The 56,827-nt window shown below is 73.0% G+C and carries 48 protein-coding genes and 5 pseudogenes (2 of these 53 cut by a window edge); 27 read left to right on the top strand and 26 right to left on the bottom strand.

Features of this window, described 5'->3' with window-relative positions:
- From IE294_RS18135 to IE294_RS18125, 3 genes and pseudogenes are all read right to left on the bottom strand, one after another.
- Nucleotides 1–772, bottom strand: partial view of an ROK family transcriptional regulator gene (locus tag IE294_RS18135; RefSeq protein ID WP_189887297.1) — the 5' portion only. 518 nt of this gene lie to the left of the window's left edge; 772 of the gene's 1,290 nt are visible here — the first part of the coding sequence; the start codon lies at nt 770–772; its stop codon lies beyond the left edge, outside the window.
- An 86-nt stretch (nt 773–858) separates the two neighbouring features.
- Nucleotides 859–1,796: pseudogene (locus IE294_RS18130) on the bottom strand (phosphotransferase family protein).
- Between the two features lie 55 nt (nt 1,797–1,851).
- Nucleotides 1,852–5,049 (bottom strand): bifunctional cytochrome P450/NADPH--P450 reductase, encoded by a 3,198-nt coding sequence (locus IE294_RS18125; RefSeq protein ID WP_189887295.1) that lies wholly within the window; start codon nt 5,047–5,049, stop codon nt 1,852–1,854.
- 204 nt (nt 5,050–5,253) lie between these two features.
- Here IE294_RS18125 and IE294_RS18120 point away from each other — a divergent pair, with 204 nt between their 5' ends.
- The gene (locus IE294_RS18120) at nt 5,254–5,910 is read left to right on the top strand and encodes a PAS domain-containing protein (protein ID WP_189887293.1); all 657 of its coding nucleotides are present in this window, start codon (nt 5,254–5,256) and stop codon (nt 5,908–5,910) included.
- Nucleotides 5,911–6,557: 647 nt separating this feature from the next.
- Here the strand turns inward: IE294_RS18120 and IE294_RS18115 are convergent.
- Nucleotides 6,558–7,544 (bottom strand): DUF3626 domain-containing protein, encoded by a 987-nt coding sequence (locus tag IE294_RS18115; protein ID WP_189887291.1) that lies wholly within the window; start codon nt 7,542–7,544, stop codon nt 6,558–6,560.
- A 90-nt stretch (nt 7,545–7,634) separates the two neighbouring features.
- On the opposite strand from IE294_RS18115, the gene IE294_RS18110 reads away from it, so the two are divergent.
- The 4 genes and pseudogenes from IE294_RS18110 to IE294_RS18095 all read left to right on the top strand — a co-directional run bounded on the left by IE294_RS18110 (nt 7,635) and on the right by IE294_RS18095 (nt 12,020).
- Nucleotides 7,635–8,129 (top strand): FBP domain-containing protein, encoded by a 495-nt coding sequence (locus IE294_RS18110; RefSeq protein WP_189887289.1) that lies wholly within the window; start codon nt 7,635–7,637, stop codon nt 8,127–8,129.
- A gap of 79 nt (nt 8,130–8,208) precedes the next feature.
- Nucleotides 8,209–9,459, top strand: a complete 1,251-nt coding sequence (locus IE294_RS18105) for an FUSC family protein (protein ID WP_189887287.1) — start codon at nt 8,209–8,211, stop codon at nt 9,457–9,459.
- A gap of 121 nt (nt 9,460–9,580) precedes the next feature.
- Nucleotides 9,581–10,659: pseudogene (locus tag IE294_RS49055) on the top strand (hypothetical protein).
- 221 nt (nt 10,660–10,880) lie between these two features.
- Nucleotides 10,881–12,020 (top strand): lactonase family protein, encoded by a 1,140-nt coding sequence (locus tag IE294_RS18095; RefSeq protein WP_189887451.1) that lies wholly within the window; start codon nt 10,881–10,883, stop codon nt 12,018–12,020.
- On the opposite strand, the gene IE294_RS18090 is transcribed toward IE294_RS18095, so the two are convergent.
- Both IE294_RS18090 and IE294_RS18085 read right to left on the bottom strand, forming a co-directional pair.
- Complete coding sequence (locus IE294_RS18090; RefSeq protein ID WP_189887285.1) at nt 11,988–12,713, bottom strand: DUF2470 domain-containing protein; 726 nt, start codon at nt 12,711–12,713, stop codon at nt 11,988–11,990. The two genes, IE294_RS18095 and IE294_RS18090, sit on opposite strands and share 33 nt — an antisense overlap.
- A gap of 101 nt (nt 12,714–12,814) precedes the next feature.
- A complete protein-coding gene (locus IE294_RS18085; protein ID WP_189887283.1) occupies nt 12,815–13,423 on the bottom strand; it encodes a TetR/AcrR family transcriptional regulator in 609 nt (202 codons plus the stop codon).
- A 121-nt stretch (nt 13,424–13,544) separates the two neighbouring features.
- On the opposite strand from IE294_RS18085, the gene IE294_RS18080 reads away from it, so the two are divergent.
- Nucleotides 13,545–15,176 carry a cytochrome P450 gene (locus IE294_RS18080; protein WP_189887281.1) on the top strand — a complete coding sequence of 544 codons (1,632 nt, stop codon included), beginning with the start codon at nt 13,545–13,547 and terminating at the stop codon, nt 15,174–15,176.
- Here IE294_RS18080 and IE294_RS18075 read toward each other — a convergent pair.
- The 10 genes and pseudogenes from IE294_RS18075 to IE294_RS18030 form a co-directional block, all read right to left on the bottom strand.
- Complete coding sequence (locus IE294_RS18075; protein WP_189887279.1) at nt 15,138–15,992, bottom strand: pentapeptide repeat-containing protein; 855 nt, start codon at nt 15,990–15,992, stop codon at nt 15,138–15,140. The two genes, IE294_RS18080 and IE294_RS18075, sit on opposite strands and share 39 nt — an antisense overlap.
- 72 nt (nt 15,993–16,064) lie before the next feature.
- Nucleotides 16,065–16,762: pseudogene (locus IE294_RS18070) on the bottom strand (PIG-L deacetylase family protein).
- Nucleotides 16,763–16,814: 52 nt separating this feature from the next.
- On the bottom strand, nt 16,815–18,116 hold the full coding sequence (locus IE294_RS18065) for an alpha/beta fold hydrolase (RefSeq protein WP_189887277.1): 1,302 nt from the start codon (nt 18,114–18,116) through the stop codon (nt 16,815–16,817).
- Nucleotides 18,117–18,279: 163 nt separating this feature from the next.
- The gene (locus tag IE294_RS18060) at nt 18,280–19,317 is read right to left on the bottom strand and encodes a LacI family DNA-binding transcriptional regulator (protein ID WP_189887275.1); all 1,038 of its coding nucleotides are present in this window, start codon (nt 19,315–19,317) and stop codon (nt 18,280–18,282) included.
- A 43-nt stretch (nt 19,318–19,360) separates the two neighbouring features.
- Nucleotides 19,361–19,984: a hypothetical protein gene (locus IE294_RS18055; RefSeq protein ID WP_189887273.1), complete on the bottom strand. Its 624-nt coding sequence runs from the start codon at nt 19,982–19,984 to the stop codon at nt 19,361–19,363.
- A gap of 16 nt (nt 19,985–20,000) precedes the next feature.
- Nucleotides 20,001–20,321, bottom strand: coding sequence for an L-rhamnose mutarotase (locus IE294_RS18050; protein WP_189887449.1), 321 nt, complete (start codon nt 20,319–20,321; stop codon nt 20,001–20,003).
- A gap of 16 nt (nt 20,322–20,337) precedes the next feature.
- Complete coding sequence (rhaS, locus tag IE294_RS18045) at nt 20,338–21,417, bottom strand: rhamnose ABC transporter substrate-binding protein (protein WP_189887271.1); 1,080 nt, start codon at nt 21,415–21,417, stop codon at nt 20,338–20,340.
- A gap of 123 nt (nt 21,418–21,540) precedes the next feature.
- The gene (locus IE294_RS18040) at nt 21,541–22,515 is read right to left on the bottom strand and encodes an ABC transporter permease (RefSeq protein ID WP_189887269.1); all 975 of its coding nucleotides are present in this window, start codon (nt 22,513–22,515) and stop codon (nt 21,541–21,543) included.
- Nucleotides 22,508–23,575, bottom strand: coding sequence for an ABC transporter permease (locus IE294_RS18035; protein WP_189887267.1), 1,068 nt, complete (start codon nt 23,573–23,575; stop codon nt 22,508–22,510). Before IE294_RS18035 ends, IE294_RS18040 begins: the two co-directional genes overlap by 8 nt.
- A complete protein-coding gene (locus tag IE294_RS18030) occupies nt 23,572–25,089 on the bottom strand; it encodes a sugar ABC transporter ATP-binding protein (RefSeq protein ID WP_189887245.1) in 1,518 nt (505 codons plus the stop codon). Before IE294_RS18030 ends, IE294_RS18035 begins: the two co-directional genes overlap by 4 nt.
- A gap of 306 nt (nt 25,090–25,395) precedes the next feature.
- Between IE294_RS18030 and rhaI the strand changes: the two genes are divergently transcribed.
- The 7 genes from rhaI (at nt 25,396) to IE294_RS17995 (ending at nt 34,359) form a co-directional block, all read left to right on the top strand.
- Nucleotides 25,396–26,556, top strand: a complete 1,161-nt coding sequence (rhaI, locus tag IE294_RS18025) for an L-rhamnose isomerase (RefSeq protein WP_189887241.1) — start codon at nt 25,396–25,398, stop codon at nt 26,554–26,556.
- A gap of 133 nt (nt 26,557–26,689) precedes the next feature.
- Entirely contained in the window at nt 26,690–28,729 is a 2,040-nt protein-coding gene (locus tag IE294_RS18020) for a bifunctional aldolase/short-chain dehydrogenase (RefSeq protein ID WP_189887240.1), read from the top strand.
- A complete protein-coding gene (locus IE294_RS18015) occupies nt 28,726–30,189 on the top strand; it encodes a rhamnulokinase (RefSeq protein WP_189887239.1) in 1,464 nt (487 codons plus the stop codon). The genes IE294_RS18020 and IE294_RS18015 overlap by 4 nt, the downstream gene beginning before the upstream one ends.
- 72 nt (nt 30,190–30,261) lie before the next feature.
- Nucleotides 30,262–31,017 carry a (Fe-S)-binding protein gene (locus tag IE294_RS18010; RefSeq protein ID WP_189816657.1) on the top strand — a complete coding sequence of 252 codons (756 nt, stop codon included), beginning with the start codon at nt 30,262–30,264 and terminating at the stop codon, nt 31,015–31,017.
- Nucleotides 31,014–32,492: a LutB/LldF family L-lactate oxidation iron-sulfur protein gene (locus IE294_RS18005; protein WP_189887236.1), complete on the top strand. Its 1,479-nt coding sequence runs from the start codon at nt 31,014–31,016 to the stop codon at nt 32,490–32,492. Before IE294_RS18010 ends, IE294_RS18005 begins: the two co-directional genes overlap by 4 nt.
- On the top strand, nt 32,489–33,130 hold the full coding sequence (locus IE294_RS18000; protein WP_189887234.1) for a LutC/YkgG family protein: 642 nt from the start codon (nt 32,489–32,491) through the stop codon (nt 33,128–33,130). The genes IE294_RS18005 and IE294_RS18000 overlap by 4 nt, the downstream gene beginning before the upstream one ends.
- Before the next feature lie 74 nt (nt 33,131–33,204).
- The gene (locus tag IE294_RS17995; protein ID WP_189887232.1) at nt 33,205–34,359 is read left to right on the top strand and encodes an ABC transporter ATP-binding protein; all 1,155 of its coding nucleotides are present in this window, start codon (nt 33,205–33,207) and stop codon (nt 34,357–34,359) included.
- 5 nt (nt 34,360–34,364) lie between these two features.
- On the opposite strand, the gene IE294_RS17990 is transcribed toward IE294_RS17995, so the two are convergent.
- The 4 genes from IE294_RS17990 to IE294_RS17975 all read right to left on the bottom strand — a co-directional run bounded on the left by IE294_RS17990 (nt 34,365) and on the right by IE294_RS17975 (nt 37,466).
- A complete protein-coding gene (locus tag IE294_RS17990; protein ID WP_229917204.1) occupies nt 34,365–35,378 on the bottom strand; it encodes an ABC transporter substrate-binding protein in 1,014 nt (337 codons plus the stop codon).
- Entirely contained in the window at nt 35,375–36,046 is a 672-nt protein-coding gene (locus IE294_RS17985; RefSeq protein WP_189887231.1) for an ABC transporter permease, read from the bottom strand. The genes IE294_RS17990 and IE294_RS17985 overlap by 4 nt, the downstream gene beginning before the upstream one ends.
- A complete protein-coding gene (locus IE294_RS17980) occupies nt 36,043–36,723 on the bottom strand; it encodes an ABC transporter permease (protein WP_189816652.1) in 681 nt (226 codons plus the stop codon). Before IE294_RS17980 ends, IE294_RS17985 begins: the two co-directional genes overlap by 4 nt.
- Before the next feature lie 170 nt (nt 36,724–36,893).
- Nucleotides 36,894–37,466, bottom strand: coding sequence for a TetR/AcrR family transcriptional regulator (locus IE294_RS17975; protein ID WP_189887230.1), 573 nt, complete (start codon nt 37,464–37,466; stop codon nt 36,894–36,896).
- 137 nt (nt 37,467–37,603) lie between these two features.
- Here IE294_RS17975 and IE294_RS17970 point away from each other — a divergent pair, with 137 nt between their 5' ends.
- The 3 genes from IE294_RS17970 to IE294_RS17960 all read left to right on the top strand — a co-directional run bounded on the left by IE294_RS17970 (nt 37,604) and on the right by IE294_RS17960 (nt 40,914).
- The gene (locus IE294_RS17970; protein WP_189887229.1) at nt 37,604–38,461 is read left to right on the top strand and encodes an AAA family ATPase; all 858 of its coding nucleotides are present in this window, start codon (nt 37,604–37,606) and stop codon (nt 38,459–38,461) included.
- Nucleotides 38,458–39,813 carry a vWA domain-containing protein gene (locus IE294_RS17965; RefSeq protein WP_189887228.1) on the top strand — a complete coding sequence of 452 codons (1,356 nt, stop codon included), beginning with the start codon at nt 38,458–38,460 and terminating at the stop codon, nt 39,811–39,813. Before IE294_RS17970 ends, IE294_RS17965 begins: the two co-directional genes overlap by 4 nt.
- Nucleotides 39,814–39,939: 126 nt before the next feature.
- Nucleotides 39,940–40,914 (top strand): D-cysteine desulfhydrase family protein, encoded by a 975-nt coding sequence (locus IE294_RS17960; RefSeq protein ID WP_189887227.1) that lies wholly within the window; start codon nt 39,940–39,942, stop codon nt 40,912–40,914.
- A gap of 72 nt (nt 40,915–40,986) precedes the next feature.
- Here the strand turns inward: IE294_RS17960 and IE294_RS17955 are convergent, their stop codons facing one another.
- The gene (locus IE294_RS17955; RefSeq protein WP_189887226.1) at nt 40,987–41,343 is read right to left on the bottom strand and encodes a cupin domain-containing protein; all 357 of its coding nucleotides are present in this window, start codon (nt 41,341–41,343) and stop codon (nt 40,987–40,989) included.
- Between the two features lie 212 nt (nt 41,344–41,555).
- Here IE294_RS17955 and IE294_RS17950 point away from each other — a divergent pair, with 212 nt between their 5' ends.
- Nucleotides 41,556–42,155 carry an HD domain-containing protein gene (locus tag IE294_RS17950; protein ID WP_189887225.1) on the top strand — a complete coding sequence of 200 codons (600 nt, stop codon included), beginning with the start codon at nt 41,556–41,558 and terminating at the stop codon, nt 42,153–42,155.
- 2 nt (nt 42,156–42,157) lie between these two features.
- Complete coding sequence (locus tag IE294_RS17945; RefSeq protein ID WP_189887224.1) at nt 42,158–42,724, top strand: GNAT family N-acetyltransferase; 567 nt, start codon at nt 42,158–42,160, stop codon at nt 42,722–42,724.
- A 17-nt stretch (nt 42,725–42,741) separates the two neighbouring features.
- Here IE294_RS17945 and IE294_RS17940 read toward each other — a convergent pair.
- Nucleotides 42,742–43,107 (bottom strand): annotated as a pseudogene (locus tag IE294_RS17940) (LysR substrate-binding domain-containing protein); the annotation flags it as partial.
- Between the two features lie 414 nt (nt 43,108–43,521).
- Nucleotides 43,522–44,136, bottom strand: a pseudogene (locus IE294_RS17935) (LysR family transcriptional regulator); the annotation flags it as partial.
- A gap of 140 nt (nt 44,137–44,276) precedes the next feature.
- Here IE294_RS17935 and IE294_RS17930 point away from each other — a divergent pair.
- The 6 genes from IE294_RS17930 to IE294_RS17905 all read left to right on the top strand — a co-directional run bounded on the left by IE294_RS17930 (nt 44,277) and on the right by IE294_RS17905 (nt 50,665).
- Nucleotides 44,277–44,972 (top strand): type 1 glutamine amidotransferase domain-containing protein, encoded by a 696-nt coding sequence (locus IE294_RS17930; protein WP_189887223.1) that lies wholly within the window; start codon nt 44,277–44,279, stop codon nt 44,970–44,972.
- A gap of 161 nt (nt 44,973–45,133) precedes the next feature.
- Nucleotides 45,134–45,649: a hypothetical protein gene (locus tag IE294_RS17925; RefSeq protein ID WP_189887222.1), complete on the top strand. Its 516-nt coding sequence runs from the start codon at nt 45,134–45,136 to the stop codon at nt 45,647–45,649.
- Nucleotides 45,650–45,712: 63 nt separating this feature from the next.
- A complete protein-coding gene (locus tag IE294_RS17920) occupies nt 45,713–46,375 on the top strand; it encodes an RNA polymerase sigma factor (RefSeq protein ID WP_189887221.1) in 663 nt (220 codons plus the stop codon).
- Nucleotides 46,372–46,713, top strand: a complete 342-nt coding sequence (locus IE294_RS17915) for a hypothetical protein (RefSeq protein ID WP_189887219.1) — start codon at nt 46,372–46,374, stop codon at nt 46,711–46,713. The genes IE294_RS17920 and IE294_RS17915 overlap by 4 nt, the downstream gene beginning before the upstream one ends.
- 773 nt (nt 46,714–47,486) lie before the next feature.
- A complete protein-coding gene (locus IE294_RS17910; RefSeq protein ID WP_229917203.1) occupies nt 47,487–49,472 on the top strand; it encodes a beta-L-arabinofuranosidase domain-containing protein in 1,986 nt (661 codons plus the stop codon).
- A gap of 344 nt (nt 49,473–49,816) precedes the next feature.
- Nucleotides 49,817–50,665 (top strand): alpha/beta hydrolase, encoded by an 849-nt coding sequence (locus IE294_RS17905; protein ID WP_229917202.1) that lies wholly within the window; start codon nt 49,817–49,819, stop codon nt 50,663–50,665.
- Between the two features lie 45 nt (nt 50,666–50,710).
- On the opposite strand, the gene IE294_RS17900 is transcribed toward IE294_RS17905, so the two are convergent.
- Nucleotides 50,711–51,220 carry a hypothetical protein gene (locus IE294_RS17900; RefSeq protein WP_189887215.1) on the bottom strand — a complete coding sequence of 170 codons (510 nt, stop codon included), beginning with the start codon at nt 51,218–51,220 and terminating at the stop codon, nt 50,711–50,713.
- Between the two features lie 155 nt (nt 51,221–51,375).
- On the opposite strand from IE294_RS17900, the gene IE294_RS17895 reads away from it, so the two are divergent.
- Both IE294_RS17895 and IE294_RS17890 read left to right on the top strand, forming a co-directional pair.
- Nucleotides 51,376–51,882, top strand: coding sequence for a helix-turn-helix domain-containing protein (locus tag IE294_RS17895; RefSeq protein WP_189887212.1), 507 nt, complete (start codon nt 51,376–51,378; stop codon nt 51,880–51,882).
- A gap of 988 nt (nt 51,883–52,870) precedes the next feature.
- Nucleotides 52,871–54,895: a multicopper oxidase family protein gene (locus tag IE294_RS17890; protein ID WP_229917201.1), complete on the top strand. Its 2,025-nt coding sequence runs from the start codon at nt 52,871–52,873 to the stop codon at nt 54,893–54,895.
- Nucleotides 54,896–55,127: 232 nt separating this feature from the next.
- Here IE294_RS17890 and IE294_RS49685 read toward each other — a convergent pair whose 3' ends face one another.
- Together IE294_RS49685 and IE294_RS17880 are read right to left on the bottom strand one after the other, a co-directional pair.
- Nucleotides 55,128–55,373: a helix-turn-helix transcriptional regulator gene (locus IE294_RS49685; RefSeq protein WP_189887211.1), complete on the bottom strand. Its 246-nt coding sequence runs from the start codon at nt 55,371–55,373 to the stop codon at nt 55,128–55,130.
- Nucleotides 55,370–55,555, bottom strand: coding sequence for an AraC family transcriptional regulator N-terminal domain-containing protein (locus tag IE294_RS17880; RefSeq protein WP_189887209.1), 186 nt, complete (start codon nt 55,553–55,555; stop codon nt 55,370–55,372). The genes IE294_RS49685 and IE294_RS17880 overlap by 4 nt, the downstream gene beginning before the upstream one ends.
- A gap of 446 nt (nt 55,556–56,001) precedes the next feature.
- Here IE294_RS17880 and IE294_RS17875 point away from each other — a divergent pair, with 446 nt between their 5' ends.
- Nucleotides 56,002–56,827 carry the 5' portion of an alkaline phosphatase gene (locus IE294_RS17875; RefSeq protein ID WP_229917200.1) on the top strand. It continues 395 nt past the right edge of the window, so only the first 826 of its 1,221 coding nucleotides appear in the window; the start codon lies at nt 56,002–56,004; the stop codon falls past the right edge of the window.

The following is a 56,827-nucleotide window of genomic DNA, read 5'->3' as shown; positions in this document are numbered from 1 at the left end:
AGCGGCGCCCGCGCACCCGTACCGTCAGATGGCCCCACTCCACGGCCCGCCCGTGCTCCACCTCGGGGGTGACCAGGCAGGCGCCGACGCCGGAGCCGAAGAGCACGACGACGGCGTTGCGGGCGCCGCGCCCGGCGCCGAACCACATCTCGGCCTGGCCGAGCGTCTTGGCGCCGTTGTCGATGAGGTACGGCACTCCGTCGGGGAGCTGGGAGGCCGAGCGGAGCAGTTGCTCCAGCGGGACCGCGTCCCAGCCGATGGTCTGCCCATGCACGACGGCACCCCGGTCCGCGGTGCGCTCGACGATGCCGGGGACGCCGACGCCGACGCCGAGCAGCCGGTCGGGGGCGGCCTGTTCGGCGGTGAGGACCTCGGCGACGCCGTCGCGGATATGGCCGGCGATGACGTCGACGTCGTAGCCCTGCGGGGTCAGCGGGCGTTCGGCGCGGGCCAGTTCCGTGAGGGCCAGGTCGAACAGCTCGACCCGGACGCGGGTCTCGCCCACGTCCACGCCGATCATCTGGCCGCTGTGCGGGGCGACGCGCAGCAGCGTGCGCGGCCGGCCGCCGTCGGAGTCGACGCTGCCGGCCTCCTCGACCAGTCCGTCGGCGATCAGGTCCGCGACCACGTTGCTGACCGAGCCGGAGCTGAGTCCGGTGGCCGGGCCCAGCTCGAACCGGCTGAGCGGGCCGTCGAAGTACAGCCGCTGGAGCACCGCCGTCCGGTTGCCTCGTCTCAGGTCGCGTACCGTGCGCCCGTTGCGCGCCGCCATGTGGCTCCCTTCACGAACCCTGCCCGACCTGCAACATACCCCTTCGGACAGCCGGGGCGCGACATTCCCCCAACCCTTAGTTCACGCTATGAGCTAAGGCGAAGACATGTGATCTCGTCCAGCGCGGCGACGAGGTCCGGCGCGACGGTCCGCCGGGTCCACCGCCGCCGCTCCGCGTCGACCGCCCGGGGAACCGTCTCGACCAGCATGATCAGGTAGAGGTAGGCGCGGTAGAGCGCGAGCCGCAGCCGCGCCGAGCGGTCGAAGCGGACGCGGCCCCCGGCGTCCCGGTAACCGGCGAGGAAGTCCTGGTCCTTCTCGATGTCGTCCAGCAGGGCGAGGGAGACGAAGTCGGCCACCGGGTCGCCCCAGAACATGCGCTCGCCGTCGACGAGTCCGCCGACGCGGGGTCCGTGCGGTGGACCAGGATGTTGCCCGGCCACAGATCGAAGTGGACGGCGCGCGGGACGGTGACCTCCTCCAGTACCTCGTGGCCGGAGCGGAGGGTACGGACCACCTCGTCCCCGGGGCACGGCAGGTCGGCCGCGTAGTCGCGGGCGTCGGCCGGCACGGCGTCGGTCATCGCGGTGAACGCCGTCCGCCAGTCCGGGGCGAGCGGGCCGAGCGCACCGGACGGATAGCCGAAGCCGGGGCCCGTCACCCGGTGCAGCCGGGCCACGTGGCCGCCCAGCTCCCGGCGCAGGGCGGCCTGTTCGACGGCGGTGAGGAAGTCGTCCCAGGAGATGCCCGGGCAGTGGGTCTGGAGAGTGTGCCGTGCGGCGGGGCCGCCGTCGGTGCGCACGGTGCGCGGTGCGGGGACACCGGCCTCGGCGGCGGCGCGGCAGAACTCCTCCTCCGAGCGCAGCAGCCGGGACTCGCAGCGCAGGCCCGGCGGGTCCGGCGCGGTCTTCAGCACAGAGCGGCGGCCGTCGGTGAGCCGTAGTTCCTCGACGGTGTTGTAGGTGCCGCCGCCGAGCGGGCGCACCCCGCCCGGCCGGGCGGGCGGCAGGCCCGCCGCGGCCAGGACCCGCCGGGCCCGCTCCTCCGTGTCCCGCGCCCCGCGCCCCTCCCCCGGCGGCTCAGCCCGCCGCGTACACGTCCTCCACGTAACGCCCGTCCGCCACCAGCGTGTCGAGCCACCGTTCGGCCGCGGCCTCGTCGGCGCCGGGGGTCCGTTCGCGGTACAGGGTACGGAAGGCGGCGCGGACGCCGGGAGCCATCCGGGCGCCGTCGCCACAGACGTACACCCGGGCACCGGCGCCCAGCAGCTCCCAGACCTCGCCGGCCTCGGCGGCGATGCGGTGCTGGACGAAGGCGGCACCGTTCTCGGGCGCGGCGCTGAAGGCCGGCCGCAGCGAGACCGCGCCGGCCCGCTCGGCGGCCCGCAGCTCCTCGGCGTGCAGGTAGTCGGCGTCCGGGGCGTCGCAGCCGAAGTAGAGCAGTCCCGCGGGGAGCCGGGCGCCGGTCCGGCGGGCGGCCAGGCGGTCGGCGACGGCACCCCGGAACGGGGCGAGTCCGGTGCCGGCGGCGACCATCACGACCGGTGCCCCGTGGTCGATCCGGAACGCCTCGCGGCAGGGCTGGACACGGGCGTACACGGTGTCACCGGGCCGCAGGGAGGCGAGGTGGCCGGAGCCGGTGCCCCGGTGGCGGCCTTTGCCCGAGCGCGCGGGGGCGTCGAGCACGGACACCATGAGGTCGGCGTGGCGGGGGTCGGCCGCCGGTGCGGAGGAGATGGAGTAGTGGCGGGGGCGCAGCGGGGTCAGCAGGTCGAGCAGGCGCGGCCAGTCCAGGGCACCGCGCAGGGCGGGGTGGTCCTCGGCCAGTTCCACCAGGGTGCGCGGGTCGTCGCCGGGCAGGGCGGCGAGGGCGGCGCGCTCGGGCGGGCAGGGGTTGGCCTCGGCGAGGAGGGCCGACTGGCGGCTGGTCGGCCGCTGCTGCAACTCGACGTGGCGGGTGAGCAGTTGGCGTACCGTCAATGGCCGGTCGACGCCGAGGGCTCCCCCACGCTCGGCTTCGCTCGCGCGGGAACGGGTCGCCCGGATGTCCAGGACGGCGTCGGCGTCGAGGCCGAAGGCGGCGACGGCACGGTCCACCAGCTCGGGAGCGTTGGCCGGCAGCACGGTCAGGTGGTCGGCGGTGCGGTAGGTGACGCCCTCGGGCAGGGCGACGCGCAGGAACCGCTTGGTGCGCGGATGGCCGGGTGCGGTGAGGTCACGGGCCTCGGTGACCGTCATGGGGACCAGCCCGTGCCGCTCGGCGAGGGCGTCCAGCGGCCCGCCGGACAGGGTGCGGACCGCGTAGGCGTGGGCGGGCTCGTCGGTGGTGTCGTGGCCGGCGTCCGGGTCGCCGTACGCGCTCAGCAGCGCGGAGCGCACGCGGGCGGTGAACTCCCGTACGGCACCGGTGAGATCCCCGGAGGCGTCGGCGGCGGCGCGCTCGGTGAGCCGGGTGGCGCCGAGTTCGGCGAGGCGGGCGTCGATCCGGGTGGGGACCTGCTGGTAGGTGGCGGCCCAGTTGCGGTCGCCGACGCCGAGGACGGCGTAGGTCACTCCGGTCAGGTCGGGGGTGCCGTCGAGCCAGGCGGTGAAGGCGACGGCGTCGTCGGTGGGGCGGCCGTTGTAGGAGGCGGCGGCGATGACGACGGGCCGGTCGGTGGGCAGGCCGTCCGCGTAGGCGTCCAGGGCGGCGACCTCGGTGGCGCAGCCTACGGCGGCGGCCTCGTCGGCGAGCCGGGCGGCGAAGTCCCGGCAGGTGCCGTAGTTGCTGCCGTGCAGGAAGAGGGCGCGGGTGCCGGGGCGGACCCGGGCCGGGAGGGCGTCCGGGGCGGGGGTGCCGGCGGCGGGCGCGGTGGCGGTGCCGGGCAGGGGCGCGTGCACGCGGTCGGCGGGGGTGCGCGGGGTGAGCGTGAGGGTGAAGCCCTCGGGCTTGAGGGTAAGGGTCTCCTTCACGGTGAGCCGGTAGCCGGCGTGGTCGTGCAGCCGGTAGCGGTGGACCAGCAGGGCGAGCAGCATGGTCGCCTCGTGCAGCGCGAACTGCCGTCCGATGCAGGCGCGTTCACCGGTGCCGAACGGCTTGAAAGCGTGCACCGGACGCGCCGCCTCGGCCTCGGGGGTGAACCGCTCCGGGTCGAACAGCTCGGGGTTGTCGCCCCACACGGGCTGGCGGTGCAGCATCGGCGCGAGCACGGTGACGGCCTGGCCGGCGCGCAGCGGGATCCGGCCGCCGAGCAGGGTGTCCTCGCGGGCGTGCCGGCTGAACGCGGCGGCCGTCGGCCACAGCCGCAGCGCCTCGTTCAGGACCTGGCGGGTGTAGGTGAGCCGGCCGATGTCCTCGTACGACGGCTCGGGGTCGGCCGTGTCGCCCCACAGCGCGTCGGCCTCGCGCTGCACGAGCCGCAGTACGGCCGGGTGCTTGGCCAGGTAGTGGAGGGCGAAGGACATCGCGCCGGAGGTGGTCTCGTGGCCGGCGATCAGGAAGGTGATGACCTGGTTGCGGATGTTGGCCGCGTCCAGGGTGGTGCCGTCGGCGGGGTGCGGGGCGCTGAGCATCAGGCCGAGCAGGTCCTCGGCGCCGCTCTGGTCGGTGCCGGTGCGGGCGGCGATGACGTCGTCCACGACCCGGGCGAGGTGGTCGGCGTCCTTCCGGAAGGCCGCGTCGGCCGCCGAGTGGTCGGTGCCGGGGGTGCGGGCCAGCCGGGCCATGCTCCACTCCAGGCAGCGGACCATCGACTCCACGAAGGGGTGCGGCTCGGCGCGCTCGAACGACCCGAAGTCGTAGCCGAACCCGGCGAGCCCGATGGTGTCGAGGGTCATCCGGGTCATGTCGTCGGGCACGTCGACGGGCCGGCCGGCCCGCGCCGCACGGTCCCAGGCGTCGATGAGCCGCCGGGCCACCTTCAGCATCACCGGGTGGTAGGTGCGCATCGAGCCCAGCGCGAAGGCGGGCATCAGGATGTCGTGCGCCTTCGCCCAGTTGGGCTCGTCGTTGTACGCCGTGAACAGGCCGTCGGCGGCGAACTCCCGCACGTTCCTCAGGGCAGGCCCGACGTGCTTGGCGAACCGCTCCTCGTCGGCCAGGTCGGCGACCAGGTCCGCGTCGGCGACGAACATCACGTCCCGCCCGTGCAGCCGCCGCACCAGCACCGGGCCGTGCTCCCGCATCAGCTCCATGGTCTGCTGGATGGGCGTGCGGCCGGGGCCGGAGGCGGTGATGTCGACGACGGGGACGCCGGTCAGGGTTCCGGCCGGTTCGGGGCGCAGTGCGGTGGGGGGCATGGCGCGGCAACTGCCTTTCGCGGTAACGGATGTCCTGCGTCCAGGGTGGGCGACGGACGGAGGGCGCCGGGGCCATGGCACTACACGATCGTGCAGTGGAAAGTGCCCGCCGGGACTTGCGCGCGCCGGGCCCGCCGCGGCCGGGGGCCGGGGCCCCTCCGCCAAGTTGCCGCTGACCTGGCCCTTCCCCTTGGATGAGGTGCCATGGAAGCGGAACGGGCCGACGCGGTGGTGTGGCGCAACCGTGCGCTGGTGCTGTTCGACCGGGTGGCGGTACCGGTGGCCGTGTGCGATGTGTACGGCCAGGTCGTCCTGGCGAACCCCGCCATGGCGGCGGAGTGCGGTACGACCCCTGGGCGGCTGCGCGGCCGGCATGTGCTGGAGCTGTTCCGGCCGCAGGAGGCCGGCCAGGTGGAGCGGATCGCCGAGGCGCTGCGCCTGCGGCACCGCTCCCGCTACCAGGTGTCGGTGTGCTGGCGGGCGCCCGGCGGGGACGAGCGGCACGGGGAGCTGACGGCGGACCCGGTGAGCGACAGCGTGGAGGAGACACCGGCGCTGCTGGTGATGCTGCGGGTCCTGGGCGAGCGCCCGGCACCGGAACCGGAGCCGGTACGGGTCACGGACACGGAGCGACGGGTCCTGGCCCTGCTGGCGGGCGGCGCCACGACGGCCCGCGCCGCCCGCGAACTGGGCCTCACCAGGGACGGCGTCACCTACCACCTGCGCCGCCTGTCGGCACGCTGGAACGCGACGAACCGCACGGAACTCGTCGCCCGGGCCTACGCGATGGGGGTACTGGCCACGGGGGTGTGGCCACCGGAACCGGGGCGGGCGACGGGACCGGGAACGGGGAGCGAGTAGCGGGCGGGTAGGGCGGGGGCACGCCGCCGGGGCCAGGGCTGGGGTGCGCCACCGGGGCCGGGGGCCGGGGCCGGGGGCCGGGGCCGGGGGCCGGGGCCGGGGCCGGGGTGCGCCGCCGAGACCGGGGCACGCCGCCGAGGCCGGAGCACGCCGCCGAGGCCGGAGCACGCCGCCGAGGCCGGGGGCCGGCCCGGCGGGCAGGCCGGGTCGTCGGGGGGATGCCGACCGTGGCCGAGGGCCTGCCCGGCGGGGCGGTCGAGTCCAGCCGTGGCCGAGGGCCTGCCCGGCGGGGCGGTCGAGTCCAGCCGTGGCCGAGGGCCTGCCCGGCGGGGCGGTCGAGTCCAGCCGTGGCCGAGGGCCTGCCCGGCGGGGCGGTCGAGTCCGGCCGTGGCCGAGGGCCTGCCCGGCGGGGCGGTCGGGTCGTCGGGGGGATGCCGACCGTGAGTGGAGCGGGGGTGCTCGGGCGGGGCGGGTCGTGGGGAGGCACGAGGCACGTCGGGGAGCACGCCCGCCGTAGCCGGGGCAGGCCCAAGTCGTCGGTGGCGTTGCGGGGGGGGCTGGCCAAGCGGCGGCAGCTCTTGGTGGCGGCACCCGCCGAAGCCCGGTGGCGGCATCCGCGGCGGCCATGGTCCGACCTTCCGGGAGCCTCAGCCGTCGCGCTCCGGCGGGGTCTGTACGGCGGCGGCGCACGGGGGAGCCAGGGCCGCGGGACCCCCGGGACCGGCCGCGGTGTCCGTGGGAGGCGGGACGGCCGGCGGCGGGGGGAGCCTCGCCGTTCCCGCGCCCTCGGGGGATCCGAAGCGGGCCAGGGTGTGCCAGACCATCTTGAGGGCCTGGAGGTCGTACCGGGCGCCGCGGGCCGCGTCGCCGATGACGCGGGGGGTGATGAGGCCGCGCTCGGCGATGCGGGCGCCCAGGTCGGCGTACCGCGGGCCGCGGTAGTCGGCGTGCCGGCGCAGTGCGGTGACGGTGAGGCGGTAGCCGGGGTGCCAGACGAGCGGGAAGGGCAGGCGCCGGGCGGCCGTCTCCACCGGTGTGCCCCGGTAGCTCGCGTCCAGTACCAGCGCCTCCACGTCCCGGTCGAGCAGCACACCCCCGTGCACATGGGCCTCGATGTAGTCGTTGAGGGCGTCCTGCTCGTCGGCCTCGGCGAGGGCGATCAGCGGCATGGCGCCGGCCACGCCGAAGTCGCCGGGCTCGGTCGAGCTGTCCGGGTAGCAGAAGGTGGCCCTGGCCAGGGCCGCTCCGGAGAGCCTGAGGTGCGAGGAGCCGAAGCGGGGGGCCGCGCCGACCACCTGGCGCCGGAAGTCCAGCGCGCCGTACACCGGACGCTCGGCCGGGTCGGCGTCGTCGTAGGCGCCGCCGAAGATCCGGCTCTCCCAGCGCGTCCGGTCGCCGCCCGGGTGCGCGGTGAGGCCGCCGTTGCTGGTGCCGGTGACGAACTGCGAGTGGTACGCGCCGTCCCGGGCCAGCGACTCCAGGATCGGCAGTCCGCCGGAGATCCGGTCGGGGTGGAAGTTGAGCGTGATGCGCAGACCGGGGTCGAGCGGCGGGCCGGACGCGGTGCCGGCGACATGGTCCAGCGCTCGCCGGGCACGCCGCGGCAGCCCGGACAGCCCTCGCCGGAAATCCATTGGCTAACCCCCATGTGGCTAAATAGGATAGTCGCGAACCTAGAGTCTCTAGGTTCGTTTGTGTGACTGGTAATCCGGAAGGATCCCCCCATGAGATCGCTCACCGAGCAGGACATCCGCAACTCGTTTATCAACTGCTCCAAGGGCGAGGCCAAGCGCCTGGCCGTCCCGCGCGATCTCGGTGACCGCCCCTGGGACGATCTGGACTTCCTCGGCTGGCGCGATCCGGGCGCTCCCGACCGCAGCTGTCTGGTCATGGAGCGGGACGACCGGCTCGTCGGCGTGGCCCTGCGTTTCCCGCCCGCGCAGCGCGGCTTCCTGCACCGGAGCATGTGTTCGCTGTGTCTGACCACGCATCCCGGCGGCGGGGTGTCGCTGATGACCGCGCGGAAGGCGGGGGCGGCCGGCCGGGAGGGCAACTCGGTCGGGCTGTACATGTGCACCGACCTGGCCTGTTCGCTGTACGTGCGCGGCAGGAAGGTCCCCGAGTCCGGCGCCCGGTTCGAGGAGAGCCTGACACTGGAGGAGCAGATCGCGCGCACGACGGGCAATCTGGCCGCCTTCGTCGACAAGCTGTATGCGTAGGCATCTGGCGTAAACCAGGCGGAACCGGTCCGCGAACGGCTACGTTCGACGCACCCGATGAGCGGGAACAGGCCAAGGGATGCGCGAACGAAAGTTGACCACGGGACTACTGCGTCTGGCGAAGCGCCGCCGGGAGCCGGTGGTCGTCCAGACTCTGCGGTCGGCCACGGCCGCGACCATCGCCTACGTCATCGCCCTCCGGCTGAGCCCCGAGCCGGCCCCGCTCACCGCGCCGCTGACCGCGCTGCTGGTCGTCCAGGTGACCTTCTACGCCACGCTCACCAACGGCATCCGCCGGGTGAACTCGGTGGTCGCGGGCGTCCTGGTCGCCATCGCCTTCAGCGTGCTGGTGGGCCTGACCTGGTGGAGCCTCGCCCTGCTGATCGTCGCCGCGCTGGCCGTGGGACACCTGGTCCGCGTCGACGAGTACGTCGCCGAGGTGGCGATCAGCGCCATGCTGGTGCTCGGGGTCACCACGGTCGGGTTCACCGCCTGGGCGCGGATCGTCGAGACGCTGATCGGCGCGGTCGTCGGCACCGCCTGCAACCTGCTGCTGCCACCCCCGGTGTGGGTGGACGAGGCCGGCCGGTCCATCGAGGACCTGGCCCGGCGGGTGCGCCAGCTGATGCTGCGGATGGGCGAGGAGGCCGGGGGCCGGATCCCCTGGGAGCGGGCGGCCGAGCGGCTGCACGAGGCGCGCCGGCTGGACCACGACATCGTGCAGGTGGACGCGGCACTGCGGCAGGCGGAGGACAGTCTGCGGCTCAATCCCCGGGTGAAGGAGGGACTGCTGCACCGGGTGGTGCTGCGCACGGGTCTGGACACGCTGGAGATCTGCACGGTGGTGCTGCGGGTGCTGGCCCGCTCGTTCACGGACCTGGCGAAGGCCCGTGGGCCAAAGGAGCTCTTCCCGCCCCGGGTGGGGGCGACCGTGGAGCAACTGCTGTCGGAGATCGCCGACGCGGTGGTCAGCTTCGCGGTGCTGGTGACGACCCATCTGAGCGAGAACGCGGAGTCGGCGGAGGCACGGCTGTCGGCCGAGCTGCACACGGCGGCCGGCACCCGGGACCGGCTGGCCGAGCTGCTCCAGGAGGAGATCCGCAAGGACTGGGCGCACTGGCAGCTGCTCGGGGCGGTCCTGACCGAGACGACCAGGATCATCGACGAGCTGAACACCGAGCATCGCACCCGCCGCCTGCTGGAGGAGCTGGACCGGGTCTCGCGCGGGCAGCGGGCCAAGCTGCCCCGGCTCGCCTTGCTGCGCGACCGCCTCGGGGTCCAGGAGGAGCTGTGGCGGAACCACGTGGGGTTCGGCGAGCGTTATCGGTGAGGAAGCCGCCGGGGCGGTCCGCGCCGCGGGGGGAGGGGCGTACGGATGAGCGCTTCCGGCACCGCAGGAGACGGAACCTACGGACGGCCGCTGACGGCACCGGGAGGGGAAGGGCGTACCGGTGGCCGGTGACGGAGTCCGGATCGACGGGAACACGCCGCGGTTGCCCGGCGGGGTGGCGGTGCGGTTCGTCCGCACGCTGCGCCTGCCGGAGAGCATACGCATCCGCTGCCGCCGGGGCTGGGCGAGTTCCCGGTGCGGCGGGTGGCCGACCACGCCGACCGGGTGGCCGCGTGGATGCGGGCGCGCGGCGGCGTCATGCTGCCGGTGTATCTGCGCGAGGCGATGTGGCTGAGCTTCGCCGCGTCGGAGCCGGCCGCGCTCCAGGTCGGTGTGGGCAAGGTGTGCGCGGTGTCCGGCGAGCCCTGGCGCGACCGGCTGTCCCGGCGTCCGCAGAACTATGTGGTGCTGCCCCGCCAGCCCTGGCTGGACGGCATCAACTCCGGCAGGGGCACGGGTCCGCCAGTTCGTGGCCGTACCGCTGGGGCTGGGCGCGACCGTGGAGGGGCAGGTCACCGGCGAGGAGGCGTGCAGTGGCGTCCAGTTCCGGTCGTTCCCGCTGAAGGAGGACGCCCTCGCCGAGTGGCGACGCCTGGAGAATGAGCGGCAGCGGCGCCTGGCCGACGCGCGAGGCGGGTACGGCGCGGCCCTGCCCGTGGCAGCCCGGCCCCCGGCGGACCCCCCGGACCGCCGCCGTCCGCGCCCGTCGCGGCCTTCGGCGCTCCGCCCGCCCCGGCCGCCGCTCTCCCGCCGCGCGCCACGGCCATGGGGCTCGGCGTCGGCGGCTCGATGCGGCAGGAGGTGTACCGGGACGACCGGCCGCCGGGCGACTGGTCCGAGTAGCCCGCCGGGCGGGTGTTCGTGCACCTGGTCACACCCCCGGAGTGGCGCCGGATCACCGGCGAGGCACCGCCGCCGTCACCGGTGGACCGGGCGGCGTACCCCCGGGCGGGCCGGCCCTGGTACGACTCCTACGACGCGGACGCCGAGGACCTCGCCCCCACGCCCACCCTGGAGGCGGTCGAGCCGGTCGGCGAGTGGCTCGGGGACGACCTGGAGCCGTGGCGGGCGCCGTCCGCCGACCAGGTGACGCCCCTGAAGGACGCGCCGGGCAAGCCGGTGGCGGACGGCGACTGGTAGGGACCGCCGGCGGTGCCTGCCGCGCGGCTGCCGGTGCCCGGCTTGCCCTCGGCGGCCCGCGCAGGCCAAGGTGGCTGTCACGAGCGGGGGCACCGACGACCTGGGGTAGCGGTATGGACACGGAGGCAGGGACGGCGGGAGCGGGGTCTCCCCTCCCCCGGCGGGACCGGGACCCGGACCGGGAGCACGGCGGCTGGACCAGACGCCGGTTCGTCGGTGCCATGGCCGGTACGGCGGCGGTCGTCATGGTGCCGTCCCCGGCGGCACCGCCGACGGACACGCCGGCCGGGCAGGGCAAGCCGCAGGCGGCCCCGCCGCCCCGGAGGCCGTCCGGACCGCGCCCGCTGTACGTGGGCACCTACACCTCCGTCCAGGGCGGCGGCACCGGCATCGGCCTGGCGTCGTACGACCCCGAGTCGGGCCGGATCACCGGGTCCGGCACGCTCACCGGGGTCCCCGACCCGTCGTATCTCGCCGTGCACCCGGACGGCCGCACGCTGTACGCGGTGGACGAGCGGGAGGACGGCGGGGTGACGGCCGTACGCCTCGCGGACCGGCGAATCCTCGGCACCCGGAGCACCGGCGGCGCGGGCCCGTGCCATCTGTCGGTGCATCCCTCCGGGCGCTGGCTGCTCAGCGCCAACTACGGTTCGGGCAGTGTCGCCGTGCACCCGATCGACGCCTCGGGCGCGCTGGGCGAGCGCACCGCTCTGGTCACGCACAGCTCTCCGCCGCCCGGCCCCGGTCAACAGGGGCCGCACGCCCACCAGTTCCTCACGAGTCCGGACGGCGGGCACGTCCTGGCCGTGGACCTCGGCACCGACACGGTCTACACCTACCGCCTCGACCGGGCGAAGGGCACGCTCGCGGAGGCGGCGCGGGCACGGACCCGGCCCGGCGCGGGACCGCGCCATCTGACCTTCCATCCGGGCGGCCGGTACGCCTACCTGGCCAACGAGGTGGACGACACCGTGGCCGTGTGCGCGTACGAGCCGGGAAGCGGGCGCCTGACGATCGGCGAGCCGCAGTCGACGGGGTCCGGCGGCGGCACGAACTATCCGGCGCAGATCCTGGTGACGGCGAACGGCCGGTACGCGTTCCTCGCCAACCGGGGCCACAACAACCTCGCGCGGTACGCCGTCGAGGACGGCGGGGCCCGGCTGCGGCTGCTCGGCACGGTGCCGGTGGGCGGGGACTTCCCCCGGCAGATCGCGTTCTCGCCCGACGGCCGGCTGCTGTTCGCGGCGAACCAGCGCTCGGGCACGGTCACCGTCTTCCGCGTCGACGCGGACAGCGGTGAACTCCGCCCGGCCGGTGAGCCGTTCGCGTCACCCGTCGCCGTCTGCGCGCTGCCGCTGTAGCGCCCGGGGGCAGGCGGCGGCACTGGCCTGGGCCAGCAGGGCGTGCACGCGCTCGGTGAGCTGGGTGACGTCGTCGGCGGGTGTGTGGAAGGGCAGTCGTACGTCGCCGTGGGCGCGGGTGCGTTCGATGCGCAGGGTGAGTCCGTGCCGGTCGACGGCGAGCGGTGCCACCCGGGTCGCGCCGTGCAGGCTCTCGGGCCGCACCAGGCGGGTGAGCCGCTCGACGGCGTCCGGGTGGGCGTCGGCGAGGTGGGTGAGCAACCGGGCCTCGGCGCCGGTCAGGGGGTCGGGCCGGGCGGCGGTGAACTCGTCCAGGTCGACCACCACGGCCCCGGCGGGCCGGCGCAGCACCACGCGGGTGGGCCGGAAGAGGAGGGCTCCCCCGGACGGGGCGAACCAGCCGGACAGGAAGAGCCGGGCGCGGATGCGGTGGCGCACCGGTACGGGCGCCACGTCGGCGAACTCCAGCAGGGCGGAGGGTTCTTGGCGCGGGGCGCACAGCACCGCCCCGAACAGGGCGCTGTCGTCGGGCACCGTCAGCCGTACCGCGCCGTCCTCGGTCACGGTATGCGTGCCGACGTACTCCTCGCGGACGCCGTCCGCGGTCACCGCGCACGACCAGGCGGCGGCCGGCACCGAGCGTGCCTGTTCCGCCGCGCCGGGGGCGGCCGTCCAGTCCTGCGTGTCACCCATCCGAGACCTCCTTAGGTAAGCCTTGCCTAACCTATCGGAGATCGGGGCGCGCGCCAACCACACCGCCCCTACCGGACGGAGTCGTTCCGGCCCCAGTGGGGCTAGGCGAGGACGCCCAGCAGAGCGCGGGCGCACAGATCGCGCACCTGCTCCCGGCTCAACTCCCCTTCGCCGCGCAGCCATTCGAGACAGACGGCGGTGGTGAAGGCGAGCCAGCCGCGCACCGCCAGGCGCACCCGCGGGGCGGTCTCGACGGCGGGCCCGAACTCGGGGTCGGCGGCGAGCGCGGCCAGGATCTGCTCCTCCTGGGCGGCCAGCGCCCGCTGGTAGACCCGGCGCACGGCCTGGTCGCCGGCCGCGTCGGCGCGGTGGAAGGCGCGGAAGCCGTGGGCGTGCGCCTGGACGTAGCCGAGGTAGGTGTCGAGGCCGGCGGCGAGCTGCTCGCGCACCGGCACCCCGGGCTCGGCCGCCGTCATGCGCAGCATGCGCGCGCTCTCCCGCTCCACGACGGCGGCGAAGAACTCCCGCTTGGTCGGGAAGTAGTGGTACAGCAGCCCCCGCGAGACCCCGGCGATCTCGGCGACCTGCTCGATCCACACGTCGTCGTAGGGGCTCTCCGAGAACAGCTTCGCGCCGACCGACAGCAGCTGCTCACGGCGTTCCCCGGTGCTGAGTCTGCGCCGGGCGCGCTCCCCCTGGTTCGCGGGCATGGCGTCACTTTACTTGACGTCGGTTCAACAAGGGCACCACACTGGAACGCGTTATTGAACCCACGTACAACACGCGTGCGTCACTGCGTCAACCACCCGCTGGATCAAGGGAGATCGCGTCATGGCGGCGACGACGGAGACCATGGAGACCGGGCTGCCGAAGGGTTTCCGGAGCGCCGAGCAGGGCTGGCCCGAGCTGCGCCGCATCCCCCGTCCGCCGCACCGGGTGCCGCTGCTCGGCGATGTGCTCGGCGTCGACCGGCACCGGCCGTTGCAGGACTCGATGCGCTTCGCGCGCGAGCTCGGCCCGATCTTCCGCCGCCGGGCGTTCGGCAAGGAGTTCGTGTTCGTGTGGGGGGCGCGGCTGGTCGCCGACCTCGCCGACGAGTCCCGGTTCGCCAAGCACGTCGGGCTCGGCGTCGCCAATCTGCGGCCCGTGGCCGGCGACGGCCTGTTCACCGCCTACAACCACGAGCCCAACTGGCAGTTGGCGCACGACGTCCTGGCGCCCGGGTTCAGCCGGGAGGCGATGGAGGGCTACCACGGGATGATGCTGTCGGTCGCCGGCCGGCTCACCGACCACTGGGACCGCCGCCTGGCGGCCGGGCGCCCGGTGGACGTGCCGGGCGACATGACCCGGCTGACCCTGGAGACGATCGCCCGGACCGGTTTCGGGCACGACTTCGGCTCCTTCGAGCGGGACCGGCCGCACCCCTTCGTCACGGCGATGGTCGGCACGCTGGCCTACGCGCAACGGCTGAACAGCGTGCCGGGACCGCTGGCCCCGCTGCTGCTGCGCACCGCCGCCCGGCGCAACGCGGCCGACATCGCCCACCTCAACCGCACGGTCGACGGCCTGGTCGCCGCCCGGCGCCGGTCCGGTGGCGGCGAGGGGGACCTGCTGGACCGCATGCTGGCGACGGCGCACCCGCAGACCGGGGAGAAACTGTCGCCGGAGAACGTCCGCAAGCAGGTGATCACGTTCCTGGTGGCGGGCCACGAGACCACCTCCGGCGCGCTCTCCTTCGCCCTCTACCACCTCGCCCGGCACCCGGAGATCGCCGCCCGGGCCCGCGCCGAGGTCGCACAGGTCTGGGGCGACACCCCGCGGCCCGGCTACGACCAGGTCGCCAAGCTGCGCTATGTGCGCCGGGTGCTGGACGAGTCGCTGCGGCTGTGGCCGACCGCGCCCGCCTTCGCCCGCGAGGCCCGGCGGGACACCGTCCTCGCCGGGGACCACCCGATGCGCCGGGGCGCGTGGGCCCTGGTGCTGACCCCGATGCTGCACCGCGAGCCGGAGGTCTGGGGCGAGGACGCCGAACGGTTCGACCCCGACCGCTTCACCCCGGCGGCCGTCCGCACCCGGCCACCGCACACCTTCAAGCCCTTCGGCACCGGCGCGCGGGCCTGCATCGGCCGCCAGTTCGCCCTCCACGAGGCGACCCTGGTCCTCGGCCTGCTGCTGCGCCGCTACGACCTGCACGCCGAGCCGGGCTACCGGCTGAGCGTGGCCGAACGCCTGACCCTGATGCCGGAAGGGCTGCGGCTGCGACTGGAGCGCCGGCCGGCCCTCAAGGAGGTGGGCGAGGGACACCCCGCAGGGGCGCGGGGCAGTGTCCGACGTGCGGCTGACGCCGCCTGGGCGCGACCAGCCCGAGACGAAGCCGCGGACGACCGGCGGCACGACCCGGCCGGACCGGCGGAGGAGCCCCTGTCAGCGAGCCGCAGTCCAGTGCACCGGGCGACTGACTGACGCCGGCAGCCGCGTACCCGCGCTGCCCCGCGCGGCGTTCACCTGCGGCTGGGTGAGGAAGAAGGCGCCGGTGAGGTCCGCGTCGGTCAGATCGGCATCGCGCAGGTCGGCGCCGATCAGGTCCGCGCCGCGCAGGTCCGCACCGGTGAGGTCGGCGGCGATGAGATACGCACCGCGCAGGCTCACCCCGCGCAGATCGGCGCCCCTGAGGCGGGCGCCCATGAGGTCCGCGCCCCTGCGGTCCCTGCCCCGGCCCTTCCCCTTCCCTCGGCCCTTGCCGCCGACGTCGGCCCGGGCCAGCTCGCTGGTGCGCAGCAGGAGCACGTTGACCTCCTGCCGGTGCGCGGCCACGTCCAGCGCGGCCAGTTCCTCGGCGGTCCGCCGGGTCAGATGCTCGGTCTTCTCCAGCGCCCGGCGCAGCTCGGGGTGGACGGGCCGGGCGGCGGGCAGGCCCAGCGCCTCGGTCAGGTACCACAGCAGCTCGTGCAGTTGCCGTACGACCGGGAAGACGTCGAACATCCGGCGCGCGTGCTCCGTGGACCCGGTACGCCAGTCCTGCCCGTCGAAGGTGACCTGCGAGACCTTCTGGCCGGCGCCGAAGCAGTCGTAGACCGTGCAGCCGGTGAAGCCCTTCAGGCGCAGGTCGGCGTGGATGCCGCAGCGGTGGTCGCCCTGGAGGTTCGGGCACGGCTTGCCCGCGGGCTTGTCCAGCGCGAAGTCGGCGGAGCGGGCGAAGGGCAGGGCGACACAGCACAGCCCGAAGCACCGGGCGCAGTCGGCGCGCAGGGCGGAGGGGTCGGCTATCTGATCCGGCATGGGGTCCAGCCTACTGACCTGCGAGCCTGCCCCCGCACCCGTGCGCACCCACGACGACGGCCCGCGGCGCCGCTAGCGGGCGAACAGTTCGAAGGCCACCGCCGGTGTGCCGCCGAAGCGCTCGCCGGTGGCCGTGGTGGTCTCGGTCAGGAAGTCATGGACGTACGTCTTCGGGTCCTGGTCGGTCAACGCCTCGATGCAGGTGCGGTGTTCGAGCAGTGAGCGCACCGCGCGGTCCAGGCCCGGCCTGGCGTCGACGGCGTGCGCGGGGCTGCCGGAACACCGGCGACGGCCACCCAGCGGACGCCGTTCCAGGGCTGGAGGCCCTGCTCGGCGAGTTCGGGGAGGATCCAGCGGTTGCCCGCGTCCGCGGCGGCGTCCAGGGTGGCGCGGCCGACGGCGACGTGGTCGGGGGTGTTCCAGGCGACGCCGCCCCAGGTGTCGCGGTGGTTGAGCGTGACGACGAGTTCGGGGCGGTGGCGGCGTATCGCGGCGGCGATGTCGCGGCGCAGCGCGCTGCCGTACTCGATCACGCCGTCCCGGCGGTCGAGGAACTCCACGGTGCCGACGCCGACGACGGCCGCGGCGGCCCGCTGCTCACGCTCGCGCAGCGGGCCGCAGATGGCCGGGTCCAGGGTGTCGATGCCCGCCTCGCCGCGGGTGGCCGGCACATGGGCGACCTCGCGGCCGGCGTCGGTCCAGGCGGCGATCGCCGCGGAGCACCCGTATGCGAGGTCGTCCGGGTGGGCCACCACGGCGAGGGCGCGCAGGCCCCGCTCGCGACGTCGTGTACGGCGCGCCCCAGCCGTCCTCTCGCGTACGTCACACCTCGTCGCGTACCAGCGCCAGCAGCCGGTCCAGGACGCGGGGCGCGCCCGTGCGCAGGCCGTCGTGCTCGTACTCGTTGGTGACCCAGGGGCGCAGGCCACGGATCGCGCCGGCCGTCTGGAGGGAGTGGCCGGTGTCGACGTACATGTCGTCGTGGTAGACGGCCGCGGCGACCGGGACCTCGTTGGCGGCGAGCCGCGCGGGGTCGTACAGGGGGTGCCAGTCGGTGCGGGCGGCGAGCAGTTCGGCCGTCTCGCGCAGGGGGCGCAGGGCCGGGTCGGCGTCGAACACCCAGGGGTGGACGGTCTCGCCGGTGAACAGGACCGGGCCGTCGCCGGTGAGTGTCTTCGCCGCGTCGAACTGCGGGAACTCGGCGCGGACGCGCTCGGCCGACCAGGCGGTGGGGCGCGCGTCCTGGCCGTAGATCGACTCGTGGACGAGGGCGTAGAGGGGGTGGGAGGCGTACGACAGGAGGGACTGGGCCTGCTCCTGGAAGGCGTCGGACAGCTCCAGGCCGGCCGGGGTCACCACGAAGGCGTCCTCCAGGAGGTGGTGCAGCCGGTGGCTGCCGTCGCTCGCGCCCAGCATGATGCCCAGGGACTGGAAGGCCTCCACGGTGAAGCGGTAGCCGTTCGGCAGCACCACGTCGTGGGTGAGGAGGTGGTCGGCGATCCGGCGGGCCCGCTCCACGTCCTGCGGGTAGCGGGCGTAGTGCGCGGCGACCTTGCGCTCGACGCGCGGGTAGGCGGCCCGGTAGACGTCGTCGGCGTGGGCGTGCAGGGACGGCAGGCCGCCGGTGATGATCGCGGTGGCGAGGCCCTCGGGGGCGAGGGAGAGGTACGACACCGTGCAGAAGCCGCCGAAGCTCTGGCCGAGCACGGTCCACGGGGCGCCGCCGGTGACCTGGGGGCGGATGGCCTCGCAGTCGCGGACGATGGAGTCGGCGCGGAAGTGGGTGAGGTAGGCGGCCTGGGCGGCGGGACCGCCGCGCAGCGGCAGCGTCTGCCGGGTGGCGGGCGTGGAGCGTCCGGTGCCGCGCTGGTCCAGGAGCAGGACGCGGTACTCCTTCAAGGCCCGGTCGAGCCAGGCCTCCCGTCCGACGAAACGATTCGCCCCGAAGCCGGGACCGCCTTGCAGGTACACCAGCCAGGGCAGGTCCTGACCGGCCTTGTCGCTCGCCACCGCCTCGCGGGCGTACAGCTCGATCGTCTCGCCGCCCGGGTCGGCGTGGTCGAGGGGCACGGTGAAGTGGCGGTCGGTGAGCACGACGCCGGGCTGGCGGTAGCTGAGGCTCAACGGGTCTCCTGGGACGGACGGGCTGGACGTCTCCCAGTTCAGCACATGAGCCGGTGCGGGCCGAGCACCGGGATCATGGATTGTTACTGAACTTCCGGTCAGCGCCGCCGATCGGCACGTCCGTCCGGTGCGAGGCTGGGCGCGGGCGGGGACACCGCGAGGCTCAGCGTGCGGCGAGGCTGGACCGGCGCACCACCAGCTCCGGCTGGAGCACCACCCGCCGGTGCTCGTGCGTCCGCTTCCCCTTGCCGTCTCCCTCGCCCTGCTCGGTCTCCTCCAGCAGCAGTCCGGCGGCGAGGGCGCCCATCGTGACGGCGGGCTGGCGCACCGAGGTGAGGGGTACGGCGGCCGCGGCGGCGAACTCGATGTCGTCGTAGCCGACGATCGCCAGGTCGTCCGGGACGGTCACGCCCGCCGCGTACATCGCCTGGAGCACGCCGAGGGCGAGCAGGTCGTTGGCGCAGAACACGGCGGTGGGCCGGTCGGCGAGGCCGAGCAGCCGGGCCCCCGCGTCCCGGCCGGCGGCCACGTCGAGCCGCTCGGTGGGCAGTTCGCGCAGCGCCTCGGGGCCGAGCCCGGCCTCGGCGAGGGCGTTCAGCGCGCCGGTGCGCCGGTCACGGACCTGGTTGAGCCCGGGCGGCCCGCTGACGTAGGCGATCGAGCGGTGCCCGGCGTCCACCAGGTGCCGCACCGCCAGCGCGCCGCCCGCGATGTCGTCCACGGAGACCGAGCACTCGGTGGTGCCCTCGGCGACCCGGTCGACCAGCACGAACGGGATGCCGTGCCGGCGGAAGGCCGCGATGTTGCGGCCGGTGGCGTCGGCCGGGGTGAGCAGCACGCCCCGCACCCGCTGTTCGGCGAAGAGCGACAGGTACTCGGCCTCCTCGGCGGCGTCCTGCGCGCTGTTGCACACCATCACGCCGAGCCCGGCCTCCCGGGCCGCGCGCTCGGCGCCGCGCGCCACGTCCACGAAGAAGGGGTTGCCCATGTCGAGCACGAGCAGCCCCATGATCCGGCTGCGGCCCGCGCGCAGCTGGCGCGCCGACTCGCTGCGGACGTAGCCGAGCCGGTCGATCGCGGACAGCACGCGCGCACGGGTCTCGCCGGCGACGGTGTCCGGGCGGTTGATGACGTTGGACACCGTGCCCACCGACACTCCGGCGGCGCGGGCGACATCCTTGATACCCACCGACTGGGCCATCGGGCTTCGGACCTCCAGGGAACGGGATGCGGCGGGACGGCCTTCACGTTACCGTCACGCCGGCAGGGCGAAGCCGGCCGCGTGCGGCGCCGAGGGCGTCGTACCGGTGGACTTCTGCTGGTACAGGAACGTCGATGAACCGGCTCTCCTGGTTCATCAGCGGGTGGTCCGGGGCCGGCGGGTGCACGGCACCTGGCCGGTGCCGTGGCTGGTGAGGCCGCCGGGGCCACGCGTGACGGCCGCGTCCCGCTCCCGCCAGGTGGACGGGGCGCGCGGCCGGCCCCGCGTGTCGTGGTCGATGCCCGCGCGGGTGCGTGTTCCGGGCGGTGCTGGGGGCGTGCTCGTTGGTGTACGTGCCGGTCGCGCCGGTCCGCTCCCCGAGCGCGGTCCACCGCGAACCGCCGTACCCGGCCAGGGCGTTGCGGCCGTCGCCGGCCTCGGGCCGGTGCGGCAGGGTGGGCGTCGACCGGTCGCCGGCACCGAGGGCCCGGCGGGCCACGACCGCGTCGCTGGCCGGCGTGTACCGGGCGGCGTACTGGTGTCCCCGGTGGGTCGACAGCCCGTTCTTCTGGAACGAGTCGGTGGTGACCAGGCCGTCGTAGGAGACGGAGCAGACGGCGCGGGCGTCCAGTCGTGTGACGCCCTGCCGGGTGACGGCGGGTCTCATCCGCGCGGCTCCCGCGTCAGTCGAGGTGGAACACTTCGGTGAGCGGTCGCATGGCCTCGTCGGGCCGGGCACCGTCCAGGGACTCGAAGAACGGTGCCATCTCCTTCTGCCAGCGCGCGTTGACGTCGGTGGCCGCCATACCGGCCTGGGCGGCGGCGAAGTCCTCGGTCCGCAGATAGCCGACGAGCAGGCCGTCCTCGCGCAGGAACAGCGAGTAGTCGTGCCAGCCGGTCGCCTTCAGGGCGTCGAGCATCTCCGGCCAGACGGCCGCATGCCGCTCACGGTACTCGTCGAGCCGGTCCGCCCTGACCTTCAGCAGGAAGCACACGCGCTGCATCAACAGCCCCCGTCCGTCAGAAGTTGAACTGGTCGATGTTCTTGGCGTCGAACACGGTCGGCTTGCCCAGGTCGATCACGCCGTCCTTGCCGATGGTGTACGTGGTGGCGCCGGCCTTGAAGGTCTCGCCCTCCTTGCCGGTGATCTGCCCCGAGGCCAGCGCGACCGCGGTCCGGGCGGCCAGGTCGCCGAGCTTGGCCGGGTCCCACAGCTCGAAGGCGTCGACGGTGCCGTTCTTCACGTACTTGCGCATGTCGTCGGGGGTGCCGAGGCCGGTCAGCTTGACCTTGCCCTTGTACTTGGAGCCCGACAGGTACTGGGCCGCCGCCTTGATGCCGACGGTGGTCGGGGAGATGATCCCCTTCAGGTTCGGGTGCTCCTGGAGCAGGCCCTGGGTCTGCTGGAAGGACTGCTGGGCGTCGTCGTTGCCGTAGGCGATCTTGACGAGCTTGATGTCCTTGTACTTGGGGTCCTTCAGCTCGTCCTTCATGTAGCCGATCCAGGTGTTCTGGTTGGTCGCGGTCTGCGCGGCCGACAGGACCGCGATCTCGCCCTTGTACCCGATCTGCTGGGCGAGGAGCTGCACCTCGGTACGGCCCAGGTCCTCGGCACTGGCCTGCGAGACGAAGGCGTTGCGGCAGCCCGGGCTGGTGTCGGAGTCGTAGGTGACGACCTTGATGCCGTTGCTCATGGCCTGCTTCAGCGCCGTGCACAGCGCCCCCGGGTCCTGCGCGGACACCGCGATGGCGTTCACCCGCTGCTGGGTGAGCGTGTTGACGTAGCTCACCTGCCCGGCGGTGTCGGTGGCGCTGCTGGGCCCCACCTCCTTGTACGTCGACCCGAGCTCGGCGACCGCCTTCTCGCCGCCCTTGTCGGCGGTGGTGAAGTAGGGGTTGTTGACCTGCTTGGGCAGGAAGCCGATGGTCAGCCCCTTCTTGGTGGCGGCGTTCGGGTCGGCCTTGCCGGCGGAGGCGGCGGAGGCGTTGTCGTCCTTGACGTCCTTCTTGGTGGTGCCGCCGCAGGCGGTGAGCGCGAGGGCGAGGGAGGTGCCGGCGGCGAGGGCGGCGCAGGTGCGGCGGAGGGTCGGCTTGAGCATGGGAAGGGCCCCTTGTCGTCGGGAGTGGGTGGTGCGCCCCTCAAGGGGCGCGGGGTTGTGTGGAGGTGCGGCTTCGCCGCGTGGGCGCGGCCGGCCGCGGACGGCCCGCGGCCGGGGGACGGGCTATCCGGTGGAACCGGCCGCCCGCGCGAGAGAGATCTGCCGCGCGACCCGGGGGCCCAGCACGGACACCACGAGCAGCACACCGGTGACGACGATCTGCGACTGGGCCGAGACGTTCAGCAGACTCATCACGTTCTGCAACGCACCGAGCAGGAAGACACCGGCGATGGCACCACCGATCGTGCCCCTGCCCCCGTCGAAGTCGATCCCGCCCAGCAGCACGGCGGCGACGACGGACAGTTCGAGCCCGGTGGCGTTGTCGTACCGGGCACTGGCGTAGTGCAGCGCCCAGAAGACACCGGTCAGCGCCGACATGGCCCCCGTGGCGACGAAGAGCAGGAGCTTCGTCCGCTTCACCCGGATCCCCGCGAACCGCGCCGCCTCCTCCCCCGCTCCGATCGCGAACAGCGACCGGCCGAAGGGCGTGGCGTGCAGCAGCACCACGGCGACGGCGAGCAGCACCAGGAAGGGCAGGAACGCCTGCGGCAGGAAGGAGTCACCGAGGCGGCCGGCGGCGAAGTCGAGGTACTGCGAGGGGAAATCGGTCACCGCGTCGGAGCCGAGCACGATCTGCGCGACACCCCGGTAGGCGGCCAGCGTGCCGATGGTGACCGCCAGCGACGGCAGCCCGAGCCGGGTCACCAGCAGGCCGTTGAGCAGGCCGCACGCCACCCCGAGCAGCAGGCACAGCGGGATGATCTGCTCGATGGCCATGCCCTCGTTCCACAGCTTGCCCATCACCGCGCCGGACAGCCCGGCCGTGGACGCGACGGACAGGTCGATCTCGCCGGCGACGACCAGCAGGGTCATCGGCAGGGCGATCAGCGCGATCGGGAGCGTGTTGCCGATGAGGAACGACAGGTTGAGCGCGTTGCCGAAGCCGTCGACGAAGCCGAACGACAGCAGCAACAGGACGATGAGCAGCGCGCCGACGACCGTGTCCCAGCGGACCGCGCGGGTGAGCGACTCAGGCACCGGCCTTCTCCTTCGCCATGGCGGACCTCCTGGGGGCCGACTTCTTCTTCAGGGCGGCGGCCACGCGCAGCGCCACGATCCGGTCGACGGCGATGGCGAGCAGCAGCAGGACGCCGTTGATGGCGAGCACCCACACGGAGCTGACGCCGAGTGCGGGCAGCACACTGTTGATCGAGGTGAGCAGCAGGGCGCCGAGGGCGGCGCCGTAGACGCTGCCGGAGCCTCCGGTGAAGGCGATGCCGCCGACCACCACGGCGCTGACGACGGTGAGTTCGTAGCCGTTGCCGGTGCCGGAGTCGACGTTGCCGAACCGGGCCAGGTACATCGCGCCGGCGAGTCCGGCGAGCGCTCCGCAGAAGGTGTACGCGGCCAGGATGCGCTTGCGGACCGGGATGCCGGCCAGCCGGGCCGCCTCCGGATTGGAGCCGAGGGCGTACAGCTCCCGCCCGCTGCCGTAGTGCTTGAGGTAGTAGCCCGTCGCCACGAGCACCACCAGCGCGATCACGGCGAGCCAGGGGATCGCGGAGATGCCGCCGGAGCCGAAGTCGACGAAGCCGCCGGGCAGATCGGCCGCGGTGATCTGGCGGGAGCCGACCCAGATGGAGTCGACGCCCCGGATGACGTACAGGGTGCCGAGGGTGACGACGAGGGCGGGGACCTGGCCGAGGCTCACGAGGAGACCGTTGAGCAGCCCGAGGCCGATGCCCAGCAGGACGGCGAGGAGGATCGCGACGACCGGGTTCCCGCCGCCCTGGAGGTAGGTTCCGGCGGCGAAGGCGCTGATGCCGAGCGTGGAGCCGACGGACAGGTCGACGTTGCGGCTGAGGACGACCAGTGACTGGCCGGTGGCGACGAGCACCAGGATCGTCGCGTTGAGGAGCAGGTCCTTGATGCCCTGCTCGGACAGGAACTCGCTGTTGCCCGCCTGGGTGACGGCGATCATCACCAGGAAGACGGCCAGGATGGCGAGTTCGCGCATCTTGAAGACCCGGTCGACCAGCCGGGTGCCGCTGGAGCGGGGTGCTCCGGTGACGGGGGTCTCGTCGGTGGTGACCGTCATGCGGCGGCCCTCCCGGTGGCTGCGGCCATCACGGTCTCCTCGGTGGCGTCGGCGCGGGGTATCTCGGCGGTGATCCGGCCCTCGTGCATCACGAGGACGCGGTCGGCCATGCCGAGGATCTCGGGCAGGTCGGAGGAGATCATCAGGACGGCGACCCCGTCGGCGGCCAGCTCGCCGAGCAGCCGGTGCACCTCGGCCTTGGTGCCGACGTCGATGCCCCGGGTGGGTTCGTCCACGATGAGCACCTGGGGGCCGGTGGCGAGCCACTTGGCGAGGACGACCTTCTGCTGGTTGCCGCCGGACAGGGTGGAGACGGCGTCCGCGATCCGGGCGTACTTCACCTGGAGCTTCACGGCCCAGTCCAGGGACCGGCTGCGTTCGGCGGTCCGGTGCACCAGCCCGGCCCGGGCGGTCGTACGGAGTCCGGTCAGGCCGATGTTCCGTTCGATGGACATGTCCATCACCAGGCCCTGGGCCCGCCGGTCCTCCGGCACGAGGGCGAGTCCGGCCGCCATCGCGGCGGACGGGGCGCCGTTCGTGAGCCGGCGCCCGCCGACCTCGACCTCGCCCGCGTCCCAGCGGTCGACGCCGAACACGGCCCGGGCCACCTCGGTGCGGCCGGCCCCGACCAGCCCCGCGAGGCCGACGATCTCTCCGCGCCGGACCTCGAAGGAGACGTCGGTGAAGACGCCCTCGCGGGTCAGCCGCCGCACGCTGAGCGCGACGTCGCCGACCTGGACCTGCTGCTTCGGGTAGAGCTCGGCCAGGTCGCGGCCGACCATGCGGCGGACCAGGTCGTCCTCGGTCATCCCGGCGAGCGGCTCGCTGGCGATCCAGGCGCCGTCCCGCAGCGTGGTGACCTGCTGGCAGATCGCGAAGATCTCCTCCAGCCGGTGCGAGATGAACAGCACGGCCGCGCCCTGTTCGCGCAGGGTGCGGACCACGCCGAAGAGGCGGGCCACCTCGCTGCCGGTGAGCGCGGCGGTCGGCTCGTCCATGATCAGGACCCGGGCGTCGAAGGACAGCGCCTTGGCGATCTCCACGATCTGCTGGTCGGCGATGGACAGGCCACGGGCCGGCCGGTCGGGGTCGAGGTCGACGCCGAGCCGCCGCATCAGGGCGGCCGTGGCCGCGTGGGTGGCCTTGTGGTCGATCCGGCCGAGGGCGCGCCGGGGCCGGCGGCCCATGAAGATGTTCTCGGCGATCGACAGGTCGGGGAAGAGCGTGGGCTCCTGGTAGATCACGGCGATGCCGGCGTCGCGGGCGTCGCCGGGGCCGTGGAAGACGACGGGCTCGCCGTCGAGCAGCACCTGACCGGTGTCCGGCCGGTGCACTCCGGCGAGGGTCTTGATCAGCGTCGACTTGCCCGCGCCGTTCTCTCCGGCGAGGGCGTGCACCTCGCCGGGCAGCAGCTCCAGGGAGACGTCCCTCAGGGCGCGTACGGCGCCGAAGGACTTCGAGACGCCCTTGAGTGCCAGCACCGGGGCCGGTCCCGTGTCAGGCGGGTGGGTCATGGGGGCTCCTCGACGACACCGGCGAAGGGGCCGCGAGGCCGCCACGGTGTCGTGAAAGGTTTCAAGTGGATTGCCGGGACCGTAGGCACCACAGTCATGTCACGTCAATGGGTCCGTGTCGAAAAACTTTCGATAGCCAAAGGTCACGGCCGGATCACGGAAGACGGGGTCCGCTGGAGTCCTTGACACCCCCGCGGTCGGCACCTAGCTTGCCGTTCTGAATCGTTTCACATTCGGCGTTCACATGCTCGGTCGTTCCGTCCGACATCCGCTCAGTCGTCCCCCCGACACCACAGGAGCCCCCAAGTGACCGACCTCGCCGCGGTGAAGGCCGCGCTCAAGACCCAGGCCGTCGAGACGCCGTCGTGGGCGTACGGGAACTCGGGCACCCGGTTCAAGGTGTTCGCCCAGGCCGGTGTGCCGCGCTCGCCCTGGGAGAAGCTGGAGGACGCGGCCCAGGTGCACGCCTTCACCGGCATCGCGCCGACGGTCGCCCTGCACATTCCGTGGGACACCGTGGAGGACTACGCGGCGCTCGCGAAGTACGCCGAGGAGCGCGGGGTGCGGCTGGGCGCGGTCAACTCCAACACCTTCCAGGACGACGACTACAAGCTGGGCAGCATCTGCCATCCGGACGCGGCGGTGCGGCGCAAGGCCGTCGACCACCTGCTGCGGTGCGTCGACATCATGGACGCCACCGGGTCACGGGACCTGAAGCTGTGGTTCGCCGACGGGACGAACTACCCCGGGCAGGACGACATCCGCGCCCGGCAGGACCGGCTGGCCGAGGGGCTGGCCGAGGTGTACGCCCGGCTGGGGGACGGCCAGCGGATGCTGCTGGAGTACAAGTTCTTCGAGCCGGCGTTCTACACGACCGACGTGCCGGACTGGGGGACCGCCTACGCGCACTGTCTGAAGCTCGGCGACAAGGCCCAGGTGGTCGTCGACACCGGGCACCACGCGCCGGGGACCAACATCGAGTTCATCGTGGCGCTGCTGCTGCGGGAGGGGAAGCTCGGCGGGTTCGACTTCAACTCGCGCTTCTACGCCGACGACGACCTGATGGTGGGGGCGGCCGACCCCTTCCAGCTCTTCCGGATCATGTACGAGGTGATCCGGGGCGGGGGGTTCACCTCCGACGTCGCGTTCATGCTCGACCAGTGCCACAACATCGAGGCGAAGATCCCGGCGATCATCCGGTCGGTCATGAATGTGCAGGAGGCCACCGCGAAGGCGCTGCTGGTCGATCGGGCGGCGCTGGCCCGGGCGCAGGCTTCCGGGGACGTACTGGGGGCCAATGCCGTGCTGATGGACGCGTACAACACGGATGTCCGGGGGCTCCTCGGCGAGGTCCGCCAGGAGTCGGGGCTGGACCCCGATCCGATGGGCGCGTACGCCCGGTCCGGGTGGGCCGAGCGGATCGTCGCCGAGCGGGTCGGGGGCGAGCAGGCCGGCTGGGGGGCGTGAAGCGTCTGCCTCTGAAGCGCCGTTGCGGGGTGCGGGTCCGTCGCGGCTCGTCGCGCCCACCCGGCGGAGCCGCGTATCGACACGGCCCCGCGCCCCTTCACCACGTCCCCTCTCCTGGAAAGAACCGGTAGTCATGACCACCCATCCCGAAGTCGACGCCCTCCTCGACCGCTCCCACCGGCTCGGCTCCGATCCCCGTAACACCAACTACGCCGGCGGGAACGCGTCGGCCAAGGGCAGCGCCACCGATCCCGTCACCGGGGGCGAGGTGGAGCTGATGTGGGTGAAGGGCTCCGGGGGCGACCTCGGCACGCTCACCGCATCGGGACTGGCCGTGCTGCGGCTGGACCGGCTGCGGGCCCTCGTGGACGTGTACCCCGGTGTCGAGCGCGAGGACGAGATGGTCGGCGCGTTCGACTACTGTCTGCACGGCAAGGGCGGGGCCGCGCCCTCCATCGACACCGCCATGCACGGTCTGGTGGACGCCCCGCACGTGGACCATCTGCATCCCGACTCGGGGATCGCGCTCGCGTGTGCGGCCGACGGGGAGAAGCTGACCGCCGAGTGCTTCGGGGACAGCGTGGTGTGGGTGCCGTGGCGGCGGCCCGGGTTCCAGCTCGGGCTGGACATCGCCGCGATCAAGGAGGCCAACCCGCAGGCCGTCGGGTGCGTTCTCGGCGGGCACGGGATCACCGCGTGGGGATCGACGTCCGAGGAGTGCGAGCGCAACTCGCTGCACATCATCCGGACCGCCGAGGCGTTCCTCGCCGAGAAGGGGAAGGCGGAGCCCTTCGGGCCGGTCGTCGAGGGGTACGAGGCCCTGCCCGAGGCCGAGCGGAGGGAGCGGGCCGCCGCGCTCGCGCCGTACATCCGGGGCCTGGCGTCCCAGGACCGGCCGCAGGTCGGGCACTTCACCGACTCCGAGGTCGTCCTCGACTTCCTCGCCCGCGCCGAGCACCCCCGGCTGGCCGCCCTCGGCACCTCCTGCCCCGACCACTTCCTGCGCACCAAGGTCCGGCCGCTCGTGCTGGACCTGCCGCCGGCCGCGCCGCTTGAGGACGCCGTCGCGCGGCTGCGGGAGCTGCACGCCGCCTACCGCGAGGAGTACGCCGCCTACTACCGGCGGCACGCCCTGCCCGACTCCCCCGCCATGCGCGGCGCCGACCCGGCCGTCGTGCTCGTCCCGGGTGTCGGCATGTTCAGCTTCGGCAAGGACAAGCAGACCGCCCGGGTGGCGGGCGAGTTCTACGTCAACGCCGTCAACGTCATGCGCGGGGCCGAGGCGGTGTCGTCGTACGCGCCGATCGAGGAAGCCGAGAAGTTCCGGATCGAGTACTGGGCGCTGGAGGAGGCCAAGCTCCAGCGGATGCCGAAGCCCAAGCCGCTCGCCACGCGCGTCGCGCTCGTGACGGGGGCCGGCAGCGGGATCGGGAAGGCCATCGCGCACCGGCTCGCGGCGGAGGGGGCGTGTGTCGTCGTCGCCGATCTGAACGGCGAGAACGCCGTGGCCGTCGCCGAGGAACTGGGCGGGCCGGACAAGGCCGTCGCCGTCACCGTGGACGTCACCGACGAGGAGCAGATCGCCGCCGCGTTCAAGGCGGCCTCCCTCGCCTTCGGCGGGGTGGACCTCGTCGTCAACAACGCCGGGATCTCCATCTCCAAGCCGCTGCTGGAGACGTCGGTCAAGGACTGGGACCTCCAGCACGACATCATGGCCCGCGGTTCCTTCCTCGTGTCGCGGGAGGCGGCGCGGGTGATGACCGTGCAGGGGCTGGGCGGCGACATCGTCTACATCGCCTCCAAGAACGCCGTGTTCGCCGGGCCCAACAACATCGCCTACTCCGCCACCAAGGCCGACCAGGCCCACCAGGTGCGGCTGCTGGCCGCCGAACTGGGTGAGCACGGGATCCGGGTGAACGGGGTCAACCCGGACGGTGTGGTGCGCGGGTCCGGGATCTTCGCCGGGGGCTGGGGGGCGCAGCGGGCCGCGGTGTACGGGGTGCCGGAGGAGAAGCTGGGCGAGTTCTACGCGCAGCGGACGATCCTGAAGCGGGAGGTGCTGCCCGAGCACGTGGCGAACGCGGTGTTCGCGCTCACGGGCGGGGACCTCACCCACACCACCGGACTGCACATCCCGGTCGACGCGGGTGTGGCGGCCGCGTTCCTGCGATGAGCGCAGACGTGAAGTCGTACGCCGCGGTCGATCTCGGCGCTTCCAGCGGGCGGGTGATGGTGGGGCGGGTGAGTGCGGACTCGGTGGAGCTGAGCGAGGCGCACCGGTTCCCCAACCGGCCGGTGCGCGTACCGGAGGGACTGCGCTGGGACATCCTGGCGCTCTATGGCGGTGTCCTCGACGGGCTCCGGGCGGCCGGTGCCCACTGCGGTGGACGGCTCGCCTCCGTGGGCATCGACAGCTGGGCCGTCGACTACGGCCTGCTGGACGCCGACGGGGCCCTGCTCGGCAACCCCGTGCACTATCGCGACGCCCGCACCGAGGGGGTCGCCGAGAAGGTGTGGGCGACCGTGCCGGCGGCGGAGCTGTACGCGGCGACGGGCATCCAGTACGCGCCGTTCAACACCCTCTACCAGCTCGTGGCCGCCCGCACCTCGGAGCAGTTCGCCCACGCCAGGCGGCTGTTGCTGGTCCCGGACCTGCTGGCGTACTGGCTCACCGGCGAGCAGGGCACCGAGCTGACCAACGCCTCCACCACCCAGCTCGTCGATCCCCGGACCCGGGACTGGTCGTACGAGGTCGCCGAGCGGCTGGGGATCGACCTCGGACTGTTCACGCCGCTGCGCCGGCCGGGTGATCCGGCCGGGACGCTGCGGCCGGAGGTGCTGGCGGAGACGGGCCTGACCGGTCCGGTGCCGGTGACGGCCGTCGGCTCGCACGACACCGCGTCGGCGGTGGCCGCCGTCCCGGCGACCGGGCAGCGCTTCGCCTACATCTGCACCGGCACCTGGTCCCTGGCCGGCCTGGAACTGTCCGCTCCGGTGCTCACCGAGGAGAGCCGGGCCGCGAACTTCACCAATGAGCTGGGGCTCGACGGCACCGTCCGCTATCTGCGCAACATCATGGGGCTGTGGCTGCTCCAGGAGTGCGTACGGGCCTGGGGCGAGCCGGATCTGGGAACGCTGTTGCGGGAGGCGGCCACCGTGCCGGCGCTGCGCTCGGTGGTGGACGCCGGGGACGAGGCGTTCCTGGCGCCGGGGCGGATGCCGGAGCGGATCGCCGAGGCGTGCCGCGCGTCGGGGCAGCCGGTGCCGGAAACCCGGGCCGCGACCACCCGCTGCATCCTCGACTCGCTGGCCCTCGCCCACCGGCGGGCCGTGCTGGACGCGCAGCGGCTGGCCGATCATCCGGTGGACGTGGTGTACCTGGTCGGCGGCGGCACCCGCAACGCGCTGCTGTGCCAGCTGACGGCCGACGCCTGCGGGCTGCCGGTGGTGGCCGGCGCCACCGAGGCGGCGGCCCTCGGCAACGTGCTCGTGCAGGCCCGCGCGGACGGGCTCGCCGGCGATCTCGCCGCCCTGCGCGGGCTGCTCACCCGGACCCAGCCGCTCACCCGGTACACGCCCCGCGGCGACACCGGCCCGTGGCGGGCGGCCCAGGCCCGGCTCGCCACGCGGTGAGCCGTGGTCTCCCGTCGGCGCCGCCCGCCGACTACCCTTCACTCGTCCGATGACCGACACCGAGGAGCCGCGATGCGTGTCGCCCTGTTCCTGACCTGTGTCAACGACACGCTGTATCCGGACACCGGCCGGGCCGTGGTGAAGCTGCTGACCAGACTGGGTGTCGACGTCGACTTCCCGATGGCGCAGACCTGCTGCGGCCAGGCCCACTACAACACCGGCTACCGGCATGAGGCCGAGCCGCTGGCCCGGCATTTCTCCGATGTCTTCGGGGAGTACGAGGCGATCGTGACCCCGTCCGGGTCGTGCGGGGCGATGGTGCGGGAGCTGTATCCCCGCATGGGCGAGCGGGCCCGGGCCGAGGGGCGCGGGGACGCGCTGGCGCGGACGCTGGCACCGGTGGTGCCGAAGACGTACGAGCTGACGGAGTTCCTGGTCGACGTGCTCGGGGTGACGGACGTCGGCGCCTACTACCCGCACACGGTGACCTACCACCCGACCTGCCACGGGCTGCGCGGGCTCGGGCTCGGCGACCGGCCGCGCCGGCTGCTCCAGGCCGTCAAGGGGCTGGAGCTGGTCGAGCTGCCGGGCGCGGAGGAGTGCTGCGGGTTCGGCGGCACGTTCGCGCTGAAGAACGCGGAGGTGTCGGCGGCGATGGGTGCCGACAAGGTGCGCAACGCCGAGTCGACCGGCGCGGAGGTGCTGTGCGCGGCCGACAACTCCTGCCTGATGCACCTCGGCGGCACGATGAGCCGGCTGCGCACGGGCATGCGGCCGGTGCACATCGCGGAGATCCTGGCGAGCACGGAGGAGGAACCGGCCGTATGACCGGAACGTATCTCGGCATGCCGGCCTTCCCGAAGGCCGCGCACGACGCCGTCCACAACCCCGTCCTGCGGGGCAACCTGCGGCACGCCACCCACACCATCCGCGCCAAACGGGCCAAGGCGGTGGGCGAGTTGCCCGACTGGGCGGCGCTGCGCGAGGCGGGCAGGCGGATCAAGGACCACACCCTGCGCCATCTCGACCGCTACCTCGTCCAGTTGGAGGAGTCGGTCACCGCGGCCGGCGGTACGGTCCACTGGGCGGCGGACGCCGCGGAGGCCAACCGGATCGTCGCCCGGCTGGTCAGGGAGACCGGCGAGTCGGAGGTCGTGAAGGTCAAGTCCATGGCCACGCAGGAGATCGGCCTCAATGAAGCCCTGGAGGCCGAGGGCATCCGCGCCTACGAGACCGACCTCGCCGAACTGATCGTGCAGTTGGGCAAGGACCGCCCCTCGCACATCCTGGTCCCGGCCATCCACCGCAACCGGGGCGAGATCCGCGACATCTTCCGCGCCGAGATGGGTGAGTGGGGCCGCCCGGCCCCGGAGGGTCTGACGGACACGCCCGCCGAACTCGCCGAGGCGGCCCGGCTGCACCTGCGGGAGAAGTTCCTGCGCGCCAAGGTCGGCGTCTCCGGCGCCAACTTCATGGTCGCCGAGACCGGCACGCTGGTCGTCGTGGAGTCCGAGGGCAACGGCCGGATGTGCCTGACCCTGCCGGAGACGCTCATCTCGGTCGTCGGCATCGAGAAGGTGGTGCCCACCTGGCGCGACCTGGAGGTCTTCCTCCAGACCCTCCCCCGCTCCTCCACCGCCGAGCGCATGAACCCGTACACCAGCATGTGGACGGGAACGACGGACGGCGACGGTCCGCGCGCCTTCCACCTGGTCCTGCTCGACAACGGCCGCACCGACACCCTCGCCGACCAGGTCGGCCGCCAGGCGCTGCGCTGCATCCGCTGCTCGGCCTGCCTGAACGTGTGCCCGGTGTACGAGCGGGCGGGCGGGCACGCGTACGGCTCGGTCTACCCGGGCCCCATCGGCGCCATCCTCAGCCCCCAGCTGAGGGGCACGGCGAGCGAGATCGACGCCTCCCTGCCGTACGCGTCGAGCCTGTGCGGGGCCTGCTACGAGGTGTGCCCGGTCGCCATCGACATCCCCGAGGTGCTGGTGCACCTGCGGGAGCGGGTGGTCGAGGGCGGTCCGGCGGTGCGGCAGGGCAACACGGTGGTGCTCCAGCCGGCGAAGGGGCACGCGGCCGAGCGGGCGGCGATGCGGGCGGCGCGCTGGGCGTTCACGCACCCCGGCGCCCTGCGCACGGGCCAGCGGCTGGCCTCCCGCACCCGCCGGCTGCACCCCCGTACCCTGCCCGGCCCCGGCCGGGCGTGGAGCGGCACCCGGGACCTGCCGGCCGTGCCGCCGGAACCGTTCCGGGACTGGTGGCAGCGCACGCGCGGCGGAAAGGACGGTGCGAAGTGAGCAGCAGGGAGCGGATCCTGGGCCGGGTGCGGCGCGCGCTCGCGGACGTGCCCGCGGACGAGGGGCCCTACGAGGAGGCCGTCCCCCGGGACTACCTGCGCGAGCACGGGCAGCGGACCACCGAGGAGACGGTGGAGCTGCTGGCGGAGAACCTGGTGGACTACCGGGCCGTCGTGCACCGCTGCGACGCGGAGGAGCTGCCGCTGCTCGTCATGCGGCTGCTGGCCGAGCGCGGCTCCCAGGAGGTGCTGGTCCCTCCCGGGCTGCCGCCGGAGTGGCTGTCCGCCGCCGATCCCGTGCGCGTCCACGACCGGGTGGCGGACACCGCCCAGCGGCTGGACCGGGTGGACAGTGTGGTGACGGGGTGTGCCGTGGCCGTCGCCGAGACCGGAACGATCGTGCTCGACGGCTCCCCCGACCAGGGCCGGCGGCGCATCTCGCTCGTCCCGGACCACCACATCTGTGTCGTGCGCGTCCCGGACCAGGTCGTCTCCTCCGTACCCCAGGCCCTCGAACGCCTCGACCCCACCCGCCCGTTGACCTGGATCTCGGGCCCGTCGGCCACCAGCGACATCGAACTGGACCGGGTGGAGGGCGTCCACGGCCCCCGCACCCTGGAGGTGATCCTGCTCGGCTGACCGCGCCCCCCGGGCGTCCGCCGGTCGGGGCACGCCGGAATGAAGCGTGCGGCGGCCTGCCGTACGTTGAGGAAATGATCCGGTTCGAGCAGGTGACCAAGCGGTATCCGGACGGTACGACGGCCGTGGACGGCCTCTCCTTCGAGGTGGCCGAGGGGGAGCTGGTCACGCTCGTCGGGCCCTCCGGGTGCGGCAAGACGACGACCATGATGATGGTGAACCGGCTCATCGAGCCGACCTCGGGCCGGATCCTCGTCGGCGGCGAGGACGTCGCGACGGTCGACCCGGTCCGGCTGCGCCGCCGGATCGGGTACGTCATCCAGCAGGTGGGCCTCTTCCCGCACCGCACCGTCCTGGACAACACCGCGACCGTGCCCGCGCTGCTCGGCTGGAAGCGGGCGAAGGCGCGGGCCCGGGCGGCCGAGCTGCTGGACCTGGTGGGGCTGGATCCGCAGGCCTACGGGCCGCGCTATCCGGAGCAGTTGTCCGGCGGGCAGCGGCAGCGGGTCGGCGTGGCGCGGGCGCTGGCCGCGGATCCGCCGGTGCTGCTGATGGACGAGCCGTTCGGCGCGGTCGACCCGGTGGTGCGGGAGCAGTTGCAGGACGAGTTCCTGCGGATGCAGGCGGCGGTGCGCAAGACGGTGCTGCTGGTCACGCACGACATCGAGGAGGCCGTCCGGCTCGGCGACCGGATCGCCGTGTACGGGCAGGGCCGCATCGAGCAGTTCGACACGCCGGGCGCGGTGCTGGGGGCGCCCGCGACGCCGTACGTCGCCTCCTTCGTGGGCGCGGACCGCGGGCTGAAGCGGCTGTCGGTCACCGCGATCGAGCCGGACGACCTGGAGCAGCCGCCCGTGGCCCGCCCGGAGGAGCCCGCCGCGCGGGCGCTGGAGCGGCTGCGGTCCGCGGGCGCCCGGTGGGCGGTGGTCCTGGACTCGGACGGTGACCTGCACGGCTGGGTCGGCGTCGAGGAACTGCCGGCGGGCGGCACGGTCGGGGACCTCGCCCACCGGATGACCGCCTGGGTGCCGGTCGGCGCGCCGCTGAAGCAGGCGTTCGGGGTGATGCTCCAGCACGACGCCGGGTGGGTCGCCGTGCTGGACGGGGCGCGGTTCCTCGGCGTGCTGACCCCGGCGAAGCTGCATGAGGCGCTGCGCCGTTCGGTGGACGCCGACGCGCGCGGGGTCACGCGGGGGCAGGTGCCGTTCGACTCGGTGGCGGACGCCTGACCGGGTCACTTCAGCAGGCCCTTGTCCTTCAGATAGGCGCGTGCCACGTCGGCGGGCAGCCGCCGCCAGCTGTCGACCTGCCGGTTCATGGCGGCCAGGTCCCCGGTGGTGAGGACGTCGCCCAGCCTGCCGAGCGCCTTCGCCACGCCGGCACCGCCCGCGCGGGAGCGGTTGACGACCGGGACGACATAGTCGGCGTTCTGCACACGCTTGTCGTCGGCGAGCAGGACCAGGCCGAAGGAGGCGAGGGTGGCGTCGGTGGTGGTGGTCAGCACCATCTGGTCGCGGCCTTCCTGCACGGCCCGCTTGGCCTGGGTGGTGCCGACACCCTTGGGATCGATGCCGGTGATGTGGATGCCGTACACCTTCTTCAGCCCGGGCGCGCAGTACGGCCGTCGCACGCATTCGTCGCCCGCCGCGAGGCGTACCTTCAGTCCGGAGGCGCCGAGGTCGCTGAGGGTCCTGAGGTGGTGCCGGCGGGCGTAGGCGGCGGTCACCGCGAAGGCGTTCTGGTCGACGGCCCGGCCGGGCGGGAGGACGGTGAGGCCGCGGGGGGCCGCGAGGGCGCGCAGGGCCTTCATCGTGGCGCCGAGGTCCGGCGAGCCGGCCGGGGGCGCGTCGGCGCCGTGGGTCTTGGCACTCAGCCAGTCGGCCAAGGTCGCCGCGTACTCGGGTACGACGTCGATCTGGCCAGACTCCAGGGCGGGTTCGTACAGCTCCCGGTTGGCGACCGTGAGGAGGGACGTCTTGTAGCCGGCCTGGTCGAGCAACTGGGCGTACATCTGGGCGAGCAGATCGCTCTCGGTGAAGCCGGCCGAGCCGATGGTCAGATGACGGCTGTCCCCGGGCGGAGCGGTGACCTGCCCGCGGCTCTCCAGGGACGGGCCGGTGGCACAGGCACCGAGCGCGAGAAGGGCGGCCGTGGCGAGTGCGGCACGGCGGCTGAGGAGAGCGGGCCGGGCGCGTGCCGTGCGGCGGCTGGGAAGGGTGGGGGCGGCAGGTGCCGTACGGCGTCTCATCGGCCGCCCCGGACCCAGGCCGGTGCCACTCGCTCGGCGATCTCGAAGACGCCCTCGACGAGCAGGGCGAACACCGCGACGAGCAGCGCGCCCGCGACCACCTGGGGCGTGCTGGCCAGGTTGAAGCCCGCTGTGATGATCCGGCCGAGGCCGCCGCCGCCCGCGAGCGCGGCGATCGTGGCGGTGGCGACGAGTTGGACGGCGGCGATGCGCACGCCGTTCAGCAGCAGGGGGAGCGAAAGGGGCAGTTCCACGTGAAACAGCAGCTGTCGGCCGGTCATGCCCATGCCCCGGGCGGCCTGGACGGCGTTCCGGTCGACCTCGCGCATGCCGACGTAGGCGTTGGTGAGCAGCGGCGGTACGGCGAACAGCACGAGGGCGACCACCGTGGGGCCGTCGCCCCACCTCCCGACCGGGGTCAGCAGGAGCAGGACCAGTACGGCGAAGGTGGGCACGGCCCGGCCGACGTTGGAGATGTTCACGGCGAGCGCGCCGCCCCTGCCGAGGTGGCCGAGGACGAGCGCGACGGGCAGCGCGATCAAACAGCTGAGGACCAGGCAGACGACGGTGAGCAGGAGGTGCTGGAGCAGCCGGTGCCGGATGCCGTCGTCGCCCGGCCAGTGCGCGGGGTCGGTGAGCCAGTCCCAGGCGGCGGTGAGGGTGCTCATGAACGGGCCGCCCGCGTCCAGGGGGTGATCAGCCGCTGTACGCCCAGCAGGAGCAGGTCGGCGGCGACGGCGATCAGCACGCACAACACGGACGCGGTGAGCACCTGCGCCTTGAAGTAGGTGTTCATGCCGGAGTAGATGAGGTTGCCGAGACCGCCGAAGCCGACGATCGCGCCGACCGTGAGCAGGGAGACCGCCGAGACGGTGGCGATGCGCAGGCCGGCCATCGCGGCGGGCAGGGCCAGGGGCAGTTCCACGGTGAGCAGCAGGCGGACGGGGCCGTAGCCGAGACCCCGCGCGGCCTGCCGGGTCTCCTCCGGGACCGCGCGCAGGCCGGCGAGGATGTTCCGGACGAGCAGGGTGAGCGAGTACAGCACCAGTCCGGCGACGACCAGGGTGGCCGAGAGGCCGTAGAGGGGCAGGAGCAGGGAGAACATGGCCAGCGACGGGATGGTGTAGAGGATCGTCGTCACGGCGAGGACCGGCCCGGCCGCCCAGCCCCAACGGCGGGCCAGCACCGCCAGCGGCAGCGCGATGACCAGGCCGATCAGGACGGACAGGAAGGTCAGCTGGAGGTGCTGGACGACCGCGTCGAGCAGGATCTGGCGGCGGGTGCTCAGATAGGCACCGCAGATCCACTCGTTCCGCGCGAGGCAGTCGTCCGGTGGCGCGCTCACGGGTCCATTGGACCGGACGGGCGAGGACGGCGGCGCGTTGTGGTGGCCCGGACGGGGGGCGCCCTGACGGTCCGCACCAGGGGGATGCGCCGTGGCGGCCCGGGTTCGTGTGCGCGCCGCACCGCATGCGCCTGCGTGACCTGCCGGCTCCCTGATCCGGACGACAGGGTCTAGCGGACTCCCGCCGCGTCCAGCAGGGCCGTCACCGTGGTCGTGGCGAGTGCGTCGTCCAGGTGTTCCACCCGGGCGCCGGCGCGTGCGCTGGCGCCGTCGAAGACCAGCAGGAGCTGGCGGGCGAGCAGCTCGGGATCCCGCGCGCCGCCCCGCTCCGCCTCCTCGCGGAAGGCGCTCAGCAGGGTCTCCTTGGCCTCGCGGGCGACCACGCTCGCCGGATGCTCGGGATCCTTCACCTCGACCAGCACGGCCAGGTAGGGGCAGCCGTGGTACTCGGGTTCCACGGAGCCCTTCTCCAGTTGTCCGAAGACGTACAGGATCCTCTCGCGCGGGGTCGCGGACGCTGGATCCGGGTGGGTCAGCCGGGCCTGGTACGCCGGCATCCGCCGCTCCAGGCTGGCGGCCAGCATGTCGTCCTTGCTCTCGAAGAGCTGGTACATCGACCGCTTGGAGACGCCCGCCTCCCGGCACAGCGCCTCGATGCCGATGGACACACCGTCGCGGTAGGAGAGCCGGGCGGCGACGTCGAGCAGCCTGTCACGGGGCGACGCCTTCTGTGTGCTGGTCATACCGCGAGACTACCGCGACGCCGGCACGGAGGATACCGATCGGTGTACACCATGGCGCGGAAGCTGAACAAGCGCTTAGATAGGAGATCGGAAGCCGTTCCTCCCGGACCCTGTCCCCGACCCCGCCGGAGGCCCCGTTGTTCACGTCCGTCGACGACGTCTCCGCCCGCCTCGCCGAGACCGGCTATCTCGCCTCCCCCGCCGTCGCCACGACCGTGTTCCTCGCCGCCCGGCTGGGCAAGCCGCTGCTGGTGGAGGGCCCCGCCGGGGTCGGCAAGACCGAGCTGGCCAAGGCCGTCGCCCAGGTGGCCGACGCCCGGCTGGTCCGGCTCCAGTGCTACGAGGGCGTGGACGAGTCCCGGGCGCTGTACGAGTGGAACCACGCCAAACAGCTGCTGCGCATCAGCGCGGGCCGCGGCGAGAGCTGGGACGAGAGCCGTACCGACATCTTCACCGAGGAGTTCCTGCTCCCCCGCCCGCTGCTGACCGCCATCCGCGGCGACGAGCCGACCGTGCTGCTCATCGACGAGACCGACAAGGCCGACGTCGAGATGGAGGGGCTGCTGCTGGAGGTGCTCAGCGACTTCCAGGTCACGGTCCCGGAGCTGGGCACGGTCACGGCGACCCGCCGCCCGTTCGTCGTCCTCACCTCCAACGCCGGCCGCGAGCTGTCCGAGGCGCTGCGCCGCCGCTGCCTGTTCCTGCACATCGGCTTCCCCGGGGAGGAGCTGGAGCGGCGGATCGTACGGCTGAAGGTGCCGGGCCTCGGCGCGGCGCTGACCGAGTCGGTGGTCCGGGTGGTCGGGGCGCTGCGCGCGATGGACCTGCGCAAGGTGCCGTCCGTCGCCGAGACCATCGACTGGGCCCGCACCCTGCTCGCCCTGGGCGCCGGCACGCTGGACGAGACCGTCGTACGGGACACCCTCGGGGTGATCCTCAAGCACCAGGACGACATCCAGAAGGCGGCGGCCAAGCTCGACCTGGACGCGCTGTGACCGACGTCGCGGACCGGATCACCGGCCTGGCCGCGGCGCTGCGCGCGCACGGGGTGCGGATCGGCACCGGGGAGACCGTGGACGCGGCCCGGGCGGTGGAGGCGCTGGGCCTCGCGGACCGGGAGCGCCTGCGTGAGGGGCTGGCGGCGACGCTGCTGCACGGACCGGGCCAACGGGCCCTGTTCGACCCGGTCTTCGACCTCTACTTCCCGCGCGGAGTCGGCGGTCCCGAGGACGCTCCCCGGGACCGGGAAGCCCTGCGCGACCGGCTGGCCGAGGCGCTGGCCGCCGACGACCGGGCGATGATGGCCCGGTTGGCGGCGGAGGCGGTCGACGGCCTGGGCGGGTACGGGAGTTCCCCGGGCTCGGACGGCTGGTCGGCGTACCAGACCCTGGACCGGCTGCGGCCCCAGACCCTGCTGGCCCGGGTGCGGGCCGACGTCCGGGGCCGGGACGGCAACGGCGGCGCCGGGTTCGCGGACCGGCTGCTGGACGACGAGATCCGCCGCCGCATCGAGGAGTTCCGGCGGCTGGTGGGGGCGGAGGCCCGGCGCCGGGTGGCCGAGCGGCGGGGGCGGGACGAGATCGCGCGGCGGGGTGTGCGGCCGACCGCCGACCGGGTCGACTTCCTGATCGCGAACCGGGAGCAGCTGACCGAACTCCGCCGCGCGGTCCAGCCGTTGGCGCGGAAGCTGGCCACCCGGCTCGCCGCGCGCCGCCGCCGGGCCGCGCGCGGCACGATCGACCTGCGCCGCACCCTGCGCTCCTCGCTGTCCACGGGGGGCGTGCCGATGCGGCCGGTGCTGCGGCGGCGCCGCCCGGTCCGGCCCGAACTGGTGCTGCTCTGCGATGTGTCGGGCTCGGTGTCCGGATTCTCGGACTTCACCATGCTCCTCGTGCAGGCGCTGCACGACCAGTTCGGCAAGGTGCGCGTGTTCGCGTTCGTCAACCGGCTCGACGAGGTCACCGGCCTGCTCGACCACGGCCGCGCCGACCCCGACGGGCTCAGCGCCCGCATCCGCGCCGAGGCCACGCTCACCGGCTGGCACGGCAGCAGCGACTACGGCGTGGCGCTGGGCGAGTTCGCCGAGCGGTACGGCGGTGCGGTGGGTCCGCGTACGACGGTGTTCGTCCTCGGTGACGCCCGCACGAACATGAGCGACCCGAACCTCCCCGCCGTACGCGAGCTGGCCCGGCGGGCCCGGCGCGTCTACTGGCTCAACCCCGAGCCGCACGACCGCTGGGGCACCGGCGACTCGGCCGCGCCCGCGTACGCCGAGCTGGTCGAGATGCACGAGTGCCGCACGGCGGCCCAGCTCAGCGCGCTGATAGCGGGCCTGCTGCCGGTGTGAGGCGGGGCACGTGACCCTGACCGGCTGATCCGCTCCGCGCACGGATCACGGGCCTTGCCGGTATGACGCGAGGTGCCCCGCCGTGATCGACTGACCCCACGCCGACACCGACTCAAGGACGTCCCCATGACCCACCCGCCCGTGCCGCTGGGCACCTTCCCCACCCCTCTGGAACCGGCGCCCCGGCTCGCCGCCGCGCTCGGGCTCGGGCCGGAGGACCTGTGGGTGAAGCGGGACGACCTGACCGGCCTGGGCGGCGGCGGCAACAAGATCCGCAAGCTGGAGTGGACGGTGGGCGCGGCCCTCGCCGAGGGCGCCGACACGCTCGTGACCACCGGTGCCCCGCAGAGCAACCACGCCCGGCTGACCGCCGCCGCGGGCGCCCGGCTCGGGCTGGACGCCGTCCTCGTCCTGCGCGGCACCCCGGGCGCCTCCCGCTCCGGGAACATCGCCCTGGACGGCCTGTTCGGGGCGCGGCTCGCCTGGGCGGGCGAGGTGGACCAGGCCGGGCTGGACGCGGCGGCGGCCGAGGTCTGCGCGCGTCTGCGGTCCGAGGGCGCCCGTCCGGCACTGATCCCGTTCGGCGGCTCCGGCGCGCTGGGAGCCAGGGGGTACGTACGCTGCGGCACGGAGCTGCGCGAGCAACTGCCGGGCCTGCGTACGGCGGTCGTGGCCCTCGGCTCGGGCGGCACGATGGCCGGGCTGGTCGCGGCCCTGGGCAGCGGGTCGGTCCTCGGCGTCGACGTGGGCGCGCTGACCGACCCGGCCGCGGCGGTCGCGGAGTTCGCCGCACCGCTCACGGCGGAGGCGGTCACGCCGGACACCCTGCGGATCCGCCGGGACCAGGTGGGCGCCGGCTACGCGACCCTGACCGCCCCGGTACGCGAAGCCCTCCGCCTCGCCGCCCGCACCGAGGGCCTGGTCCTCGACCCCGTCTACACCGGCCGCGCCCTGGCCGGCCTGCACGCCGCGGTCCGCGACGGCACCGTCCGCCCGGGGGAGCGGACGGTCTTCCTCCACACCGGCGGCCTGCCGGGCCTGTTCGGCCACACGGACACGATCGCCTTCGCGGAGGAGGGGGCGCGGGTCTTCGACGTGTAGACCGACTCCGCCGGACCGCTTCCGGGGCGGCCCGGCGGGGCAAGGAGACGGGCGGACGGATTCGGCGCGCGGCTAACCCTTGGCGTACTCGTTCGCCATCGTCCCGGCGAAGTCGTACAGCACGACCTGCTCGTCGCCGACCACCCAGGCGTCGTGGCCGGGCGGGAGGACGAAGACGTCGCCGGGGCCGATCTCGCTCTCGCCGCCGTCGTCCATGCGGATGTGCATCCGGCCCCGCACCACGTACCCGTTGTGGTGGACCATGCAGCTCTCGGTGCCCGCGATCGGCGCCACGCTCTCCGACCAGCGCCACCCGGGTTCGAACGTGCCCACCGCGAAGTCGAGCCCGGTCAGGTGGAGGGCTTCGAGGTGGCCGCGGGGGAAGTCGCGCCGTTCGTCCGGCTTCTCGACCGTCTTCACTTCCAGCATGACGGTGTCCTCCCTTCCGGCCGCTGACCGCGGCCGGGGCCGGCCTCCGCCCCCCGGCGGCCTCGGACGGCACCGGCGCTGCGGCGGCGGCCGTACCCCACAGCACCATCGTCGGCCCCGCAACCCCGCATCGCCATCCAGGGAGCAGGGGACAACGATGTCAGCAGCACCGGCCGACGGCCCGTGGACAGGTCACTGATTACCCTGGCACGGTGACAGCCGGCGATCCACCGTCGATCGCGACGGACGACCTCGACGACCCGCCCCTGCGCCCCCTGCCCGAGCGGGCCGCCCTGCTGCTGGAGCAAGTCGACGCACCACCACGGCTGGTGGCCCACCTGCGAGCGGTGCACGATGTCGCGGCACAGCTCCTGGCGTGGGTACGACCGCGCTGTCCGCGGCTGGAGCTGAACGCGGAGGCGGTGCTGTTCGGTGCCGCCACGCACGACATCGGCAAGGTCCTGCACCCGGCCGAGCTGTCCGGTCCGGGCGCGCGACACGAGGCGGCGGGACGGGAGTTGCTGCTGGAGCACGGTGTGCCGGCCGGCCTCGCCCGGTTCGCCGGCACCCACGCGTCCTGGACGGCTCCCGGGACCGGCGCGGAGGACCTGCTGGTGAGCCTGGCCGACAAGGTCTGGAAGAACAAGCGCGTCCCGGAGCTGGAGGACCTGGTGGTGGCGCGGCTGGCCGAGGCCGACGGACGGCCCGCCTGGCGGTGGTTCATGGAGCTGGACGAAGCCCTCACCGCCGTCGGGGAGGACGCGGACCGTAGGCTGGCGTACCAGATGTCCCACCCTCTCGGCCGAAGGTGACCATGTTCGCGCCCCCTCTAGGTGCCGACGGCGCCCAACTGTGTCCTCTCCATCCCTGGCAGGCCGCGGAGTTCCTCGCCCACGTGGACCGGGGCCGGGAGTTCATCGGCCGGTTCAACGGACTGCCGGACGTGGTCACGGATCTCGCCGCCGGCCGGGCGTTCCTGGAGGCGTACGCCGAGAAGGAGGCGGCCGACGCGGGGCTCATCCGGGCGATCCGCCTCGACGGCACCCTGGTGGGGGCGGTCATCCTGCGCCGGATGGACGTGCCGCAGGGGACGGCGGAGGCGGGCTGCTGGCTGGAACCGGCCGCGGTGGGCCGCGGTCTGGTGACCCGGACGGCACGCCTGCTCATCGACTGGGCGATCCGGGAGCGGGGCATCCACCGCGTCGAGTGGTGGGTGTCGGCCGGCAACGCGCCCAGCATCGCGGTCGCCCGCCGGCTCGGCATGCGCAAGGAGGCCGTGCTGCGGGAGAGCTACCTCCACCGGGGCGAGCGGCACGACGAGGAGATCTGGTCGGTCCTGGCCCCGGAGTGGACGGCCGGCCCGGGAGCCACCCCGTCCTGACGACCCCGTCCACCCGCCTACCAGCTGCGCGCCGCCCGCAGCAGGAGGGCACGAACGCGGGCCACGTCGGGGTTGTCGGAGGCGCCGGGGCGCTGGACGAGGAAGCCGGTGTTGATCGGCGGGTCCTCCGGTTCCAGCAGCGCGACGAGCGCGCCGGAGGCCAGGAGGTCCTGGCACAGATAGCGGGGCAGCACGCTGAACCCGGCGCCGGCGACCACGGCCGCGAGCACCCCGCGCAGATCGGGGACGGTCACGGCGGCGGTACGCGACAGACGCCGGCCGAAGACGTGCCGCCAGTACCGGCGGGCGATCGGCAGATCCTCGGCGTAGGTGATGAGCGGAACCTCGTGCAGCACGGCGGGGTCGAAGGAGCCCGGCGCGGCGAACGACCGCCCGCCGGCGTTCCGCCCGGTGGGCCCCTGGGCCTCGGCGCCCCGCATGGTGGGCCCTTGACGCTCGGTGGCCTGCATGGCGGGCCCCAGACCCTCGGCGTCCCGCCCGGCGGATCCTTGACGCTCGGCGCCCTGCCCGGCGAGCCCTTGGTCCTCGGCGCCCTGCCCGGCGGCCCCTTGATTTTCGCTGCCCCGCAGGGCGGATCCTTGACGCTCGCTGCCCTGCCCTGCGGACCCCAGACCCTCGGCGCCCGGCCGGGCAGACCCCACACCCTCAGCGCCCAGCCCGGCCGGGCCCTGTCCGGGGACCTCGTCCTCGGTCTCCGATGCGACGACCCCGTCGGTGTCCGTATCCCGCACGGCAACCCCACGCCCCTCGGTCTTCCGCCCGGCGGCCCCCTCTCCCCCGTTCTCCCGAGCAGGTCCGCGCCCCAGCAGCCGCTCGGCCCAGATCGGGGCCGCGACCAGTACGAACTCCTCGTCGGTGAGCGGGACGGCGTGCACCGTACGGCCGCGTGGGCGGGTGGTGGCGATCACCAGATCGTGGCGGCCGGCCCGCAGTTCGTCCAGCAGCGGATCGGTCAGCCCGGTCGCCACCCGCAGCCGTACGCCCTCCGCGATCAGCGGCGCGAGGGCCGGCAGGGCCCGGGTGCACAGGAGTTCCGCCGGGCCGGCCAGATGGACGGGCTCGGCTCGGGCCCCGGCCTGCGGGGTGGGACCGGCGACGACGGCCAGCTCGTCCAGGGGCGCGGCGATCCGGGCCGCCAGCTCGTCGGCCACCGGGGTCGGCGTCACACCGCGCGGCAGCCGTTCGAACAGCTCCCGGCCGGTCTGCCGTTCCAGTGCGCGCATCTGCGTCGTCACCGTGGGCTGTGACAGTCCGAGCAGCCGGGCGGCGCCGGTGAAGGAACCGGAGCGGTACACCGCGAGGAAGGTGCGCAGCAGGTTCAGGTCGAGGGAAGCGGGGGAAGCGGTCTCCACGGGTCCGAGTATGGCTGCCGCGTATTCCCCGGCCGCCATAGGAAACCCAATGTCAGCCATTCGGTGCTTCATTGGATGCCTATGGGCCGACTCGCCTACGTTCGTTCTCGCAGGCCCGAACCGCCGCATCCGCGGCCCCGAGCCGCCTGTGGACGCAAGCCTTCTGGAGAGAGAACCCCATGTCGAAGATCCTGTTCGTGATGACCGGCGCCGATCACTGGACGCTCGCCGACGGCACCGCGCACCCGACCGGCTTCTGGGCCGAGGAGGCCGTGGTCCCCTACCGGGCCGTCAAGGCCGCCGGTCACGAGGTCGTCGTCGCCACGCCGGGCGGCGTGGTGCCGCCGGTCGACCGGGCGAGCCTGGCCGCCCAGGTCAACGGCGGCCAGGAGAAGGCCGACGAGATCGCCCGCGCGCTGGAGGAGATGACCGAGCTGCGGACGCCGGTGAAGCTCGCGGAGGTGGACCTCGCCGAGTTCGCCGCCGTGTTCTACCCGGGCGGGCACGGCCCCATGGAGGACCTGGCCGTGGACGCCGAGTCGGGCCGGCTGCTGGTGGCGGCCCTGGACTCGGGCAGGCCGCTGGCCGTGGTCTGCCACGGTCCGGCCGCCCTGCTCGCCGCGGTCCGCTCCGACGGCGGCAACGCCTTCGCCGGCTACCGCGCGGCGGCCTTCACCAACGAGGAGGAGACCCAGGGCGGTCTCGCCGGACAGGCCAAGTGGCTGCTCCAGGACCGGCTGACCGAGGCGGGCGTCGAAGTGCGGGCGGGTGAGCCGTGGGCGCCGCACGTCGTGGTGGACCGCAACCTGATCACCGGCCAGAACCCGGCCTCCTCGGCCCCGGTCGCCGAGGAACTGCTGAAGCACCTGGGCTGAGACCCCTCGGGCCGGGGTGGACGGTCGCTCGCGAGTGGCGGGAAACGGGTGGCGGAAAATTCGCCGGACGTCACCCGCAACCTCGCCCGGGGTCGGACGTCTGTCGGGGTGGAGGCCTCCACCCCGTCCAGTTGTCCGACCCTGAGCGACCGAAGGAACACATGTCCGTACACCGTGCCCCGCGCCCGAACCGCACCCACCGGCTGCGCGCCGCGCTGGGGGTCTCCGCCGTAGGCGCGGCCCTGGCCGTCGCCGGCACCCTGACCGCCCAGGCGGCCCAGGACGACGGCCCGGCCGCGACCGACAGCCGCCCCGCCCACCCCACGGCCCACTCCCAAAGTGCCGCCGCCCCGGCCCCGGCCCCGGCGCGTGACCAGGCGCCCCCGTCCCCGGTCCCGTCGCCGGTCCGTACGGGAACGCCGTCCCCGGTCCCGTCGCCGGTGCGCACGGGAACCCCGTCCCCCGTCCCCTCCCCCGTACGCACGACGAGCCCCGCACCGGCACCGGCCACGCCTTCCCCGGTGCCCGCCACCCCCGGACCGGCCGCCCCGAGCCCGGTGCCGTCCACCGCTGCTCCCGCGCCCCAGCACCCGGCACCCGCTCCGGAACACGCGCGTCCGGCGCCCGTACCGCACCACCGTCACGCCACGCCGGCACCGGTTCCGCAGCAGCACTGAGGCAGGGCCGGTGCGGGGGAGCCGTCGCGCGGCGGCTCCCCCGCACCCGGCTCCGGGAGATCCATGACGACAGCGACACCACCGGCGACGGCCGTGCCCTGGGAGCGGCCCGCGTCCTGGCGACGCCTGACAGCAGCGCTGCGGGCCCGCCTCCTCGCCCGCACTCGCGCGGGTACGACACAGGCCGCGCCCGGCACCGAGCCACGTACCGGCACCCGGACCACCGTGGAAGCCGGGCGGCCACCGGGCATCGAGGAGTTGTACCACCACCGCCGGCTGTCCCTGGTGCGCCTTGCGGTGCTGCTGGTGGACGACCTGCCCACGGCCGAGGACGTCGTACAGGACGCGTTCACCGCGCTGTTCCGGCGGCACGGGCACCGGCTCGCGCGGCTGGACGACCCGGAGGCGTATCTGCGGACCAGCGTCGTCAACGCGGCCCGCTCGGTGCTGCGCCGGCGCAGGACCGCACGGGCGCACACCCCCGTCCCCGAGGGGCACGCGCCCGCCCCCGAGGAGGACGTGTTGCTGCACGAGGACCACCGGGAGGTGCTGGCGGCGCTGGGCACGCTGACCCGGCGGCAGCGGGAGGTGCTGGTGCTGCGCTACTGGTCGCATCTGACCGAGGCCGAGATCGCGACGACGCTCGGTCTGTCGCGCGGTGCCGTCAAGTCCACGGCCAGCAGGGCGCTGGACGCCCTGGGCCGACGTCTGGAGGGGCTGCGATGAACGAGTCCGGTACGGGGAGCACGGCGACGCCGGTGGAGGAGCGGCTGCGGGCCGCACTGGCCGCGCGGGCGCACTCCGTCGGCCCGGCCGACCTGCGGCCCCTGCGCCCGCCGACCGGGCCGGTGCGGTCCCGGCGGGTCCTGGTGCGCCGGGCGGTGGCGGGCGTGCTGGTCCTGGCCGCCGTGGCCGCGCTGGTGTTCCTCTCGGTGCGCCGGGAACCGGCCCGTCCGGTCGAGCCGGCCCGGTCCCCGCATCCACCGATCGGCACCCCGTCCCCCGTCCCGAGCCCGGTGAGCCCGTCCACGCCCCAGCCGTCCCCGAGCGCGCGACAACCGTGAACCCACCCGCGCGGCTCCTCCACGAGGGAACGCGGGGCGCTGGGCGCTGGGCCGGGCGGCATGACCTGTGGGTGACGAAGCCGCCGCCCCGGTCGGCAGCCGGCGCCTTCACCATTCCCACCCCTGACTGCGTCGAGCGCACAAAGGCGTCGAACAGGAGTCCCTCGTACCCCGATATCGACGCCTCCTCGAACAGCGCGTCCACCCACGCGAGTTGGACGTTGAGGAGATGAGGCGCCGCGCCCCGGCTTGCCCGGCGGCAGGATGCCGCCGGGTCGCCGTCCACCCGGTCGTGCGACGACCCGTCCCGCGCACGACCACATTCCTCGGGCACCGAGGTTGACACCCGGGAAACGACCTTCATACCCTCTTCCAGGAATTCGAACGGTATTCGATATACCGAACAACTGTCTCTACCGCTGCAAGGCAAGGCTTGCGCGCGCCGGCTCCGCTGGTTCCACTCATGCACCCGCACCGCACGTATCTCCGGAACGCCACGGTCGGAGCAGCGTGGCGTCCGTTGTCGCAGAGGAGACTGTCATGTCGGAACTCCCCCGCCGCGATGTCCTGCGGTTGACCGCACTCACCACCGCGATACCGGCGTTCCAGGCTCTGTTCCCGACGGCGGCCGGCGCGGCGACACCCACGACGCCGAACGAGCGGCCGGAACTTCCGCAGCCGGCGCCGTGGAGGGCCACCGTCTCCCCACGCCCACGCCCACGCCCACGCCCACGCCCTCGTCCTGGATCGTCAAGCCCTTCGACCACACACGTGTGACGCTCGCACCGAGCCTCTTCACCGAGAACCGCGACCGGGTCCTGAACTTCCTGCGCGCCTACCCGGCCGATCGCATGCTCGCCGTCTTCCGCACCAACGCGGGACTGGACACCCACGGCGCCCAGCCACCCGGCGGCTGGGAGACCGCGGACGGCAATCTCAGGGGCCACTACGCCGGGCACTACCTCAGCGCCCTCTGCCTCGCGTACGCCGGAACCGGCGAGCAGGTCTACAAGGACAAGGCCGACCACATGGTCGGCGCGCTCGGCGAGTGTCAGGACGCACTGGCCGCGCTGGTCGGCACGGACGACCCCGCGGCGCCGAGCCGCGCCGGCTACCTGGCCGCGTATCCCGAAACGCAGTTCGCGCTGCTGGAGCAGTACGCCACCTACCCCCGGATCTGGGCGCCCTGGTACACCTGCCACATGATCATGCGCGGCCTGCTCGACGCCTACCAGCACACGGGCAGCGAGCGGGCGTTCCGGATCGTCCAGGGCATGGGCGACTGGGCGTACAGCAGGCTCGGCCACCTGCCCAGGACCCAGCTCGACCGGATGTGGAAGATCTACATCGCGGGCGAGTACAACGCGATGCCCGTGGTGATGGCCGACCTGTACGCCCACACCGGCGACGAGAAGTACCTGACGACCGCCAAGTGCTTCGACAACACCTACCTGTTCGAGGCCGCCGTGGCCGACCGGGACACCCTCGACGGGGAACACGCCAACCAGCACATCCCCCAGTACCAGGGGTACTTGGAGATCTACGAACAGACCGGGGAACAGCAGTACTTCACCGCCGCCGGCAATTTCTGGGACATGGTGGTACCGCACCGCACATATGTCGACGGCGGCATGGCGGGTTCAGGGGAGATGTTCGGTGCCCGGGACGTCATCGCCGCGACCATCCAGCGGGACAACGCCGAGACCTGCTGCGTGTACAACATGCTCAAACTGAGCCGAAGCCTGTTCTTCCACACGGCCGACCCGAAGTACATGCAGTACTACGAGCGGAGCCTGTACGGCCAGATCCTCAGCTCACGACGGAACACATCGAGCGACACCGACCCGTTGCTGACCTACTTCGTACCGGTGAATCCGGGCGCCCGGCGGTCCTACGGAAACCTCGGCACCTGCTGCGGCGGCACGGGGCTCGAAACCCACGCGAAGTTCCAGGACTCCGTCTACTTCAGCTCCACGGACGGGTCCACCCTCTATGTGAACCTCTACCTCGCGTCGACCCTCGACTGGCCGGAGCGCGGGCTGACCGTCACCCAGTCCACCGACTACCCGACCGACCCGGCCGGCACCAGCACCTTGACCATCACCGGGAACGCACAGCTCGACCTGAGACTCCGTGTCCCCTACTGGGCCGAGCGCGGCTTCACCGTACGGCTCAACGGAGTCCCGCAGCCCGTCGCCGCCGCGCCCGGCACCTACGTCTCGCTGAACCGGCGCTGGCGGACCGGGGACCGGGTGGAGATCGCCGCGCCGTTCACCCTGCGCATCGAACGCGCTCCGGACGACCCGGCGACCCAGGCCGTCGCCTACGGCCCCCTGCCGCTCGTGATCCGGAGCCCGGCCACGGAGTACCAGAACCTCACTCTGTACCGGGACTACCCCCTCAGTCGTGACCTGAGCCGGGTGATCCGCCCCACGGGGGAGCCGATGACGTTCACCGCTGACGGCCTGACCCTGGCCCCCTTCCACATCAACACCACCGCGAGCTACCACATGTACTTCAAGCGCGCCGAACCCGCGATCGTCTTCGGCGCCACGGACACCGGTGTCGAGAACCGCACCAACAGCGCGGGACTGACATTCCTCGACGAGGTATGGGATCGGGGCCCGTTCCGCAACCGGGGCGGACTGGTGCGGGCGGTGACCGACGTCGCCGACGAACGCACCGCCGCGGGAGACCTGACGCAGACCCAGCGCCGGGTACTGATCGAAGCCGCAGCCCGAGCGCAGTTCCCCTCCTGACCCTGTGCGCCGGACGCGCCCTCGGCCGAAGGTCCCGACGACTCGGCCCACGCATCCGGCGCGGTCGTCCGGGTCGTCGGACGTTCTGCCGCCCAACTGCTCCCGGTACGACGCCGGCAGAGCGGCACCGCCCCCGATGTCGGTCGCGGGGTCGTCGCCCGCTCGGCCGTGGCCGACGTACTCCGGATGCGAGGCGGTGCGGCCCATGGCACATTGGGTGTGAGGGCCGTGCGCCAGGCCCTGTGGCCGCCGGTGCCCGAGGACTTCGGATGACACCGCTCAGCAGGTCATCACTCGTACCGTTGTCGCTGTCGCGGTCACGTCCCGGCTCAAGAACTGTGGGTATGGGTATGCACCGAACGCACTCGCTTCGTTACGCGGCTGTCGCGGCCGGCGTCTCGTTCGCCGTCTCCGCGCTCCTCCCGACACACGCCTACGCCATGGGTCTGCCGACGGCAGCAGCCTCGTCGGCCGCTTCCAAACCCACCATCGTGCTGGTCCACGGCGCCTGGGCCGACGCCTCCAGCTGGAACGGCGAGGTCAAGATCCTCCGCGGTGAGGGCTACCAGGTACGTGCCATCGCCAATCCCCTCCAGAACCTCACCACCGACTCACAGACGATCGCCGACTTCCTCAAGACGGTGCGCGGTCCGGTGGTGCTCGTCGGGCACTCCTACGGGGGAAGTGTCATCACCAACGCCGCCGCGGAGACCAAGAACGTCAAGGCCCTGGTCTACGTGGACGCCGCCGCGCCCGCCGTCGGCGAGACCAACGGGTCCCTGAGCGGCTCCAACTCGGCACTGAACGCGCCACCCAGCACGCTGTTCGACACCGCCGCATACCCTCAGGCGCCGTCCGGGGCGAAGAACCTTTATCTCAAGAAGAACATCTTCGTCAGGGACTTCGCCAGTGACCTGCCCACCAACCAGGCCGAGAACCTGTGGGCAACGCAGCGGGCCGCCTCGACGGCCGCGTTCAACACGCCGTCGAAGCACGCGGCCTGGAAGACGATCCCGTCCTGGTACTTCATCAGTTCAGGCGACCGGATCATCACCCCGAAGTCGGAAGAGCGCATGGCTCGTCGCGCCCACGCGAAGACGACCGTCTTCCGGGGCGGGTCACACCTGACCCTGATCTCGCACCCTGACGCGGTGGCCAAGGTCATCAGCACAGCGGCCCGCTCCGTCGGCTGACCCGTCACTCCCACCAGTGCGCCTGGGCCCTGGGGGTGAGGACGATCAGGCGTGCCCGGCGCGGGGTGAGGCGGGGGGCTGGGAGAGGACGGGTGGGACGAAGGCCTCGCGGCGTGCGCGCCAGTACCGCTCGGTGTCCGGGCCCTCGGGGGAGCCGACGCCAGTCTCCGGCAGGTACTCCGCCACCTTCCACGTGTACTGGTCCGGCCTGGCGCCGGAGGCGTCCGCCGCCGCACGCAGGTAGAGCGGGACCACTTCGGCGCGCATCCGCTCCTGGCCCACGGCTGCCGCGACGTGGGCGCGGGACGGCACGTCGCTCCCCAACGTGAAGTGCGCGATCCCGAGGTGCAGGAACGCGTCGAGAACGGCCCGCAGGTACTGTCCGGTGCCCGATCCGTTGTCGGCGGCCGGGTCGAACACGGCCAGCGCGGCGTCGGCCTCGCCGCGCAGCGCCAGGGCCCGCCCCTCCGCGACCAGCTCGTCCACCCCCGCGGGGCGGACCGGGCGGCCGGCCCGGCCGCACTCGGCTTCCCATGCCCGGCGTTGTTCGACCACGAGCGAGGCGAAGGACAGGTACGCGTCGCTGAGGAGGCCCCAACTCGACCAGGTGTAGGCGGCCCACGCGCCGCCCTGTCTCGTGCCCTTGTCCCGCGAGGCAGGGGTCTTCGGATGCGCGACCGGTAGTGGTCGCCCGCCAGGTGCAGGACCGTGTGCGGCAGGTCGTCATCCGCGCCCTCGACGGTCGGCAGGTATGCGGTGAACGAGCCGCCGTCACGCACCGCCGTGACCTTCACGTCGAAGGAGCACGCGGCGAGCGCGGGCAGCACATCGTGGAGATCACACCGGGCACGCTGTGCGTACGGGACGCGCAGGTACCGCGCGAGTTCTCCTACCGGACCGGTACACGGGCCCAGGTACTGCTGGTGCCGTCCGAAGCGCTGGCCGACGCGGGGCTCGGTCAGTTGCCGGCACTCACGCTCGTGTCCCCGAACACCCCCGAGGCGCGACTGTTGCCGCGGCAGCTCCATCTCATCGGCGAGACACGCGGCGGGCTGGGTCCGGCAGGCGTCCGCGACACTCGGCAGTCTGTGTCGCAGTTGCTCGGGAAGCACACTGTCTCCGCCGTAGCGGCTCGATGGCACTTCGCCGATATGAGTCATTTCAGCCGGACCTTCAAGCGGCACTTCGGCGAGACACCCAGCTCGCTCGCTCACTGACGCGCTGAAATCGCCACCGGCTACGACGGGACTGCTGGTTGGCTGTGTAGGCGCAGTACCGGATCCGGAGACGAGCGCCGTCGGCCGAGCTCGGTCCGCCGGCGTCGAGGCAGCGGCCGGACTGAGGGTTCCGCAACGCGTGGCGGACCATGCCGTAGGTCCACAGCTGGACCGGGTTTCCGGTCGACCGTGCCGCCTTCGGCGTCGTGGACGCACTTGCCGCCATAGCCCGGTGACTGGTCCAGTGGGTGCTGTCGGGGACGCCGGTCGCCAGCCCCGTAAGGCATGGCCGAGCCGGGAATGTAGCCGCGGATGTCGACCGCGACGTAGTTGTCAGAAGTCCGCCCTGTCGGCAAAGGGCTGGCACATCGGCAGATTGCAGATGCGGTTGTCCTCGTCGACCCAGCCGCCCGTGAAGGGGCTTGCTGGTATCGCGAACGCCACTGCGGCGCTTTGGAGGCGGAATGCGCGTCGCACGCGGCTCGGCCGCCGGCCACTGAGGCGCCGCAGCCCGTCTCCTTGTGCTCCGGGCCTCAATTGGGAGCGATGTCCAAGAAGCGACCCAAGTCGCCCGCTGCTCGGCCATGACGGCGGCAGAGTCCAGCAGGAATGATCAGAAGAACTCACTGGCCGCTATCGGCTAGTTGCCCCGCACGCCCCTGCCGTACGGCGACAGGCGGCCGACAACATCGCAACAGGGCACACATCGGAAGAAGTACGGGAAGTGCAGCGCCAACCGTATGAATCTGAAGGCCACGGGACGGGAAGTGCGCGCATTCCGGCGTAACCTTCAGGCGCTGAGTTCCGGGCCGCGCTCACGCTCATGCCGAAGCGGCTCACTCGGCGGTAAGCGCACATCAGGAATGGCATTCCTGGTGCTGTACATGGCGACGAGCCCGAATACCAGTGAAGCCGGACATCAGCCGGGACTTCACGCCGCGGGCGGACAAGCCGCGGCAGAAACGCCATACCAGGGAGCAGAGAGCACGTGGCAGTACACAAGAGGCGGAACTTCTTGGGAATCGCCGGAGGTGCCGTGGCCGGCACGGCGGTCTACGGAGGGGCGAACCTGCTGGCCGGCGGAGCAACCGAAGCCGAGGCTTCGGAGGACATCTCCGCGCGGCTCACCGGCGGCGAGGGGCACGATCTCAAGGGCGCCTCGACGCCACGGGTCACCGAGCTGACGCCGTTCAGGGACAAGCTGCCGATCCCGCCCACTCTGAAGCCCTCGAACCGGGGCACCACCGAGGTGCGCCTCGTCGAGAAGAACGTGCGTCTGCACTCGCAGCTCCCCGCGACCCGCATGTGGACGTACGAGGGCTACTTCCCCGGCCCGACCATCGAGGCCCGGCGCGGTCAGAAGGTCCGGCTGGCCTGGCGTAACGAGCTCACCGGCACCATCCCCGTCAAGGGCGTCTTCGTGGAGCCCCAGGGCCCGCCGCCGGGCTACCCGGCACTGAACACCCCCGGTTCGGACGGCGCGAAGGAACGGCCCGAGGTGGCCGCGCTGACCGCCTGGACCTCCGTCCACCTGCACGGCGGCCGGCAGCACGCGATCTCCGACGGCGTGCCGGACTCGGGCGTGACCCGCGGCAGCGCACAGCTCGCCGAGTACACCAACGACATGGCCGCGGCGCACCTCTTCTACCACGACCACGCCATGCCGGTGACCGCCCTCAACGTGATGGCCGGCCTGTTCGGCAACTACATCGTCCGGGACGAGGAGGAGGACCGTCTCCACCTGCCCTGCGGCCGGTACGAGATCCCGCTGGCCATCACCGACGTCAACTTCGACACCGACGCCCAGGGGCGGATCGACGGACGGCTCCTCGCCAAGCGAGTCCAGACCGAGCCCACCGTCCCCGGCGTGATGACGTCCGCGCTGCATTTCCAGGGCCCGTACACCATGGTCAACGGCCGGGTGTGGCCCTACCTCGACGTGGAGGCCACGGCCTACCGCTTCCGCGTGGTGAACGCCTCCAACGCCCGCCCGTACACCCTGGCCCTGGTGGACGAGAAGACCGGCAAGAGCCTCAAGGGTGCGATCCTTGTCATCGGCACCGACTTGGGCCTGCTCGACAAGCCCGTGGTCATCGACGACACCTTCACCCTCACGTCCGGCGAGCGCGCCGACATCGTGATCGACTTCGCGGCCTTCCGCGGCCGGCGGCTCAAGCTCGTCAACGTCGCCCCCGGCACCGCGGATGCTCCGCCGGCTCCCGCGGGCACCCCCGCGCCCGCGGCCGGTGTGCCGTACCCGCAGGTCATGCAGTTCCGCGTGGGCCTCGGCCGGCACCGCGCCTACGCCGCGCCGAAGAGGCTGGACCCCCGGTTCAGGCATCTGAGCGCGTCCGACATTCCGAAGAACGCGGTCGAGCGCTTCGTCCTGCTCTCGCTCGACCCGATGGGGACGCCGACGGTCATGGAACTTCAGGAGGCGCCCGCCGGTACGAAGACCGGCAAGGGCGTCGTGCAGATCGCCCTGCCCGGCAAAACCCGCACCTTCCGCGTCCTGGGCCGGCACTTCGAGGATCCCGCCAACTTCTACGCCGCGGTCGGTAGTTGGGAGAAGTGGACGTTCATCAGCGTGGGTCCGGTCACACAGCATATCCAGCATCCGATGCACATCCACCTGATGAACTTCCAGGTCCTCGCACGCCACACGGTCGACGGCACGGCGTTCGACACCGCGCTGGGCGGCACCACCAGGCCGATCACCGTCAAGGATTCGGTACCGATCGCCACCAGCGAGTCGGGCTGGAAGGACACGGTCAACCTGATGGCCAACTCGATGGTGACCATCGCCGGCCAGTTCGGCACTGAGACCGGCCGGTTCATGTACCACTGCCACATCCTCGATCACGAGGACGAGGGCATGATGCGTCCCCTCGTCGTCATGCCACCGCAGGTGCTCACCTTGCAGAACATGATGCGGAAGATGATGAACGCCCCGGGCAAGCCGGACAGCCGCGACGGCGGCATGCCGCCCATGGACCACGGGACGATGGGCTGACGAACAGACGTACGGCGGCCCTCCACTCTGCGGCGGGGCCGCCGCGGGTCTCCGACGACCTGCCGGCCCCCGCTGCGCGTGTGTCCCCCGGCCACGGGAGGAGACCCTCCGACAGGCCCACCGCAGGGGGCCGAGCCCCCCCGTCGTCTCGCTCTCGCCGGCCCCGTCGGACGGCTCCCGCGGCCCGGCCATACCGGTCCGTCGCTTGCAACACCGCGAGCCACCTGTCCGCTCAGACCTGCTCATAGGAACCACGCCGCGGTGTGTCGCGCCCCGGAGAGGTTCCGGACATCTTCCGGTACTCCCGATTGCATGGGGACGTGCTTTCGTAGCCGACGCGGTGCGCGATCTCCGCGACGCTCTCCGAACGGGTCCACAGCAGTGTCCGGGCTGTTTGCAGGCGCAGGGTCTTCCGGAACTGGAGCGGCGTCGCGGACGTTGCCGCGCGGAAGCGCCGGTGGAAGGAGGAAGGGCTCATGCCGGCGGCCCGTACCAGTCGTACGACAGGGTCGAGCAGCTTCGGAGTGACGCCCCTGACGTGAAGTCCCTCGCCTCAGGATCCGCCTGGACGACCTGGCTGGTGGACGGCAGGTCGAGCGGGGCGACCAGGTACTCGCCGGCGCCGTACTCGTGCGGTTCGCCCTTGAGCACCGTGCGCATGGTTCCCTGAGCCAGATTTCCCCGAGTCCGCATGCCGCGCGAGAAACTGGAGTCGCTCCTCGACACGGCAGTCATCCGCTCCGACAGCGTCCACGACGACCGGTGCACCCATGCCCACCTGCGCCGCTTGGGTTCGCGACGGTCACGACTTCTCTGAGCTCCCCACAGGCATGGCACGGAGGTTCATCTTCCTGGCACCCGCCTTCCAGAAGGCTCTACGCGTCACGCAGCGAGCCGGCACGCCGGTGGAGCGAGCGCAGCACTCGCGCGGACGCGGACTGTTGGCACAGACGTCACTTGCGGTTAGGCCGTGGCCGATCAGCACCCCATTAGATTGCAAAGGAAGAACTTTGCGATGCCCATGGGAGAGTTTTGTGAACAGAAACGTGCGTGGTATGCGATGGGGGGCGCCTGTCGCAGCGGCGTCCGCGGCCGTGGTGGCGACCATGGTGCTCAACCCCACGCCGGGCGCGTCCGCCAGTGCTCCGCAGAGCACGGCGAAGGCGAAGGCCCCCACCGCGAAGAACGTCATCTTCATCAACGGCGACGGCATGGGTGCCGCCGCACGTGAGGCGGCACGACTGCATCTCGCGGGGCTCCAGGGCCAGCTGACGATGGACCGTCTTCCGGTGTCCGGTCAGCTGACGACCACCCCGGACGACCCCAAGGCCGTGGTCACGGACTCCGCGGCTGCTGCCACCGCATGGGCCACGGGCGAGAAGACGTACAACGGCGCGATCAGCGTCGACACCGACGGCAACCCGCTCCCCACGCTCGGGGCGCAGGCCAAGGCGGCGGGCAAGTCCACCGGCCTGGTGACCACCGCACAGGTCACCGACGCCTCGCCCGCGGCCTTCTTCGCCAACACTGCCGACCGCGGCAAGCAGGACGAGATCGCCCGCCAGTACCTCGACGTCAGCAAGCCGGACGTCATCCTGGGCGGTGGCGAGGACTGGTGGCTGCCGGCCGGCACCGCGGGCGCCTTCCCCGACAAGCCCGCCGAGGACACCAGCGAGGGCAGCCGCGGCACGAAGGGCAACCTGATCGCCAAGGCCCAGCGCTCCGGCTACAAGTACGTCACCAGCGCGAAGGACCTGAACAAGGCCCCCGAGGGCAAGTTGCTCGGTCTCTTCAGCAACGAGGAGATGTTCCAGCAGCGCCCCGAGGGCCAGGGCGACGTGTACGACCCGGCCGTCGACCTCGCCACGATGACCAGCAAGGCACTGAAGACGCTGGACAAGAACAAGAAGGGCTTCTTCCTCATGGTCGAGG

The organism is Streptomyces canarius (genome assembly GCF_014650735.1).
GTDB lineage: Bacteria > Actinomycetota > Actinomycetes > Streptomycetales > Streptomycetaceae > Streptomyces > Streptomyces olivaceoviridis.
Note: the sequence above shows the minus strand (reverse complement) of the source record. Positions and strands in the feature narration are given on the sequence as shown.

Coding starts and splice junctions, on each gene's coding strand:
- IE294_RS18125 (WP_189887295.1), bottom strand. CDS start 5,049: ATGCCCCCCACCGCACTGCGCCCCGAACCGGCCGGAACCCTGACCGGC.
- IE294_RS18120 (WP_189887293.1), top strand. CDS start 5,254: ATGGAAGCGGAACGGGCCGACGCGGTGGTGTGGCGCAACCGTGCGCTG.
- IE294_RS18115 (WP_189887291.1), bottom strand. CDS start 7,544: ATGGATTTCCGGCGAGGGCTGTCCGGGCTGCCGCGGCGTGCCCGGCGA.
- IE294_RS18110 (WP_189887289.1), top strand. CDS start 7,635: ATGAGATCGCTCACCGAGCAGGACATCCGCAACTCGTTTATCAACTGC.
- IE294_RS18105 (WP_189887287.1), top strand. CDS start 8,209: ATGCGCGAACGAAAGTTGACCACGGGACTACTGCGTCTGGCGAAGCGC.
- IE294_RS18095 (WP_189887451.1), top strand. CDS start 10,881: ATGGCCGGTACGGCGGCGGTCGTCATGGTGCCGTCCCCGGCGGCACCG.
- IE294_RS18090 (WP_189887285.1), bottom strand. CDS start 12,713: ATGGGTGACACGCAGGACTGGACGGCCGCCCCCGGCGCGGCGGAACAG.
- IE294_RS18085 (WP_189887283.1), bottom strand. CDS start 13,423: ATGCCCGCGAACCAGGGGGAGCGCGCCCGGCGCAGACTCAGCACCGGG.
- IE294_RS18080 (WP_189887281.1), top strand. CDS start 13,545: ATGGCGGCGACGACGGAGACCATGGAGACCGGGCTGCCGAAGGGTTTC.
- IE294_RS18075 (WP_189887279.1), bottom strand. CDS start 15,992: ATGCCGGATCAGATAGCCGACCCCTCCGCCCTGCGCGCCGACTGCGCC.
- IE294_RS18060 (WP_189887275.1), bottom strand. CDS start 19,317: ATGGCCCAGTCGGTGGGTATCAAGGATGTCGCCCGCGCCGCCGGAGTG.
- IE294_RS18055 (WP_189887273.1), bottom strand. CDS start 19,984: ATGAGACCCGCCGTCACCCGGCAGGGCGTCACACGACTGGACGCCCGC.
- IE294_RS18050 (WP_189887449.1), bottom strand. CDS start 20,321: ATGCAGCGCGTGTGCTTCCTGCTGAAGGTCAGGGCGGACCGGCTCGAC.
- rhaS (WP_189887271.1), bottom strand. CDS start 21,417: ATGCTCAAGCCGACCCTCCGCCGCACCTGCGCCGCCCTCGCCGCCGGC.
- IE294_RS18035 (WP_189887267.1), bottom strand. CDS start 23,575: ATGACGGTCACCACCGACGAGACCCCCGTCACCGGAGCACCCCGCTCC.
- IE294_RS18030 (WP_189887245.1), bottom strand. CDS start 25,089: ATGACCCACCCGCCTGACACGGGACCGGCCCCGGTGCTGGCACTCAAG.
- IE294_RS18020 (WP_189887240.1), top strand. CDS start 26,690: ATGACCACCCATCCCGAAGTCGACGCCCTCCTCGACCGCTCCCACCGG.
- IE294_RS18015 (WP_189887239.1), top strand. CDS start 28,726: ATGAGCGCAGACGTGAAGTCGTACGCCGCGGTCGATCTCGGCGCTTCC.
- IE294_RS18010 (WP_189816657.1), top strand. CDS start 30,262: ATGCGTGTCGCCCTGTTCCTGACCTGTGTCAACGACACGCTGTATCCG.
- IE294_RS18005 (WP_189887236.1), top strand. CDS start 31,014: ATGACCGGAACGTATCTCGGCATGCCGGCCTTCCCGAAGGCCGCGCAC.
- IE294_RS17995 (WP_189887232.1), top strand. CDS start 33,205: ATGATCCGGTTCGAGCAGGTGACCAAGCGGTATCCGGACGGTACGACG.
- IE294_RS17990 (WP_229917204.1), bottom strand. CDS start 35,378: ATGAGACGCCGTACGGCACCTGCCGCCCCCACCCTTCCCAGCCGCCGC.
- IE294_RS17985 (WP_189887231.1), bottom strand. CDS start 36,046: ATGAGCACCCTCACCGCCGCCTGGGACTGGCTCACCGACCCCGCGCAC.
- IE294_RS17975 (WP_189887230.1), bottom strand. CDS start 37,466: ATGACCAGCACACAGAAGGCGTCGCCCCGTGACAGGCTGCTCGACGTC.
- IE294_RS17960 (WP_189887227.1), top strand. CDS start 39,940: ATGACCCACCCGCCCGTGCCGCTGGGCACCTTCCCCACCCCTCTGGAA.
- IE294_RS17955 (WP_189887226.1), bottom strand. CDS start 41,343: ATGCTGGAAGTGAAGACGGTCGAGAAGCCGGACGAACGGCGCGACTTC.
- IE294_RS17945 (WP_189887224.1), top strand. CDS start 42,158: ATGTTCGCGCCCCCTCTAGGTGCCGACGGCGCCCAACTGTGTCCTCTC.
- IE294_RS17930 (WP_189887223.1), top strand. CDS start 44,277: ATGTCGAAGATCCTGTTCGTGATGACCGGCGCCGATCACTGGACGCTC.
- IE294_RS17925 (WP_189887222.1), top strand. CDS start 45,134: ATGTCCGTACACCGTGCCCCGCGCCCGAACCGCACCCACCGGCTGCGC.
- IE294_RS17920 (WP_189887221.1), top strand. CDS start 45,713: ATGACGACAGCGACACCACCGGCGACGGCCGTGCCCTGGGAGCGGCCC.
- IE294_RS17915 (WP_189887219.1), top strand. CDS start 46,372: ATGAACGAGTCCGGTACGGGGAGCACGGCGACGCCGGTGGAGGAGCGG.
- IE294_RS17905 (WP_229917202.1), top strand. CDS start 49,817: ATGGGTATGCACCGAACGCACTCGCTTCGTTACGCGGCTGTCGCGGCC.
- IE294_RS49685 (WP_189887211.1), bottom strand. CDS start 55,373: ATGAGCCCTTCCTCCTTCCACCGGCGCTTCCGCGCGGCAACGTCCGCG.
- IE294_RS17880 (WP_189887209.1), bottom strand. CDS start 55,555: ATGCGCACGGTGCTCAAGGGCGAACCGCACGAGTACGGCGCCGGCGAG.